The sequence below is a fragment of the Brevundimonas naejangsanensis genome (assembly GCF_000635915.2).
Classification (GTDB): Bacteria; Pseudomonadota; Alphaproteobacteria; order Caulobacterales; family Caulobacteraceae; genus Brevundimonas; species Brevundimonas sanguinis.
Genome location: NZ_CP015614.1, coordinates 1936784 through 1990735 on the forward strand (window position 1 = coordinate 1936784; position 53952 = coordinate 1990735).

A 53952-nucleotide genomic window follows, 5' to 3' on the forward strand; every position below is an offset into this window, starting at 1 on the left:
CGATCAGCGACAGGACATATTGGCCCAGGGCGCCCGCCAGCGTCGTCATGATCGGCGGGCGATAGGTGACGCCCAGCACGGAAATGCCGAAGACCAGCATCCCGATCATCTGCGCCAGCACCGGGATGGCTGCGATCACCGCGACATAGGACAGCATCAGCCCGCCGATGCTCGTTCTCTCGCCCGCAATGACCGGCCACTCTTGCCTCGGCTTGAGCAGCAGGCCCTTGATGCGCGCCAGCAATGACTGGGTTTGCGCGGCCGCGACGGCTTCGCTCATGTTCGCCCCTCCTGAAGAAATCTGAAAAGAGGTCCGCCCGCGGCCAGCCCGGCCGCAGGCGGACGCATTCACCAGCTGAAGCCGGCCCCGGCGGTGAAGCTGCGCTGCCGCCCAGCCGCCGAACCCCCGATGGAGACGCTGGCCCGCGGGCCGATCGCCCGGCGGTAGCCGATGGCGATGGCCTCCTCTCCGCCCTGGGAGCCGAAGCCGACACCGATGTTGTTCGGGCCCGACAGACCGGCCGTATTCATCGCCAACCCGGCGAAGGCGGCGCTGGCGGCGCCGACCTGGTCGAGGCGCCGGTCCATCTGGACGAAGCGGGTGTGCACCTCGTCGCGGAACTGATCCATGCTGCGATTGATCGACGCGACCTGGTGGTCCGTATAGGTGTTGGCGGCGCTGAGCGTGCGCGCGTCGCCCTCGTCGGCGTAGGACTGCGCCGCGCTCAATGTGCGGGCGTCGCCTGCATCCGCATACAGCTGCACCGCCGCGTCGCCAGCGTCCATCTGGCGGCGGTTGACCGCGTCCATAGGCGCATCACCGTCCGCGACATTGCCGATACGGGTGCCGTCCGCGCCTTCCAGCGTCATGATATCGCGGCTGGCGTCGTCATAGGCGGCGGCCAGAGGATTTCCACCCGCCGGACCCGCCGGTCCCTGAGGGCCAGCAGGACCCTGCGGTCCGGTCGCGCCGTCCGCGCCTGACGGCCCTTGAGGTCCGGCCGGTCCCTGCGGACCTTGCGGACCTTGGGGTCCCTGAGGACCAGGAGGGCCTTCGGGTCCCTGCGCCCCTCCGCCCGCAGCGGCGATGTCGGCGACGAGACTGGTCAGACGGGTGTCCACGGCGGCGAAAGCCGCGCCCACATTGCTGTAGTTTGCACCCTGAATCGTGAAGGACGGCGCCGTGAACACGCCTCCAGAATAGGCTGCGCCGCCGCCCATCCAGGCAGAAAAGCCCATGCCCATGGCCGCCCCCATGGCCGTCGCCTGACGCAGGTTCACGGCGTCCGTGTCCTGCGTCGCATCGGCGACGTTCACGATCTGGCGCTCCTTGCCCAGACTGCCGACGGAAACCGTATTGGCCCGGTCGGCTATGGACAGCGAGCCCAGGGCGACGCTGTGGTCCGCCAGGGCGCGCCCGCTTGCGCCCACGGCGACACTGAACAGGCCCTCCGCCGCGGCGCCTTCATCGAAGCTGTGAATACCGTCGCCATCGAGGTCGACAGCGCCGCCTATGGCTAAGCTGCCTTCACCTTTGGACTGAGCTCCATATCCCATGGCTAGGGAGCGGTCGCCAATGACCCTGGCGCCATAGCCGATACCCGCGCTGTACAGACCGACTACCGAGTTGAAAGAGCCAAAGGCGGCCGCGCCCGTCGCGGTCGCCTGGTTTCTCTGCCCGACCGCCATGCTCAGTTCCTCGCTGGCGATACTGCCGTAGCCAGCTGTGAAGCTGTATCGTCCGGTGGACTGGGTCTGGTAACCTAGAGCCGTGGCGTGCCGTCCCAAGGCCTGGGTCTCAAAGCCGATTGCGGTGCTGCTGAGGCCTCCAGCGGTGTTGCCTCTTCCCAACGCCGACGCGCCTTCACCGGACGCCGTGTTGAGGTAGCCCACAGCCGAGGCGCCCGCCCCCAACGCCTTGTTCCTGACGCCCATAGCCGTGCTGACCTCGCCTTCGGCGATATTGTCTCTCCCGAACGCTGAGGCGTCTGGGGCCGAAGCCTTGTTCCTGTGGCCAAACGCCGACGACCTTATGGCGCTCGCATCATTGTCGTAGCCAAATGCAACCGACTCTTCTCCAGACGACAGATTCAAGTACCCAAACGCAGAAGATCTACTGCCACCTGAAAGGTTTCTGGACCCAAAAGCAGAACTTGCAGTTCCTGAAGCGTTATTATTTGAACCAAATGCATTCGACAGCCAGACACTGGCTATATTATCGTATCCATAGGCGCTCGCGCCCCCGTTACACGTCGTATTCTGACGGCCATGCTCCTGCCCCCGATCAGTGTCGCCCCCGCTCGGGCACGGCTTCTCCTGCGCCAGGGCTGTAAGCGGCATGGCGGCGACGATCAGCCCTGCCATAGCGGCGGATTTCAACAACCGCCCTTTGACGCGACGTACATCACTCGAGCGCGAGCCGATGGAATTAGTCTTGATGGCGGTCATTGTTTCAGAAGCCCCTCGTGCACACAGACATGACGGCAAGCGCGAGCCCGATTTTGCTTCGGGAGTTTTCGTCTCAACGATGGCGTCGACCATCAAAACGCAGTCCCGCCTAGAAAGCGGACAGATGCGCTGGTTCTTTTTCTTGAGGCTCGTTAGGGTGCTGGCCCTCACCGCCTACAAGAGGCTCACCGTTGAGCGCAGTTCCCTTAGAGAATCCTGATATTTCCACGCCGCATGAGGTCCTGTCGGCAGCCGATCGGATGGTGCCCCACCTGTGGACGGAACTGCGCAAGATCGCCCGGCGCGAACGCTTTCGGGTGCAGGCGGGCGAAACCCTGCGCACCACCGCCCTGATCAATGAGGCCTGGCTGCGTCTGCGGCGCACGGAAAACTATCTGGACGACAACCACTTCCTGCACGCGGCGGCGCTGGCCATGCGGCATGTCCTGGTCGACCACGCCCGCGCGCGGCTGGCGGCCAAGCGGGGATCAGGAAAGATCGACCCCCTGACCGACGATATCGAGCCGTTCTGGGAGAGCGATGATCGTCTCGTCGACCTGGACGACGCGCTGAACCGGCTGGCCCGGGTCAGCCCGCGCCTGGCTCGCATCATCGAGTTCCGCTTCTTCGCCGGCTACACCGACCAGCAGATCGCCGAGATTCTGGGCCAGACCGACCGCACGGTGCGTCGGGACTGGGTCAAGGCCAAGGCCTGGCTGTATCGCGACCTGAGCGATGGGGGATCAGTAGATCTCACTCCAGCCCATATTGGCCCCTGATCCGCTCAATGGCCGCGACCTGGGCGGCCCCGGCCGGCCCCAGGGCCGATAGGGCGTCGTGGGCCTGATCCAGCAGCGCCCGCGCCTCGGCCTTGCGCCCCTGGACGCCGCGCACGCGCGCCACCGCCACGCGAACAATCGCCGTTGCCGGGTGCGCCTCGCCCAGAGCCGCCTGGACCTGTGAGAGCGCCTCCACGCTCACCCGTTCCGCCTCGGGGGCATTGCCGCCCGCCAGCAGCACCTCGCTCAATCCCGACGCCGCCGAGGCGTAATGAAGGCTGCCGACCCCCGCATGGTTTTCGGCCATGAGCGCCGCCTCCCGCAGCAGCGGCAAGGCCTCCGCGTGACGCTTCAACTGCAACAGCGTCTTGCCGTGATTGCTGATCAGGGCGGCGGTGGCCGCTGACGGCCCATACAGCGAGCGCCTGACCTCCAGCGCCTGTCTGAACAGGGGCTCAGCCCGCTCCGGCCGCCCCGACAGGACCTCCAGCGCCGCCAGATTGTTCAGCGTATTGAGCGCGTCCGGCCCCCGATCCAGCCCATTGGCCGGCCAGACCTTGAGCGCCGCCTGAAATGACGGCGCCGCCTCCTCAGCGCGGCCTGCGGCGACCAGCATGACGCCCAGATCGTTGTGATAGACGCCCGTATCCCGGTGATCCGGCCCGCTCATCGCGATGCGGGCCGGAAGATTGGCCTGAAGCAGGCTGACCGCCGCCGCCACATTCCCGCCGTCGCGCAGGAGACGCGCCTCGGTCAGTCGACTGTCGATCAGTTCGGAACGCCAGCGCGCGGCGTCGCCCTGCCAGAACGCCTGGGCCCGAGCCAGCAGGCGGCGCGCCTCGGCCGGATCGCCCTGTCTTTGGCGGATCTGCGCCAGGTCATAGGCGGCGGCGGCGACGATCGCGGGCTCGACGCCCCTGGCCGTCATCAACCGGTCCAGCAGCGGTTTGGCGGCCTCATAGTCGTTCATGTAGAAATAGAGCTCGCCCAGCATCCGCATCACCGGCCCGCCGCGAACCGGATCGGCCTGGAACTGCTGCACCACCTGATCGGCGGCCGCATCCAGAATACCCGCCGCATCGACATCCGGGCCGCTGGTCTCGGCGCCGGTTCTCAGCATGAAATAGAGATAGTTCTGCACCGCCTGCAGCCGCGCCTGCTCCATCAGGGCGGCGTCACGCTGGCGCTCGGCGCGCTGCGCTTCATGCACCGCCACGGCCAGCCCGCCGGACAGGCTGAGCACCACCGCCGCAGCCGCCGCAATCGGCAGACGACGCCGCCGCAGGAAGCGCCGTGCGCGATAACCACGGTCGGAGGCGCGGGCCTGGACCGGCTCCAGCGCCAGGGCCCGTCGCAGGTCCGCCGCGAAACTCTCGACCGTGACATAGCGGTCTTCGGGCCGCTTGCTCAGCGCCTTGTCGAGCACCGCCTCAAGGTCGGCCGCTGCCGGGCGGGCGAGCCTCTGTTGCAGCACCGTGCGAAGTCTGGTCGCCGGCTCGTCCGCCACCCGCCGGACAGCGACGGGCGGCGCCAGCCCGGCGACATCGACCGGCGGCTGCCCGCTGAGCAGTTCAAACAGGGTCGCCGCCAGACCATAGACATCCGTCATGATCGAGGCCGCCCCGCCGTCCAGCAACTCAGGGGCGGCGTATTCGACCGACACCGGAGACTGAGTCGGCTGCTTTTCTCCTCCGATCTGCTGGGCGACGCCGAAGTCGATCAGCCGCGAGCGCCCGTCCCCGGACACAAGGATGTTCGACGGCTTGATGTCGCGGTGGACGATCAGCTTGGCATGGGCGTGAGACACCGCTTCACACACATCGATGATCAGACGGACCCGCTCGACCGGCGGCAAGCCGCGCTGAACGCACCATTGATCAATCGGCAGGCCCTCGATGAACTCCTGCACCATGAAGGGGCGCCCGTCCGCCCCCAGACCGCCGTCCAGAATGCGGGCGATGCCGGGGTGGTCCAACTCCGCCACGATCTGACGCTCGGCCAGAAAGCGCGCGCGATAGGCGTCCGGCAGGGGCCGCATCAGCTTCAGCGCCGCCGATTGCTGATACTCTCCGTCGTCCCGCTCGACACGATAGACCTCGCCCATGCCGCCGTGGCCGAGAGTCTCGACGACCTTCCACACCCCGAACCGCGCGCCGGACGGCAGCAGGTCGATCTCGGCGTCCGGCTCCAGAAACGCTTCGCTGCGCTCCATGGCGGACAGCAGGGACATCACCTCCGTCAGGGTGTCAGGCCTGTCGCCATAGCGCGCCTTCAACCACGCTCTGCGATTGCCGGGCGCCTGCTCCAGCGCCGCGTCCAGAACGACTTCGACCTCGGCCCAACTCAAACCAGCACCCCCCGTTGCACCGTTCACGGACAGACACGAAACAGGACAGCCCGCGCGCTCTGATAAAAAACCGAAGACGATGTCCGCTCCCCCGCCGAAACTTCGTTCTGACGGGGTAGACGCCGCACTTCAGGACACCCGGGCCACACGCACGCGACAGCTAAATCCCGAGAAAACCCGACGCGCGAAAACCTTCTTCCGTCGCCCGTTCTTTTTTCAGGACCTCGCCGCCGCCGCCCAATTCACTAAGATGAACATCGGTATTTAAGGTTACACAGGAGCAGCTATCATCACTACAATCAACAGCACAGCCGTTTTCTCGGCTTTCGCCCTGCTTGCTTTCGGCCTGGCTGCATGCGGCGAAAGCGCCGCCCCGCCGCACGAAGGCGGGACCGCAAGGCCGTCTGCAGCCGCCGCAACAGGCTCTGGCGTCATCAAGACGTCAGCCGGAGACTACCGTTTCACCCCGACCACTTGCGCCATCGGCATGTCAGGCGGGATGAACGACGTGGAAGTCGGCGGCGCCGGGGCGGGGCCGGACGGGGCGCCGATCTATGTCGAATACTCTTCCACGGCCGGCGTGCTGAAGATCCGGCTGGGAGTCGACAAGCCCTTCGCCACCGCCGACCACAGCATAAACGGCGGCGTCGTTCATACTCAGCCGTTCGACATCGCCGTCTCCGGCCAGACGATCCGGGCCTCGGGCGTGTCGCTGAAAACCGACAACGGCGAGCCGGTCGACGACAACGCCAGCTTTGAGATCCAGTGCGGATAGAGCCCAGCGGACCGCCTCAGCCTCCTGCGGGTCGGGCTGAGGCGGACAGATGGAGGCATGACCATGCCGTATCGACTGACGATATCGATGGCGGCCCTCGCCCTGGGCCTGGCCGCCTCAGCGTGCGACGCCGAGGCCCCCCGGCCCGCGCCAGACGCCGCGCCTGATGCCGCATCAGCCGCCCTCGTCGCGCCAAACCGGCAGGACGCGCAACCGGCCGCCTGTCCGGCGACCGACGGCTCAGGGCCAGATCCCTACGCCCCGAGCCCGGACCGAGATCCGGTCAGCCAGGCGCAAGATCTGGTGCGCGAAGTCTATGAGCGGCAGTTTCAGTCAGAAAACAGCAGCCTGCCCAGCGCCTTCGATTCTTCGACCGCGTGCCGCTACTTCACCGACGACATCGTGCGCTGGCTGGCGTCCGGCGAGGTCGACGCCCACCCGCTGTATGGAGCGCAGGACTTCGACGGCGCCGTGGGCGATCCGACGCCGGACGCCGATCATCCCATGTTGCGCGGCATGATCACGATCAACGTCGACTTCACCAATTTCGGTCAGCCGCAACGCGCCGTCTTCCATATTCGCGCGGATGCCGACAAGCCGGACGCGCCCTTGCGCATTTTCCGCGTCGAGCATGACGGCTGGTCTTACCTTTAAACCCGCAATTCGAGCACGCCAGTCAGACGCGCCGAGGCGTCCAAGCGTCCCTCCCTCGGCCGTGCTCCGCTCCACGACAGGGAATCGTCGACGCTCGCAGGGCGAGCTTCCATCGACGCTCACCCTGCGGAGCCCAGGATATATCCGGGCTAGATTTGCGATTCATTGAGAATTGCGTCACAATCGCCCTATTATACAGACAACATAAGACCACAGCGTCGAATATACAGTCACATTCGCCGTGACGTTTTCTGTTCTTATGTTGCTATATGAATAAAGAACTGGAGAAGTAATAATTATACCCAGAAAGCATAAACTCTAAAATATTCGGACTAGGCGATATTTCCGTGCGTCGATCTGACGAACGCATTCCAGATATTGGGAATGCTGGCGATCGGCCCTCTTTCGCCCCGAGTTTTTTGCGGCCGCAGAGCCGCCTGCATCGGGGCTTGTCACCCATCAGCTCAAAGTGAATATGCCCAAGCAAAAACGCATCGCCATCATCGGCGCCGGCCCGTCAGGCCTGGCCCTGCTGCGCGCCTTTCAGTCCGCCCGCGACGAGGGCGCCGACATCCCTGAAATCGTCTGCTTCGAGAAGCAGAAGGATTGGGGCGGCATGTGGAACTACACCTGGCGCACCGGCATGGACGAGAACGGCGAGCCGGTTCACGGCAGCATGTATCGCTATCTGTGGTCGAACGGCCCCAAGGAGTGCCTCGAGTTCGCCGACTACACCTTCGACGAACACTTCAAGAAGACGATCTCCTCCTATCCGCCGCGCGAAGTCCTGTGGGATTACATCCAGGGCCGCGTGAAAAAGGCGAACATTCGCCAATACATCCGCTTCAACACGGCCGTGAAGGATGTTGCCTTCGACAAGACGACCGGCCAGTTCACCGTAACGGCCCAGGATTACTCCGCCGGACGCCGCACATCAGGGACGTTCGACCATGTGATCGTCGCCACCGGCCACTTCTCGACGCCGAACGCGCCGTCCTATCCGGGTTTCGACCTGTTCCCCGGCCGCATCCTGCACGCCCACGACTTCCGCGACGCGGCCGAGTTCAAGGGCAAGGACGTGTTGCTGATCGGCTCCAGCTATTCGGCCGAGGACATCGGCTCACAATGCTACAAATACGGCGCGAAATCAGTCACGACCAGTTATCGCAGCCGGCCTATGGGCTATGACTGGCCCAAGGGCTGGGAGGAAAAGCCCTGCCTGACGCGCGTGGACGGCAAGACCGCCCACTTCAGCGACGGCACGCGCCGCGACGTCGACGCCATCATCCTGTGCACCGGCTACAAGCACCACTTCCCCTTCCTGCCGGACGAGCTGCGCCTGAAGACCAGCAACCGTCTGTGGCCGCTGAACCTGTACGAAGGCGTGGTCTTCACGCCCAACCCCAGGCTGTTCTACCTGGGGATGCAGGACCTCTGGTACAGCTTCAACATGTTCGACGCCCAGGCCTGGCTGACGCGGGACATCATCATGGATCGCATCGCGTTGCCGTCACGCGCGGACATGGAGGCCGCCAACGACCAGTGGCGCGAGAAGGAGGTCGCCATCCGCACGGATGAACAGGCCTTTAAATATCAGGGCGACTACATCAAGGGTCTGATCGCCCAGACCGACTATCCTGAGCTTGATGTCGACAACATCAACAGGATCTTCCTGCAGTGGAAGAAGGACAAGAAGGCCGACATCATGGGCTATCGCGACAAATGCTATCGCTCGGTCGTGACCGGCACGCTGGCGGCGCGTCACCATGTGCCGTGGATCAAGGCGTTCGACGACTCGCTGGAGGCCTATCTGCGGCTTCCGTCCGCGCGCAGCCAGGCCGCGCGCGTCTGATGCACGGCCTCTCCTGCCGCCGCCGCGCGCGCAGGAGAGGCCGCCTCGGCGGCCCGGCGCGAGGCGTAAAGACGCTTAATCGCGCGCGACCTGAAAGCCCGCGAAGGACTGGCTGACCGGCATCAGCTCCAGCGCATTCATGTTCAGGTGCGGCGGCAAGGTGGCGACCCAGAACAGGGTCTCGGCGATGTCCTCGCCGGTCATCGGCGCCGCGCCGCCATACAGAGCGTCAGACGCCGCCTGGTCGCCGCCGGTGCGGACCAGGGTGAACTCCGTCTCGGCCATGCCCGGCTCGATGGAGGTGACGCGCACCCCCGTCCCGTGCAGGTCCGCCCGCAGGCCTAGCGAGAACTGGCGCACGAAGGCCTTGGTCCCGCCATAGGCGTTGCCGCCCTTATAAGGGTAGGTCGCGGCCACCGAGCTGATGTTCAGGATCGCCCCCTTGCGCGCGATCAGGCGCGGCAGCAGGCGGTGCGTCAGCGTCACCAGACCAGTGATATTGGTGTCGATCATCTGGCGCCACTGGGCCAGGTCCGCCTCCTGCGCCGTCGCCGTGCCCAGCGCCAGACCGGCGTTGTTGATCAGCACGTCGATATCGCGGAAGCCTTCAGGCAGGGTGTCCAGCGCCGCGTCGATGGCGGCTTCGTCCCGCATGTCGAAGGGCGCGGCGTGGACCTGGTCGGCGCCCAGCTCCGCGACCAGTGCGTCCAGACGTTCCTGACGGCGGCCAGTGGCGATCACCTTCCAGCCTGCGCCGGCGAAGCGGCGCGCCGCCGCCCGGCCGATGCCCGAGGTGGCTCCGGTGATCAGAATGACGCCGCTCATGATGTCCGTCCTGGCTGAGGCTCTACTGTCGCGGCTGACTTAATCCCGCACCAGCCCGCCGTCGACCACCAGATTTTGCCCCGTCACCGCCCGGCTCCACGGCGAGGCGAAGAAGAGGGCCGCATCGGCGAACTCTTCCGGCGTCGTCACCGAACGCAGCGGCGTCATGCTGGCGATCAGGTCGAACACCGCCTCGGGCGTCGCAGCGCTGGCGTCGGTCGTCCGCAACAGGCCGCCCGAGATCATGTTGACGGTGATCCCCGACGGCCCCAGATCGCCCGCCGCCGTTCGCGTCAGGCTGAGCAGGGCGGCCTTGGCGGCGGTATAGTCGTGATAAGGCACGACCGGGTTCTGGAACAGGTTGGTGCCGACGTTGACCACACGGCCGAACGTCTGAGCCGCCATGCCCGGCGCCGTGGCCTGAATGACGTTCAGGGCGCCGCGGATCACGGTCGTGAACTGGCGCTCCATGTCTTCCCACGGAATGTCCGCCATCTGGGCGCGGGCGTCGCCGTTGAAGCTGTAGTCCAGCGCATTGTTGACCACGGTGCTGACCGGTCCGCCGAAATGCGCCTCGACCTTGGCGACCATGGCGTCGACGCCTGCGCGGTCCGTCACGTCAGCCTGAACGGCGAAGGCGCGATCGCCCAGTTCCGCCGCCAGGGCCTCGGCGCGTTCTCTGCTGCTGCGCCAGTTGATCGCCACCCGCGCGCCCTGGCCCGCAAAGGCCCGCGCCGCCGCCGCGCCCACGCCGCGCGCGCCGCCGGTGATGAGAACGATCTGATCGCGGATTTCCATGAGAACAACTCGCAGCTTCTGAACCGACCTCAGCCATAGGCCGGGGCCGTGCGGAAGGCCAGTCAGGCATGGAGGAACAGCGGTTGCATTTGGCCGTGGCCTCCCCGTTAATCGCCCTCAGCTCAGGAGACCCCCATGCTGACCCTCGCCGCCGCCCTTTTGCTCTCGCCGGTCTCCACGCCGGTCGAACTGGCTTCGACGCCCGCGCCCCTGCACGGAACCCTGCTGACGCCTGAAAGCCAGACGCGCGCCGCCGCCGTCATCATCGCCGGATCCGGACCGACGGATCGCGACGGAAACAGTCCGCTGGGCGTAAACGGCGGCGTCCTGCGCCAACTGGCCGAAGGGCTGGCCGGGCGGGGGATCGCCACCGTCCGCATCGACAAGCGCGGCGTCGGGGAGAGCGCCCCCGCAGCAACCAGCGAGGCGAGCCTGACGCTCGACAACTACATCGACGACGCCAAGGCCTGGGCGGCCCTGGCGGCCCAGAAGACGGGCGCCGCCTGCGTCTGGCTGATCGGCCATTCGGAAGGCGCCCTGATCGCCCAGGCGGCGGCAGCGGACAATCCGGGCGTCTGCGGCCTAGTGCTGCTGTCGCCGGTCGGCGTGCGCGCCAATGTCGAACTGCGCCGCCAGATCGAGCCCAAACTGCCGCCCGCCATCAAATCAGAAGTCGATCACATCATGAGCGAACTGGAGGCCGGTCGCACCGTCCCAGAGACGCCGCCCTATCTGGCCGCCCTGTTCCGCCCGTCGATCCAGCCTTATCTGATCTCCTATTTCGCCGCAGATCCGCAGGCGCTGATCGCGCAGTACCAGCGCCCGGTGCTGCTGGGTCATGGCTCGACCGATATTCAGGTGACCCCCGAAAACAGCCAGACCCTGGTCGCCGCGCAGCCCAAGGCTGAACGGATCATCTTCGAAGGCCTGAATCACGTCCTGCGTCAGGCGCCGTCCGACCCCGCCGGGAACGCCGCCACCTATGGCGACGCCTCGATCCCGCTGGGCGCAGCCGTGGTTCCTGCGGTGGCGGACTTCATCCTGAAGACCCGCTAGACGCCTCTAGTCATCCAATTCCGACCGCGCCTGTTCGGCCAGGTCGAAGAAGCGGCGGCGCACCTCTGCGGCGTAAGGGTTGTCGTGTTCGATGGCGCGGAACACCGCTTCGCTGTCGTGACGGACCATGTCGACGCCCTGCACGACGCGTTCGAAACTGGTCGTGGTCATGCGCGTCGGTAGAGGCTCCATCGCCAGCAACACCTTGGCGATCAGATGGGTCAGGCCCTGCACCGTCGCCGCCTCGCGGTCATGAGCCTCGGGCGTAACGACGAAGACCTTGAGACCCAGCGCCTTCCTGCAGAAGGCGGCGACGCGCCACGCCGCCTTGTCGCCGCGCACCGGACAGACGGCGATGCGCAGACCGGCGATGCCGTCCTTGCCGCTCTGAGGGCCGAACAGAGGGTGGGTTCCGACGATCTGAACGCCTTCGGGCAGGCCATCCAGCATGACCTGCGCCGGTTTCACCTTCACCGAGCCGACGTCGAGGATTACGGCGCCCGGCGCCAGATGCGGCGCGATGGCCGCCACCGTCTCGGCCAGGACTCCGACCGGCACGGCCAGCACCACCGCAGGGCAAGCCGCCGCCTCTTCCAGCGTCGTCAGCCGCGCCAGCCCCTCGCCGTCGCTCGCCGCTGGGTCGTGCGCGAGAATATCGACCCACGGCGACAGATGCTTCGCCGTCAGCCGCCCGAAGGCGCCGAAGCCGATCAGACCAAGCTGGGGACGGACGCCGCTCACCCCGCCAGCGTTTCCTGGAACCGCACCGGCTGGCCGTGGGCCTGGCCGATCAGTTCGCCGTCCTTCATCACCACCCGGCCGCGCACGATGGTGGCCACCGGCCAGCCCGTCGCCTCGAAGCCGTCGAAGGGGGTCCAGCCGCAACGCGTGGCCTGCTGGTCGTGGCTGATCGTCTTCTTCGCCTTCAGGTCGACGATGGTCAGGTCGGCGTCATAGCTGACGGCCATGCGCCCCTTGTTGGCCGTGCCGAACACCCGCTGCGCCCCGCCGGAGGTAAGGTCGATGAAGCGCTCCAGCGACAGCCGCCCGTTCGCCACATGGGTCAGCATCAGCGGCACCAAGGTCTGCACCCCCGGCATGCCCGACGGCGAGGCCGGATAGGGCTTGGACTTTTCTTCCTTGGTGTGCGGCGCGTGGTCGGAGCCCAGCACGTCGGCCACGCCCTGCTGCATCCCCCACAGCCACAGGGCGTCGACATGCTCCTGCGACCGGATCGGCGGGTTCATCTGGGCGTAGGCGCCGAGGCGCTGATAGGCCTCGGGTGCCACCAGCGTCAGGTGCTGGGGCGTGATCTCGACGGTGGCGACATCCTTGTGGAAGCGCAGGAACTCCATCTCGTCGCGCGTCGTGACGTGCAGGACGTGGATGCGGGCGCCCGTCTCCTTGGCTAGCCCGACCAGGCGGCGCGTGGACATGATGGCGCTCTCGGCGTCGCGGACTTCGGGGTGGCTGGTCCAGTCGCCAGTGCGGGCCAGGTTGCGGCGCTCGACCAGTCGGTATTCGTCCTCGGAATGGAAGGTGGCGCGGCGGCGCACGTTCGACAGCACCTTGCGCACGCCCTCGTCGTCGGCGATCAGCAGGTCGCCGGTCGAGGCGCCCATGAAGACCTTGACCCCGCAGCAGCCCGGCAGGCGCTCCAGGTCGGCCAGATGCTCGGCGTTTTCATGCGTGCCGCCGACGTAGAAGGCGTGGTCGGTCCACATCCGGTCCTTCGCCCGCGCCAGCTTGTCGGCCATGGTGTCGGGATCGGTCGTGTTGGGATTGGTGTTCGGCATCTCGAACACGGCGACGACGCCGCCCAGGGCCGCCGCGCGGCTGCCGGTCTCCAGGTCTTCCTTCCACTCCAGCCCCGGCTCTCGGAAGTGGACCTGGGTGTCGATGACGCCGGGCAGGACGGTCAGGCCCGTCGCGTCGAACACCTCTCCGGCTGAGGCTTGGCTCAGGTCGCCGATGAAGGCGATGCGCCCGTCGATGACGCCGACGTCGGCCCGGCCGCGCCCGGCGTGGTTGGCGACTTCGCCGCCCCGAACGATCAGGTCATAGGTCTGGATCATCGCGCGCATCTCCTGAAACTCCGGCGCTTATGCGCGTCGAAGGCTTGGAGACGCAAGCCAAGGGGCAGTCAGGAGGCCCGTTCAGCCAGCAGCTTCTTCGCCGCCTTCAGCACCCGCTCATAGGGCAGGTCCATCATGTGCTGGATGTGCTGGTTCAGGCGCGGGTCCAGTTCCTGGAACTCCTGCAGGCTGCGCGGGCCGCGCACGGCGACGCCGGTCCAGGGACGTTTCAGCGTCTCGTCCGAAGGGCCGAAGACCGCCACAGCCGGGACGCCCGCCGCCACCGCCAGTTGCGTCCACAGGGAGTCCCCGCCCAGATAGAGGTCCGCATGCGACAGGGCCGCCGCCGTCTGCAGGCGCGTCAACCGGCCTTGAAGTTCGATCACCCGGTCGCGCTTGACCGCCGAGCGGATGGTCTGGGCGGCATCGCGGTCCGCCTCCTCGCCCACGATCATCAGCCGCCCGCCCGCCAGCGGCCCGCCCTCGCCCAGCAGGGAGATGGCGACCTTGGCGTAGCGATCGGCGGGCCAGCGCTTGCCGATCCAGTCGGCGCCCGGCCCGATGGCCAGGATCGGGCCGCCCCCTGGCGGGATCAGGGCGTCGGCGGCTTCCTGAGTGTCCCGCTCGATGAACAGTTTCGGCGCCGGAATCTCGTCCAGTTGCAGGGTCCGCGCCGCCTGTTCGACCAGATGCACGCCCGGCACGGTCTTGCCCTTCACCGCGCGCCGCTGGCGCCGCAGCTTGCCCGACAGGGTCGAGCCGCGCATGTCGACCACCAGCCCCCAGTTCGTCTCGCGCACCTGGTTCCAAAGAGCGATCCAGTCCCAGCGCCCGTCGCGGTCCAGGGTGATCAGCCGCTGAAGACGCGGCAGGTCGGCGAACAGCGGCGCGCTGGCCGGAGAACCGACGACGGTGAAGGTCGCCTGCGGGATCGCCTCGACCAACTGGGCCAGCGCTCCAGACGACAGGACCGCCTCTTCGGCGTCCGCCTCGGCGATATAGAGGATCGGAAAACGACCATGCATAGCGTCAGCCTATCCGGATTCTCAAGGCGATTCAGCGGCGAAACTGAAACAGGGCCGCAAACCGGACTTCATCGCGCCAGCGCCCGTCGCGCAGGGTCGAACGGCAGAACTTCCCTGATTGAAATCAGCGTCTTGAACGCGCGCACCCGGGCGTCGTCGTTCAGCATTTCCCGGGTGAAGACTTCATAGGCCTCCATCGTCGGCACCACGACATACAGGATCAGGTCGGTGTCGCCGGTCACATACCAGGCCGCCTGCACCTCGGGACGAGCGGTCAGCTTGTCGATCAGGGCGTCCAGAACCGCCGTACCCTCGCGCTCCATCTCGACTAGGACATGCATGGTCAGGACGCGCGCCAGCCGGGCCGGATCGACCACGGCGACATCGGCGATGATGATCCCTTCGTCGCGCAGCCGCCGCAACCGTCGCGACACCGCCGATTCCGACAGGCCGACCGTGTCCGCCAGCACCCGCGCAGGCTGGAGGTTGTCGCGGCGCACCAGGGCCAGCAGGCGACGGTCAAAGGAATCGAGGTCGGCGTTTTCTTGCATAGGAGACGACACTACGCGTGTTTCTTGCAGCATGGCAGGCGAAATCGCCAAGAAAAACGAGCGGCTTTTCGATAGGTTGCCGGCCATGTCCTCCCCGGCCCTCGCCCTTCGCCATCCGCGCCTGTCAGCGGTCCTGCCCTATCTCGCCCTGATCGGCGGCATGGTGTCGCTTTCGGCCGGCACCTCCTTCGCCAAGACGCTTTATCCGATGGTGGGACCAGCCGGGACGGCGGGCCTGCGCGTGGGGCTGTCGGCCATCGTCCTGCTGGCGGTGTTTCGTCCCTGGCGCAGCGCCTTCACCACCGGCGACCTGCGCGCCCTGGCGGTCTACGGCGTGGTGATGGGGCTGATGAACCTCAGCTTCTACATGGCGCTGAACACCATTCCGCTGGGGGTGGCCCTGGCGATCGAGTTCATGGGACCGCTGTCGGTCGCCCTGTTCAACTCGCGACGGCTGATCCACTTCGTCTGGATCGGGCTGGCGGTGCTGGGTCTGGTCCTGCTGCTGCCGCTGGACGGCAACGTGTCGGGGCTTGATCCGGTCGGCTGCGCCTATGCGGCGGCGGCGGCGGTGTTCTGGGCGGGCTATATCGTCTTCGGCAAGCGGGTCAGCCATCTGCCCAGCGGCTCGACCGTCGCCATCGGCATGACCTTCGCCGCCATGACGGTGGTGCCGTTCGGCGTCGCCGGCGCGGGCATGAGCCTGCTGGATCCAAGGATTCTGGCGCTGGGTCTGGTCGTCGCCCTAGTGTCCAGCGCCCTGCCCTACACGCTGGACATGGTCGCCCTGCGCCATATTCCCAAGCGCACCTTCGGCGTGGCGGTCAGCGGCGATCCGGCCATCGGCGCCCTGGCGGGCCTGTTTGTCCTGGGCGAGCACCTCACCAGCCAGCAGTGGCTGGCCATCGCCGCCATCATCGCCGCCTCGGTCGGCGCCGTGCTGACCTCGCCGTCAGACGAACAGCCGTTGCAGGATCCGGCCGCCCCTGCCTGATCTCGACGCCTAGAACTCGGTCCATTCGTCGGCGGCCGGGCCGTTGACGACCGCGCGCAGACGGGCGCGCTGCGCCTCCAGCGCCGGCGGCGGGCCGCCATAGGCCTTCAACGCGCGCACCACGCCGCCTTCGGCGCCCGTGCGGAACCGCCCGACCAGTTCGGCCAGATGCTCGGCCTCGGTCTTTAGGTTGGCGGCGGCGGCCGTGGTCTGCTCGACCATGGCGGCGTTCTGTTGCGTGACCTGATCCATCTGGTTCACCGCCTGATTGACCTGGCCCAGACCCGAAGCCTGCTCCTGGGCTGAGGCGGCGATTTCGGCGACCAGGCCGTCCATCTCATTGACCTGTTCGGCGATGGTCCCCAGCGCGCGGCCGGTCTCGGCGACCAGTTCGACGCCCTGCGCCACCTCGGCGCTGGAAGCGGAGATCAGCGCCTTGATTTCCTTGGCCGCCTCAGCCGATCGCTGGGCCAGCGCCCGCACCTCGGACGCCACCACGGCGAACCCGCGCCCGCTGTCGCCGGCCCGCGCCGCCTCAACCCCGGCGTTCAGCGCCAGCAGGTTGGTCTGGAAGGCGATCTCGTCGATCACCCCGACGATGTCGCTGATCTCGGATGAGCGGCGGCTGATGCCGTCCATCGCCGTCACCGCCCGACGCATGACCTCGCCCGATCGCCCGGCTTCGGCATGGGCCTTGGCGGCGACGGAGGCCGCCTGCCGGGCGCCCTCGGCGCTGCGCTGGACAGTGGCGGTGATCTGGTCCAGCGCCGCCGCGGTCTCTTCCAGACTGGCCGCCTGTTGTTCGGTGCGTCGCGACAGGTCGTCCGACGCCTGACTGATCTCGTCCGAGCCGCCCCGCAGGGTCGTCACCGCCGACAGGACCTTTTCAAGCGCAGTCCTGAGGCTGGACACAGCGCCGTTGAAGTCCGCCTTCACCGCCTGATGGGCGCCGTCCATATCCTGTTCGATAGCGGCCGTCAGATCGCCGTCTGACAGGCGAGAAAGCTGTTCCGCCAGGGCGCCGACCAGTCGAGCCTGCGCCGCCTCGGCCGCCAGGCGCCCCTGCTCGGCCCGCTGGGCGGCCTGTTCGGCTTCAGTGATGTCGACGGCCAGCTTGACCACCTTCAGCGGTCGCCCCGCCTCGTCCAGCACGGGATTGTAGGACGCTTCCAGCCAGACCTCGCGCCCGCCCTTGGCGATGCGGCGGAATTTGCGGGCGACGAAGCGCCCCTCGTTCAACTCTCGCCAGAAGGCTAGATACTCGGCCGACGCCGCCTCGGCCGGGTCCACGAACATCCGGTGATGCTGTCCCCGGATTTCATCCATGCCGTAGCCCATGGTCTGGAGCAGGTTTTCGTTGGCGTCGCGGATCGTGCCGTCAAGGTCGAACTCGATCACGGCCTGGGACCGCCCGATCGCCGCCATCCGACGATCCAGTTCCTCAAGCCGCTCAATATTCGTAGCCCGTTTTTGTCGACGACCTGCACTGAACATCCGAACCGCCCCCCTTCAGAATAACGGCGATGGACTGGATAAGTCTGTGGATAAGACTGGCCCTTGAGAGGTTTCATTTTCGTTACTTGCAATCAGGAGTTGCAATTCACAGCGAACTTCATCGACCATTAACCATGATGCAGCACCGTGGCTGGGATCGGTCGCGCGGCTCGCGGCCTGGGGGCCTTCCTTGCGTAATCTCGTCGCCGCCGTCGAAGCGATCGACCCGCTGGTCGTCACCGGCAAGGTGGCGGGCGTCAGCGGCCTGCTGATCGAGTCGCGCGGCGGCCTGTCGCGCCTCGCCGTCGGCGCCCGCGCCGAGATCGAGCGACGCGGCCAGCCGCCCCTGCCCGCCGAGGTCGTCGGTTTCCGCGAGGCCAAGGCCCTGCTGATGCCCTTCGGCCCGGTCGAGGGCGTGGCGCCGGGCGCCGATATCAAGATCATCAACGCCGCCGCCAGCGTGCGCCCGACGACGGCTTGGCTGGGCCGCATCATCGATTCCTTCGGCGAGCCGATCGACGGCCTGGGGCCGCTGACGCCGGGCCTTGTCCCCTACCCCTTGCGCGCCCCGCCGCCGCCCGCTCATTCGCGCGGCCGGGTGGGCCAGCGGCTGGACCTGGGGGTGCGGGCGATGGACGTCTTCACCACCACCAGCCGGGGCCAGCGCTTGGGCATCTTCGCCGGTTCGGGCGTGGGCAAGTCGGTGCTGCTGTCCATGCTGGCGCGCCAGGCGACGTGTGACGTCGTGGTGGTCGGCCTGATCGGCGAGCGGGGCCGCGAGGTCCGCGAGTTCATCGAAGAGACCCTGGGCGAAGAAGGTCTGAAACGCGCCGTCGTCGTCGTGGCCACCAGCGACGAACCGGCGCTGAAACGGCGCCAGGCCGCCTATATGACCATGGCCGTGGCCGAGTTCTTCCGCGACCAGGGGCTGGAGGTGCTGTGCCTGATGGACAGCGTCACCCGTTTCGCCATGGCCCAGCGCGAGATCGGCCTGGCCGCAGGCGAGCCGCCGACCACCAAGGGCTACACCCCCACCGTCTTCACCGAACTGCCCAAGCTGCTGGAGCGCGCCGGCCCCGGCCCGATCCGCCCGGACGGCACGGAGGCGGGACCGATCACTGCCCTGTTCACCGTTCTGGTGGACGGCGGCGACCATGACGAGCCGATCGCCGACGCCGTGCGCGGCATTCTGGACGGCCACATCGTCATGGACCGCAAGATCGCCGAGCGCGGCCGCTTCCCCGCCATCGACGTGCTCAAGTCCGTTAGCCGCACCATGCCCGGCAACCAGTCCCCGCCCGAGCGCGAACTGAACCGCCGCGCGCGCCAGTGCCTGAGCGCCTATTCCAACATGGAAGAACTGATCCGCATCGGCGCCTATCGCACCGGGGCGGACCCCATCGTCGACCGCGCCATCGCCCTGAACCCGGCCCTGGAAGGCTTCTTGACCCAGGACAAGGACGACGCGACGCGCCTGAACGACAGTTTCGACAGACTTGAAACCATCCTGAACCAGGGCATGGTGGACCAATGATCGCGGGAGACGACGCATGACGGCCTGGGCCCAATCCCTGATCCGCATCTCAAACTATGAGGTCGAGACGCTGCAGAAGCGCCTGGCCGAGATCACCGCTCGCAAGGCAGAGGCCGAGATGCGCGTCGCCGTGCTGGACGCCCAGGCCGAGATCGAGCGTGAGAACGCCCGGCTCGACCCGTCCTCCGGCATGATGCTGCAGGCCTATCTCAACGGCTGGAAGCTGCGCCGCGCCGACGCCGAGGCCGAGATCGCCGCCGTCGCCGCCGAGGAGGAAGGCGCCCGCGACGCGCTGACCGGCGCCTTCGAGGAACTGAAGAAGTTCGAGCACGTCGCCGAGACCACCCGACTGAACAAGCTGATGGCCGCCGCCAAGCGCGAGGCCGCCGCCTATGACGAAATGGGCCTGCGTCGCCGCGCCGAGGGCTAGACGTGATCGACCGTCGCGCCCTTCTCGCCTCCACCCTCGCGCTCGCGTCGTGCGGCGCGGGCGAGGCGCCCGAAGCGGCGCCTGCCGGCCCCGTCCGCCCGCTGAAGTCCGTCGCCCCCTTCCCGGTCGGCACGGTCGCCATGTCCGGCCAACTGTCGGATCAGGACTGGTTCCGCCTCGTCTCCACCCACTTCTCCCAGCTCACGCCCGAGTGGGAGATGAAGATGGAGTACATCCTGCAAAAGGACGGCTCCCTGCGCTTCGACGCGCCGGACCGGATCGCCTATTTCGCCCGCGATCTGGACATCCGACTCTTCGGCCACGCCTTGATCTGGTACGCGCAGGAGCATCCGTGGTTCACGGCCATCGTCGATGACCGACCGCGCTTCATCGCCGAGCACGACCGCTATATCGCCGAGGTCGCCGGCCGCTGGCGCAGCCAGATCGTCGGCTGGGACGTGGTCAACGAGCCGGTCGAGGATGACGGTAGCGGCTATCGCGACTGCGTCTGGAGCCGGGGCCTGGGCGGCGTCGACGCCTATATAATCCGCGCCTTCGAACAGGCCCGCCTGGCGGCGCCCGACGCGACCCTGTTCCTGAACGACTACAACCTGGAGAACACGCCCAAGAAGGGCGCGGCCTTCCTGCGTCTGATTGAACGGCTGCTGAAGGCGGGCGCGCCGATCCAGGGCATCGGCATCCAGTCCCACCTCGACATCGAAATCCCCGGCGGCCAGATCGCCGCTTTCATGAACGAGGCCCGACAGTTCGGCCTGCCTATCCATGTCTCCGAACTGGACGCCTCGCTGAAGCGCGGCGGCCGGATGCCCGACCTGCGCCCCCGCGCCCAGCGCCGCGAGCAGCAGACCGCGCGCGTGGCCGAATTGGCCGAGGCCTTCATGGACCTGCCTCCGGCCCAGCGCTTCGCCTTCACCGTCTGGGGCGTCCGCGACAGCGACTCCTGGCTGCGCCGGGGCAAGAACGACGACGGCCAGGACAGCCCCCTGCTGTTCGACGACGCAGGCCGGCCCAATCCCATGTTCGACGTGCTGACCAAGGCGTTCGCGCATTAATCCTTCTCCCCTTGTGGGAGAAGGTGGGCGCCGGAGGCGCTCGGATGAGGGGTGTCGGCGCGACTACTGACCTTCTGAGATCGAGCGGTGCGACACCCCCTTCAGATCAAGGTGCCCTCATCCGTCAGGCTCCGCCTGCCACCTTCTCCCACAAGGGGAGAAGGGCAAATAAAAACGCCCGCCGATGAACTCGGCGGGCGTTTCTGGATCGGCCCTGAGTGGAGGCTCAGGAGGGGTCTTTTCAAGCGGCGACGGTGGCCGCCCCTTCAGCCGGGTCGCGCAGGACATAGCCGCGGCCCCAGACGGTTTCGATGTAGTGCTTGCCGCCCGCAGCCGTCGCCAGCTTCTTGCGCAGCTTGCAGATGAAGACGTCGATGATCTTCAGCTCCGGCTCGTCCATGCCGCCGTACAGGTGGTTGAGGAACATCTCCTTGGTCAGGGTCGTGCCCTTGCGCAGGGAGAGCAGCTCCAGCATCTGGTATTCCTTGCCGGTCAGGTGCACGCGGTGGCCGTTCACCTCGACGGTCTTGGCGTCTAGGTTCACCGCGATCTCGCCGGTGTGGATGATCGCCTGGGCGTGGCCCTTGGAGCGACGGACCACCGCGTGAGTGCGCGCGATCAGCTCGTCCTTGTGGAAGGGCTTGGTCAGATAGTCGTCGGCGCCGCCGCCGAACGTCTTGACCTTGGTGTCGATCTCATGGCTGCCCGAGAGGATCATCACCGGCGTATTGATCTTGCCGTTGCGCAGCTGGCGCAGAACCTCAAGCCCGCTCATGTCCGGCAGGTTCAGGTCCAGCAGAATGAGGTCGTAGTCATAGATCTTGCCCAGATCGATGCCTTCCTCACCCAAATCAGTGGTGTAGACGTTAAACCCTTCCGACTTCAGCATCAGTTCGATGCTTTGAGCCGTCGCGTGGTCGTCTTCGATCAACAGGACGCGCATTAATGCCCCTCCAGGCAAAGCTTGGGATGACCGCGCGTGAGATGCGGCCGGGTAACCTTGTTCCAACGTTAACGGGCCAAAACCTTAAGAAGGGTTAACGGGTCCCGATATGGAACGCGTAGGATGATTTGCGAATCGCCGTCCAGAGTCCTGAGTCAAGGATTCGTTAATTTATTAACGCCGGGCGCCGCATTCCCCTGTTGACCTTTGGCGCGTCTTCCACAGGGGGCGTGCACAACCGTCCCCGCCGATGCCCGACCCCGCCTGGGGAAGCGACCGCTTCTGACGCCTCATAGGACAACATTCCTAACGCACCCGCCACACGCACTCATAATGGCGGGATCCACAGGAATGACGGGAGGAAGCGCAGATCATGGAACCCTATCGCGTGCCGGTGACGGAGGGCGACCGCATCCGGGCGGACGCCGCCCTGTCGCTGTCAGGTCTGGCCCTGGGGGTGCCGGTCGCGGAAATGAAGCGGCGCGAGCGGGTGCGGCCCAGGGCCTGCCGGGCGCGATGGTCGGCCATGTATCTGGCGCACGTCTCCTTCGGCTGGCCGCTGGAGCGGGTCGCCCACGCCTTCGGCCTGAACCGGGCGACGGCGGGCGCGGCCTGCCGCTGGGCCGAGGATGAACGCGACCGGCCCGACTACGACGCGCTGATGGACGGGCTGGAGGGGTCGCTGCGGGCGGTGATGGAGTTGCCGCTGGTCGATCTGGCCCCCGAAACCGGAGGCCGCCGATGAGCCGTCAACTGGAACGCGCGCGCAGCCTGCTGCAACGGCCTGGCGCCTGGCTGGACCAGGCGAACGGCGCCTATACCTTGCGTCTCGGCGGCGACCGGCGCAGCCGGGTGGTGCTGACGCTGGATGAGGCCGCCTTCCGCGCCGTGATCGAGCGGCCGGGGCTGAAGCTGCGTCAGGGGGGCGGCTGGCTGCCCCGCGCGGCCAACGACCACGCGCCCCTTTCGCCCCCGCCCGGCCGCCCCGGCGTCATCGAGGGGGAACGGGCGGTGATGGAAGCGGACGGCCGCCTGACGATGCGCCGCGCCAATCTGGGCGAGAGCCCGATCCTGTGGCTGGCGCGGCGCAAGGACCAGTCGGGCCGCCCCTGGCTGACCCCGGCCGAGGTCGCGGCCGGCGAGCGGCTGCGCGCCGAGGCCGAGATCGCCGCCGCCGGTCCTTCCATGACCATGCGCTGGGACGGCCTGCCTCGCAGCGGCTCCGGCGGCGGCGCGGGACGGGTCGAGCCCAGCGACCACGCCATCTCCGCCTCGGCTCGGGTGCAGGCGGCCCTGGAGGCCTGCGGCCCGCGTCTTCGCGCCATCGTCGAGCAGGTCTGCATCCACGGCACGTCGCTGCAACTGGCGGAACAGGCGCTGTCCCTGCGCCGCCGTCAGGGCAAGACCCTGCTCAAACAGGGGCTGCAGGCGCTGGCGGAGCATTACGGCATAGGATGATCCGGCCGAACGGCGCCATTGCGACATGCCATCAGCGATTGTCGCTCCATCATTGCTTAAGCATGGACGTTCTACCGTGACGCCATCTTCCGGTGGCAGCGAATGGAATTCCCCATGACCTTCTTCCGTCCAGCCGCACAGGTTCTGGGCTTGTCTCTGGGGCTGGCGGGCGGCGCTTCCGCCTTTGCCCAGACCAGCGCGGATGAGCCGTGGCGCGTCACGGTCAGCCCCTACGTCTGGGCCACCTCGTTGGACGGGAACGTCACGCTGGCCGGGCGCAGCTGACCTACTGATCCTTCCCTCACGACCCCCCATCCCAAGGAGACGACATGCGTAACGGAATGAAGAAGGGCGTCGCCGCCCTGGCCGCCGCCTTCATGCTGGCCGTTCCCGCGGCCGAAGCGTGCACGCGGCTTGTCTACCACGGCAGCCACGACGGCGCGGTGATCACGGCCCGGTCGATGGACTGGAAGGACGAGATCATGACCAACCTGTGGATTTTCCCGCGCGGCATGGCGCGGGACGGGTCCGGCGGTCCCAACTCCCTGACCTGGACGTCCAAATACGGCAGCGTCATCGCCAGCGGCTATGACATCTCGACCGTCGACGGCGTGAACGAGATGGGTCTGGTCGCCAACGTCCTGTGGCTGGTCGAGTCGCAATACCCGGCTGACGACCCGAACAAGCCCGCCCTCAGCATCGCCGCCTGGGCCCAGTACGCCCTCGACAACTTCGCCACCGTGGCCGAGGCGGTCGAGGCCCTGCGCGACGAACCCTTCGTCCTGGTCAGCGACAATGTGCCGGGTCAGGAGCGGCTGACCACCCTGCACCTGTCCCTGTCGGATTCCGGCGGCGACAGCGCCATCTTCGAATACATCGACGGCAAACTGGTGATCCACCACAGCCGCGACTACCAGGTGATGACCAACTCGCCGACGTTCGATCAGCAGCTGGCCCTGAACACCTATTGGCAGGGCATCGGCGGCACGGTCATGCTGCCGGGCACCAACCGGGCGGCCGACCGCTATGCCCGGGCCTCCTTCTACGCCAACGCCATTCCCAAGTTCGAAGACCAGAACATGGCCGTGGCCAGCGTGTTCAGCGTGATCCGCAACGTCTCGGTGCCGTTCGGCATCTCGACCCCGGATCAGCCGAACATCTCCTCGACGCGCTGGCGGACGGTCGTGGATCACAAGCGCAAGCTATACTTCTTCGAGTCGGCCCTGACGCCGAACACCTTCTGGGTGGACCTGAAGAAGATCGACTTCTCTGAACGCGCCCCGGTCAAGCGGCTGGAGCTGGGCGAGAACCAGATCAACACCCATGCGGGCGACGCCACCGCCAAGTTCAGCAATGCGCGCGCCTTCGCCTTCCTGGGCCCGCAGTCCTAAGCCGATAAAGGCGGTTGGGCTTCAGAAAATCCCGACCGCCGCCTCGGCCCAGATCAACAGCACGGCCAGGATCACCGCTGCGGCCAACATGAGCCGCGCCAGCGGGGTCCGCGTTTTCCACAGAACCAGCTCCAGCAGCAGACCCGCCCCGACCAGCAGGACGGCGGCGAACAGGAAGTCCTGGGCGTCCCAGGCGACCTCGGAGGTGACCTGCATGGCCGCCAACGGCGTCAACAGGATCAGCCCGACCGCGCCCCAGCCGGCCATTCGGACAGGATTGAAAAAGGAAGGGGCGCGCTTCGTCAGGGCCGTCATCGGACCGCTCCACACCGTATGAGACGCCTCATCATGCGCCCGATCGCGCCCAATCGGAAGAGAAGCGGCGATCGCGGTCAGCCCGCCGCCAACGCCGCCTCGCGGATACGCCCGACCATGCTGTTCAGGCCGTTGGCGCGCTGGCGCGTCAGGGCCGAGGGCAGGCCCAGCCGGTCCAGAGCGGCCTTGGCGTCGAACGCCAGTATCTCGCCCGGCAGCCGCCCCGAATAGAGCCGCAGCAGCAAGGCGATATTGCCCTTGGACAGGGCGCTGTCGCTGTCGGCGTCGAAAAACAGCCGCTCGCCCTGGGGCCGCATCGACAACCAGACCTGAGCAGCGCAGCCCGGCACCTTGTTCGCCTCGATCCGCGCCTCTTCGGGCAGGGGCGGCAGGTCCTTGCCCAGGTCGATGACGTATTCGATCCGCCCTTCCCAGTCTCCCAACAGGTCGAACTCTTCGACCAGTTCGGCCAGGGTCTCGTCGATGGAGCGGTCGGGGGCGGTAGAAGTCATGGGCGCGACATAGGCCCCCGCCGCCGCGATCACAACCGGCGCGCCGCTCCCCCTATAGGCGAGCGCCCTAGGGGCTTGAGACGACGCGGCCTAGATATAGGGTTGTTATCACTCCGTCCGTCTCAGGCGCACTTGAAGCCTCACACCGCCCTGCTTGATCCGATCCGCCGCCCCGAGGTCCACGACGCCGGGGACGGCGCCGCCGTGGCCGCCTGGCACGCGGGCTGGGCGGCGGCCGTCGGCGTGACGGCCCTGTTCGCGACCGGCGCAGGGACCGGCGCCGAAGCCGCCGGGACGGCGGCGCCCCTGCTGCTGGCTCTGGGGGTCATGGCGGCGCCGGGGCTGGCGGGGCTGACCCTGCTGCGCCGCGACGATGACGAGGCCCGTTCGGCCCTGTTGACGCTGTGGACGCTGGCGGCGCTGGCGGGCGCGGCGCTCAGCGGCGGGGCGGGCGGCCCGCTGGCGGGCTTCGTCTTCGCGCCGTTGGCGGCGGGTCTGGCGGTGGGCGGGCGCCGCCGCGTGCTGGTCGCCGCCATAGCCGCCACGGGCGCGGCGGGCGCGGGGCTGCTGTCCAGCTGGCTGTTGGGCGCGCCGTCGGCGGCGGCGACCACGGCGGGGATCTCGGCCCTGATGACGGCCGGCGCGACCACGGCGGCCCTGTTCCTCGGCGCCCGCCGCGCGGCTCGCCGGATGGAGGTCGCCGAAGCCGACGTGGCCGGGGTCGAGACCCTGCTGGCCGGTCAGCCCGCCCTGACTCTGGCGCTCAATCAGGACCTGCGCGCCCTGGCCGCCTATGGTGCGGCGCCCGCCGCCCTGCCGGTCGAGCCGCTATTCAAAGAGGGGCTGCTGTCGGCCGTCGACCCTGCCGACCGCCCCGCGGTCCTGGCCGCGCTGGCCCGCGCGCGCAGCCTGGGCGAGGCACAGGTCCGCTTTACGCCCCGCCTGGCGCTGGACCGCCGCATCCTTTTGACGGCGCGGCGCATGGATGACGGCGGCTCTCGCCTGATCGTTCAGGCTCTGGACGCCACCTTACAGTACGCCCGCGAGGCTGAGCTGGACGCCGCCCGCATGGAGGCCGAGGCCCAGAGCGCCGGCAAGTCGCGCTTCCTGGCCCATATGAGCCACGAACTGCGCACCCCGCTGAACGCCGTCATCGGCTTTTCGGACGCCATGCGGCAGGAGTTGTTCGGCCCGGTCCCGCCCCGCTACGCCGACTACGCCCGCTCGATCCACGAAGCGGGCGGCCACCTGCTGGACCTGATCAACGACGTCCTGGATGTCAGCCGCATCGAGGCGGACCGCTATGAGCTGGCGCTGGAGCGGTTCGACGCGCGCGAAGCGGTGACGGCGGGGCTGGCGCTGGTGCGTCTTCAGGCCGAGGACAAGGGCGTGGCCTTGAACGCCGTCCTGCCGCCCGAACCACTGATGATCCGGGCCGACCGTCGGGCGCTGAAGCAGATGACGCTGAACCTGCTGTCGAACGCAGTGAAGTTCACACCTGCGGGCGGGACGGTCACGGCCTCGGCGCAGGCGGCGGGGACCATGCTGGAAGTGATCGTCGCCGACACCGGCGTCGGGATAGCCAAGGCTGATCTGGCGCGGCTGGGGCGCCCCTATGAGCAGGCCGGCGAAGCGGACCAGAAGGCGAAAGGCAGCGGGCTGGGGCTGGCTCTGGTCCGCGCCCTGGCCGAACTGCATGGCGGGGCGTTGAGCCTGGACAGCACCCTGGGCGAGGGCACGGCCGCCGCCCTGCGACTGCCGGTTCTGGCCGAAGGCTGACGCCGCCGTTAGACCGGGCCCATAGCCAGAAAGGCGCGGGCGGCGGCGAAATCGCCCGCCTCGAAACGCGCCGTCGCCACGCTGTCGTCGCGGAACAGGAATTCAATCAGGAAGGGTTCGCGCGGGTCCAGCGCCGCAAGCGCCTCGGCGGCGCTGTCGGGAAAGCGCCAAACCTCGCCCGCCCGCGCGCCTGAGACCAGCAGCTCACGCGGCGCGAGATCGGACCCGGCGGCGAAGACCGCGCGGCGCGCGCCGTCCGGCGGCAGGCCGTCCGTTCCCAGCCATGGTCGGGGCGAGCGCGCCGCGTCCCGCATGACGATGCGCGCGGCATAGGGTCGGGGCTTGCCGACGAACGACACGACCGCCGCCGGACGCGCGTCCTGCGGCGCCTTGCCGGTCAGGCCGAAGCGAACAGGCGAGGCGCCGGTCGCCCCGTCCTGAAACAGGCGCCAGCCGTCGCGAACGCTTTCGAAACGGTCGGCGCTCCAGACGGCCTTGTCGCCGGGGAAGTTGATACGCGCCGCCCGCGACCACCCGGCGAAGGCGTGGCGCACCCGCGTCTTGACCCGGTTCAGCTCGGCGTCGTCACAGGCGGTCGCCTCCGCCCGCGCCTTGGCGCGCCCGGCTGTCGCGGCCAGTTCGGTCGCCGGGCGACCTGCCCGCAAGGCGGCCCCGCGCGCCTGCAGCGTCGCCGCCTCCAGCGCCTGCGTCAGGCGCGGCTCGAACAGGCGGCATTTGTCTTGGGCCGCCCGCACGAAGGCGCGCTCGTAATAGACGTCGCTAGAGTTCTGGCCAGCAGCGGTCGCCGTCCCGGCCGCGAGGGCCAGTACGACGATCGCGGCCAGCGTTCTGCTGACTATGCGAGGCGACAGCGCTATGTTCATGCCTCCACCCTAGCCGACGCCGGTTCCGGGTCCGTCTCCAAACAGGGTGAATCAATTGCTTCTTTCCACTGACGTCTGGGTCGGCGCCCTGATCCGACGCGCCGAGCTGGAGGGCGCCAACGCCGTGGTGGTGAAGAAGGGCGACGCCCGCGCCGGCGCCGTCATCGTCAAGGCCTATGACACCGCCACCCGCACCGCCCGACTGTGGACCGAGGCCACCGGCCAGGACGGCGAACCGCTGTGGATCCAGCCCGTCGCCAGCGAGTTCGAGAGCGAACTGGACGCCTATCTGGATCGCCAGCGCCGCTATGACCCCGACCTCTGGATCGTCGAGATCGAGGACCGCCACGGCCGCCACTTCCTGACCGAGAAGACGCAGGGCTGACCCTCCTTCGCCCGGATAGAGGGTCTATAGGTAGGCCCCCGCACCGGCCCTCAAGCAGGCCGAAGGCCGGTAGGGCCGCTCAAAATGGTAACCGGCTCGTTCACCGCGTTCGTGAACCGGACCGCAAGCGCGGCGTCCTAAAACCCCTCGCATGGGACCAGAACGGTCCTGCGAGCGGGCGCGGTCCATGCTGTTTCTTCTGAACGACGTCGTTTTCGATCTGGACGAGGCTTGCCCGGCCCCCAGCCACGACGTGCGTCGGTTCGAGTGCCTGTCGTTCGACTATGTGCTGGAGATGGGCTGCGAACTGTTCGCCGAGGACCCGCTGCTTCACCACAACGACCCCGCCCGCGCTCGCCGCTTGGCCTGGCTGATCGCCCACAAGGCCGAAGGCGTCAGCGCCGCCCTCTTCGCGGCGCCGCAGGCCGGTTGCGCGCCCGAACTGGTCGAGCCGCGCTTCTGCGCCTTGCCCGAGATCGTGTTGCGTCACCTGCATCAGCGCGCGCGTCGCGGCGCCCTGGACGCCGCCACGGCCGACAAGACGGTCTGGAGCCGCCTGGCCGCCTAGGGCTTCCATAGAACACCATCGTTCTTTATTTCTTGTCCCTCAGCCTTGGGGAGACGAAGGGCGATGAACAAGAAAATGCGGTTTCGCGTGAAGCGGGGCGCGGCCATGACCGCGGCGGCCGCCCTCGGCGCCTTCGCCGCATCGCCGGCGCTGGCGGAATGGCTCCGGGCCGAAACCGACCACTTCATCGTCTATGGCGACACCTCGGAAGGCAGCCTGCGGCGCTACGCCCAGAAGGTCGAGCGTTTCGACGCCCTGCTGAGGACCTACTATCCCATCCAGACCGACCATGAGATCCCCAAGCTGGAGATCTTCATGGCCGAGGGTCGACGCGACATGAACCGCATGTCTCCTGGCATCAGCGAGGGGGTAGCGGGCTATTATTCGCCGAACAGCGGCCGCATCTATACGATTGTCGATACGCGCAGCTCTATGGGCGATGTCGTCGTCTTCCACGAATACGCGCACCACTTCATGTTCCAGATGCAGGCCAACGCCTATCCATCCTGGTTCGTAGAGGGGTTTGCCGAATTCTACTCAACGGCCAGCCTGACCGATAAGAAGATCCAGTTCGGACGGCATAATCCGGGCCGGATGAACTCCCTGACCATGGGGTTCAGCTCGTGGGCCAAGATGGAGGATGTGCTGAAGTGGCGCATCTCGGATTCCGGACGTTACCCGGCGCATAGCTATTACGCCCAGGCCTGGGCCATGACCCATTACTTCATGAGCACGCCCGAACGCACCCAGATGCTCGGACGCTATCTGGGTGCTGTGGCCGGTGGTGAGGATTCCGTCGTCGCCATGCAGGCGGCGACAGGCCGGACCCCCGCTCAGCTTCAGGACGACGTCTGGCGCTATATTTCCGGCTCCATCAACGTGACCACGCCCCAGATTGCGGTCACAGATCCGCAGGTGGCGATCAGTCGGCTGTCGAAAGCCCAAGCGGACGCCATCTGGCTGGACGTGCGTCTCGATAACGCGCCGATCAAGCCTCCGGCCGAGGAGGAGACCGAAGATGAAACTCAATCAGAAGCGCAAAAGGCGCGTCGGGTTCGCGAGCGCAAAGAGGCGAGCGAAAACCGGGCCGAACTGATCCGCTCGGCCTTCGCCCTAGGCGAACTTCACGCAGACTCCGATGTGGGCCGGCTGCTCACCGCCCGTGCCCACAGACTGTCACAACGTCCCGATCTGGCGCTGGCGGCTCTGGCGCCGAGCCTCGACGCCAACACGAGCAACGCCCAGGTCCTGCGTGTCGCCGCCCTGGCGCTGCTGGACCAGACCGAAGCGGCGGGGTCAGTCGACGACGCCAATGAGCTTCGCCGTCAGGCCTCCATCTATCTGGCCCGGGCGATGGACGCCGAGCCACTGGATTTCCGTATTTATCTGGGTCTCAACGACGTACGAAACGGCCAGCCGCGCTATCCGACGGATAACGACATCTCCACCCTCGAGGTCGCCTGCGCCCTGGCGCCGCAGTCCTTCGACTGCCGCACCCGGTTGGCCCACGCCTATATGGCGCGCGGCATGAACCCGGAGGCGATCGCGGTCCTGACGCCGGTAGCCAACAGCCCTCACTCCAGCGGCTACAAGCGTCAGGCGCGGGCCATGATCAACCGCGCGCGACAGGCCCTGCACCAGGCTCCGCTGGAAACAGGACCCGAGCCTGACGACGAAGACGACGCCGATGCGCCGGGTCAGGCCACCGACGCCGCCTGACCTGAAAGGTGTTAGAGCAGGACGCCGAACACCGTGTGCACGACGGCTGCGGCCAGGACGATCAGACCGAACCCGGCCAGAAAGCAGACCAGCGGATGAATCTTGGACGCGTTCGGTGCAGGCGCGACCTTGCCTGGATGGACCAGAGCCATGACGTTTTCCCTTCCCTAGTGCGGCGAACTCATGGTCCGCCGTCTCCCAGAAACGAGGATGCCTCGAATAACCCTCATAGGCGAAGGGTCTCTCACGGCATCGTGAACGTCGACAATTGAGCGCCGGCGCGCTAGGTCGCGCCTCCTAAAGGAAGCTCCATGTCCAAACTGACCCTCGCTCAGGAGGCCGATCGCCGTCGGACCTTCGCCATCATCGCTCACCCGGACGCCGGTAAGACGACGCTGACCGAGCATATCCTGCTGGCGGGCGGCGCCGTGCGGGCTGCCGGCGCGGTCAAGGCGCGCGGCGAGAACCGCCGGGCGCGCTCGGACTGGATGAAGATCGAGAAGGAACGGGGCATCTCGGTCACCGCCTCGGTCATGACGTTCGAGCACGACGGCAAGATGTTCAACCTGCTGGACACGCCGGGGCACGAGGACTTCTCCGAAGACACCTATCGCACCCTGACCGCCGCCGACTGCGCCATCATGGTGCTGGACGCCGCCAAGGGCATCGAGCCGCAGACGCTGAAGCTGTTCGAGGTGTGCCGCCTGCGCGACATCCCGATCATCACCTTCATCAACAAGCTGGACCGCGAGGCGCAGGACCCGATGGCCCTGCTGGACGAGATCGCGTCCCGCCTGCAGCTGGACCCCTCGCCGATCTGGTGGCCAGCCGAGAGCGGCAATCGCCTGCGCGGTCTGGCCGAGGTCGGCGGTCAGGGCCGCTTCCAGCCCTATACGCGCAAGACCGCCGACAACGACGGCGAACACCCGGCGCCCCTGCCCTTCGATCAGGCCGCCGACTTCTTCCAGGGCACGGAGCAGGCCGACATGGTCGATGCGCTGGAACTGGTCGAGGCGGGCTATAAGCCGTTCGATCATCAGGCGTTTCTGGAAGGCCACATGACGCCTGTGCTGTGGGGCTCGGCCCTGCGCCACTTCGGCATCGAGGAGCTGCTGAAGGCCATCGGCGAATGGGCCCCGCCGCCCAAGACCATGAAAGCCCGTAAGGAGGCGCCGCCCGAAACCCGCAACGCCCCCGCGCCCGAAGACATCACGGTCGAGCCGAGCAAGGACGAAGTCACCGGCTTCGTCTTTAAGGTCCAGGCCAATATGGACCCCAACCACCGCGACCGCATCGCCATGTTCCGCATGGCCTCGGGCAGCTTCAAGCGCGGCATGAAGCTGAAGGTCCAGAACACCGGCAAGCAGCTGTCGGTGAACGCCCCCATCATGTTCTTCGCCTCGGACCGGGAACTGGCCGAAGAGGCCTATGCCGGCGACGTCATCGGCATTCCCAATCACGGGGTGCTGCGCGTCGGCGACAGCCTGTCGGAGAGCGGCCTGGTGCGCTTTGCCGGCCTGCCCAACTTCGCCCCGGAAATCCTGCAGCGCGTCCGCGTCAAGGACCCGCTGAAGGCCAAGCACCTGCAAAAGGCGCTGGTCGGTCTGGCAGAGGAAGGCGTGACCCAGCTGTTCCGCCCGGAACTGGGCGCGGACTTCATCGTCGGCGCCGTGGGCCAGCTGCAGTTCGAGGTCATGGCCGACCGCCTAGGCGAGGAATACGGCCTGGACGTCATGTTCGAGCCGTCGCCTTACGCCGAGGCCCGCTGGGTGTCCGGAGCCAAGGCCGACCTTGAAGACTTCGCCGGCAAATACCGGCCGCAGATGGCCGCCGATATCGACCAGAACCCGGTCTTCCTGGCCAAGTCGAGCTGGGAGACGGGCTACGTCGCCGAACGCTTCCCCAAGGTCGCTTTCTCGAAGACCAAGGAACGGGGCTGACCGATTACGCGCTGGCGCGGGCGGGCGCGCCTTCCCGCGCCAAACTCTGGAACCACGGCAGGAAGATCTGGATCAGCGGGCCGATGCCCACGGCGAAGACGATGGTGCCGACGCCGACCGAGCCGCCTAGCAGCCAGCCGCCGGCCAGGACGCTGAGCTCGATCAGCATCCGCGACACGCGGATCGACCACCCCAGCCGCTGGTTCAGCCCGACCATCAGGCCGTCGCGCGGCCCCGTCCCCATGCCCGCCCCGATATAGGCCGCCGCGCCCACCGCCGTCAGCACGACGCCCCCCGCCATGAAGGCCAGCCGCAGCGGCAGGGTCGTCATCTCAGGCATGACCGCGAGAGCCGCGTCCATCGACAGGCCGATGACGAAGATGTTGAACAGGGTGCCGATCCCCGGCTTCTGCCGCAGGGGAATCCACGTCAGCATCACCACCACCCCCATCAGGATGGAGGCGGTCCCCAGGCTCATGCCTGTGCGCAACGACAGACCCTGATGGAAGACGTTCCACGGATCCAAGCCCAGGTTGGCCCGCACCATCATGGCGGCGGCGACACCATACAGGCACAGGCCGAATTGAAGCTGGATGAAGCGGCGCATGAACATGGCCCCCTTCTGCCTGATCGCGCCGGGAATTAAAGGCCCGGCTTTCGTCTGAGCCCGAAGGTCATGGCGAACATGACCAGACAGACCCCGCTGGACAGCAGCATGGCCAGCCCCGCCGAGCGGTCCAGCACCACGCCGTAAAGCGCCGGAGCCGCCGCTTGGACGAAACGGGCGGGCGTCAGCACAAGGGCCTGTCGCGCGCCATAGTTCTCACGCCCGAACAGATGCAGCGGCAGGACGCCCGAGGCCACCGCCAGCAGGCCGTTGCCCGCCCCCTGCCCCAGCGCCACAGCGCCCGCCGCCCCCTTGCCGCCGACGAAGGCGATCAGGGCGCCGAACGGATGCAGCAGGGTCGCCGCCCGCGCCGCCGCAACGGGCGAGCCCCTGCCCGGCGCCGCCAGGGTGATCAGGCGTACCGCGATGGCCGCGCCCGCCATCAGGCCGGCGGCCATGGCCGCCTCGGCTGCGCTCAAGCCCAGCCGGGTCAGCAGACGCGGCAGGTGGGCGCTCATGGCCGTAGCCACCCACCAAGCTCCGGCGAACAGGACGGCCAACCGGATCATGGTCCCGTCCCACCGCACGCGGCCGGACGCAGGAGGCCTGCCCCCGGCCCGCCCATCCGGCAGCACGGCCCAATAGAGCGGCAGACACAGCACGACATGCGCCCCCGCCCAGACGAAACAGGCGCCGCGCCAGCCGACAGTCTCGATCATCAGCAAGGTCAGCGGCCAGCCCAACGCCCCGCCGAAGGCCCCCAGCAGGGAAACGGCGGTGATCGGCTTCTTCGCCGCCTCGCCATGCAGGGCCACCAGCACGGCGTAGGCGGGGCCGTACAGCCCCACGCCCATGCCCGCCCCCAGCATCAGCACGCCCGCGACCATGACGACCGGATCGCGCGCCAGCCCCAGCAGGATCAGCGCCAGAGCGAAGATCAAAGCAGCCGCCGACAACACCTCGCGCCCGCCGCGCCGGTCGATCCAACACCCGCCGAACGGGCTGAGCGCCGCCGAGACCAGAAATGCGCCCGACAGAGCCGTGAACACCACCCCCGGCGTCGTCCCCACGCCCCCCGCCAAAGGCTCGGCCAGCACGCCGAGCAGATAGTAGCTGGAGGCGAAGGAAACGATCATCCCAAGGCCCAGAACGGGAATGATCAGGCGAGAAACGGCGAGGCGCGACATGGCGCGCTGTGTCAGCGGATTTGCCCGCGTGGCGAAAGCGACCTATCGAACGCGAGATGTTCGAAAACCTCACAGCCTCAGCGCCTCTGCCTTCGCTGAACGCCCTGCGCGCCTTCGAGGCGATGGCGCGCACCGGCAGCGCGACCCGCGCGGCGGCTGAGTTGAACGTCACCCACAGCGCCGTCAGCCGACAGGTCAAGGCGCTGGAGACGCAACTGGGCCTGCGCCTGTTCGAGGGGCCGCGTCACGCCCTGACGCTGACGGAGGCGGGGCGGGGCCTCCTGCCCGGACTGACCGTCGCCTTCGACCAGATCGCCGCCGCCGTGGCCGAGGCGCGGGGCGACGGGCGCGACCTGAATGTCGCCGCCAACGCCAGTCTGGCGGTCAAATGGCTGATCCCCCGGCTGGCGGACTTCAACCGCCTGTATCCGCAGGTGCGGGTTCATCTGGTCGAACTGGCGCCCCACGCCGTCAGCCGCCGAGGGGCCGATGTGCTGTTGCGGCTGCTGGACGCCTCGCGCATCGACAGTCTGGGCGCCCTTCGCGTCATTCCCAATGCGATCGGGCCGGTGATCGCCCCAGCCCTGATCCGGCGCGATGCGCGGATGGACGTCCTGAACGCGCCGCGTCTGGCCCCGCGCACCCATCTGTCGGCGTGGAAGGACTGGGCCCGCCTGACGGATCGGCGCCTGCCCGATGCGCACGAGCGTCCTGTGGCCCATCTGCATTTTGCGCTGGACGGCGCCCTGGCGGGCTGGGGCGCGGCGGTCCTGCCGTGGGCGCTGACGGCCGAGGCGGTGGCGGACGGGCGGCTGCTGGCGCCGTTCGGCTTCGCCCGCGACGAGGGCGCTGTGGCCGCCATTCCGGGCGCAGGCGAGATGTCGAAAGGCCGCCGTCAGTTCCTGCGCTGGCTCGCAGATCAGGGCCGCGCCATGCCGAAGGCCCCGGATGCAACCTGAAGCTTAGCTGAACACGTCTTTCATCCTTCGCGGGGACGTGGTTCTCTAGTAGGGCCAGTTCGGCGCTCCCCGCGCCTGTGGAGTTCTGATGTTCATCCTTGCCGTCACCGCCGCCATGGCGCTGGCTCAGACCTCGGCGCAGGCCCAGACCTCGCCCCAGGCTGCGGCCCCAGCGCCCAGCGCCCGGCTCGTCTCCTATGACGAGGCGGTGCGTTGCGCCGGTTTGACACAGGCGGCCTCCGAACTGGAGGGCGGAGAGAGCCGTTATGGCCGCTCGCTCTATGACGCCGCCCTCTACTGGTCGCTGGCGGCCATGCAGGCGGCGACCGTCGCCGGGCGCAATCCGGCCGTGGCCGAAACGGAACAGACTCGCGCCCGTCTGGACGCCGTGCGTCGCCTTTCCGCCGGGGAATCCGAGGCCCGCGCCACCCTGCAGCGCTGCCGCCAGAAGGCGCCCCGCCTGGGCTGAGGGGCGCTGCGACGCCGCAGGACCGAGGCCCGCGCTGACGCCCGCCCGACAATTTGTCTTCATAGCCAAGGCGAACCGTTCCAACGGCGCTGCGTTTGCTTGGTCGATGCCGGGATCATCCTCTTGATCCCGAAGCGGGACGATGCAGGCGGCGATACAGGCGAATGTTCGAATTCGGCAGAGATCTCAGACGGCTGTTCGAGAAGGCGCGCGACAGCGACGACCTTGGCTGGCTGGAGCTGATCGGCGTGGGTCTGGTCGAGGTTGAGGCGCGCCAGCAATCCACCGACGCCGGGCGCGTCTCATGCCCCCGTCCGTTCGACGCAGCCCTGCGCGCCGCCGCCCTGTGGCGCGAGCACGCCCGCCGCTGCGGCGCGGCCGCCAGCGTGGAGCGCGCCGAAAGCAGCGGCCGCGACGCCGCCAAACACGCCGCCAACGGCGATCAGGCGGTGCGCGCCGCCCTGGATCTGGCGACAAGCGCCATGCTGGCCTTCGACCTGCGCGGCGGGCCGGAACGGCTGACCGCCGCCCTCGACCTGTTGAGCGACCTGCCTGCGGCGCGACGTGTGGATACGGTGGCGGCGGCTGCGGCGCTGCACGCCCGACTGCGCTCGCGGCTGGCGCTTCTGTCCGGCCGCCTGTCGGAGATGAACGAGGCCGCCAGCCTGCTGGAAACCGCCCTGGCCAATCTGAAGGGCCCGCGCACTCTGGAAGACGAGATACGACTGGACCGCGCCGCCCTGGTGCTGGAGATCGGCCTGACGGCGCGCGATCCCCGGATGCTGGATCAGGCCGGGCGCGACCTGCGCGCCCTGGTCGAGGCGGCTGCTCCGGAACAGAGGCCGCTGAGCCGCGCCCGCGCCCTGGCCCTTTGCGCGGCGGGGATGGCGGCCCTGGCGGCCGTCGCCGACGCCCCTGCCGCCCGCGATCAGGCGCAGGCCATGTTCGATGTCGCCGCCCAGTTGTTCACGCCCGATCACAGCCCGCTGGACTGGTCCGCCATTCAGGTCATGCGCGCCGAGCGCGAGACCCTGCCGTCGGTGGTGCTGATCCAGGCTGAGGCCCTCACCGAAGGCGGCGGCCTGGTCCTGGGCGCCCTGGCCCATGAGCAGCGGGTGGCCCAGGACGCCGCCCGCGCCAGCGCCGCCGGCGACCTGACCGCCTTGCTGGATATCGAGACCAGCCTGCGGCGCCGTCTGGCGCGGCCTTCGGTCACGGCCACGCCGCTGGACTGGGCGGCCGAACAGATCGGCCTGGCGCGGGTCGCGCTGGCCCGGGCGCGGTGGACCGGCGAAAGCCCCCGCGGCGTCGGCCTGATGCTGACTGAAGCCGCCCAGACCGCGCGCGAATACGGCGCCCAGACGCTGGCGGAACGGGCCGAACGGCTGACCGCCCGCACGCAGTCCGCCTGAGGCGCGCAGTCCGCCCTGCACCGCCCCTGCACTGGCCCTGGACTGGCCCTGGACTGGCCCGGCCTTGACCCGGCCCCAAAGGGCGCCTAGCTCACGGGCTCCTCAAGAAGGGTTTCGACACAGTGACCGAACAAACCGCCGCCGCCGATCCCGTCCACGCCTTCATCGCCCAGGCGGTGGCTGAGCATGACGTGGTGCTCTTCATGAAGGGCACGCCGGACTCGCCGCGCTGCGGCTTCTCCTCGCTGGCCGTTCAGATCCTGGATCACGTCGGCGCGCCCTTCGTCGGCGTGGACGTGCTGCAGGACGAAGCCCTGCGCGAAGGCATCAAGACCTTCACCGACTGGCCGACCATTCCCCAGCTCTATGTGAAGGGCGAGTTCGTCGGGGGTTCGGACATCGTGCGCGAGATGTTCCAGTCGGGCGAGCTTCAAGCCCTGATGGCCGAGAAGGGCGTCGCCCTTGGCGAAGCGTAAGCCGAGCGGAGCCTGAACCGATGGCCCGGCCGCAGCTTCAGCCGCGTGAAGACCGCGAGGTCTTCGTCGTGCCGCTGGAGGTGCGGCCGGAGCACATCGACGAGAACAACCACGTCAACAACGTCGTCTATGTCGGCTGGCTGCAGGATGTCGGCACGGCGCACTGGAACGCGCGTTTCGACGAGGAGACGCGCGCGAAATGGGCCTGGCTGGCCTTGCGTCATGAGATCGACTACCTGCGCGCCATCGAACCGGATGCGACAGGCGTGATCGCCCGCACCTGGGTCGGCGATCCGCAGGGGCCGCGCTTCAACCGCTATGTCCGTATCGAGGACGCCCAAGGCCGCCTGTGCGCCCAAGGGCTGTCCGAATGGTGCCTGGTCGACGCCAGAACCCTGCGTCCGGCCCGCATCCCGAAAGAGATGCTGGGGCCGTTTCAAGCCTAGAGGCTGATGGGGTTCAGCACGCGCACCGGCTGGCCCGGCTCAAGACCCAGTTCGGCGTAGGTCCAGCTGACCGTCACGCCTTCGGGAACCAGAGCCTTGCACAGGTCCGGCGTACGGCGCGTCAACGTCAGTTCGGCCGGTTCGCCGTCCTTGATCTTGACCTCGAAGCTGGAGGTTTCGGTGCAGCCGTTGGAGCCGACCACGACATTCAGCCGCTGACCGTCGAAGTCGACCTTGCGCACGGCTTCAAGCGCCTCGACGCGCGTCGTCCCCTGATCGGCGACGATGGAGATCTTCTCGCCCCCCTCGTTCGAATAGATGACGCAGCCGCCCAGCAGGGGCAGCAGGGCGGCCGCAGCCAGAACAACAGCCAGACGCATCAGTTCGCCTCAGCCGGGGCCGAGTGGATGACGCGCGTGGTCGGCTTCTCGGTGGCGATGATGATGCAGCCCGACAGCATGGGCGCGGCGACCGCAGCGACGGCGAGAGCGATGATGAGACGACGCATAGGATTTTCCCGTGTTGATTGGCCCAAGACTGCCAGCGTCGCCGTTCCGGATCACGTGAATAATCGGAAAGGCTGCGGCCGGGCGGCTCAGGCGGCCGTTCTGGCCGTCGCCGTCGCCGGGATCACGGCGGCGCCATGCGACAGGGCGTCAGCCTCGGGCTGGGGCCGGCCCAGCAGGTAGCCTTGCACCTCATTACAGCCCTGAGCGCGCAGGAAGGCCAGTTGCTCGGCCGTCTCCACGCCCTCGGCCAGCACCGGGATCGACAGGCTTTCGCCGATGGTCAAAACCGCGCGGATGATGGCGCGCGACTGGGGCGCCGCTCCGTCCAGCTCCAGCATGAAGGAGCGGTCCAGCTTGATCTTGTCGAAGGGGAAGGCCTTCAGCGTCGACAGGGAGGAATAGCCGGTGCCGAAGTCGTCCATCGCCACCGTGACGCCCAGCGCCTTCAGCTGACGCAGGACATGGGTGGTGCGCTCCATGTCGGTGATCATCGCCGTCTCGGTGATTTCCAGCTCAAGGCGCGACGGCGACAGGCCGGTCTCGATCAGAATCTGATGCACCAGACGCGGCAGGTCGACATGGCTCAGCTGGACCGGCGACAGATTGACCGCAATGCGGTGCGGCTCGGCCCAGGCGGCGGCCTGACGGCAGGCCTGACGCAGGACCCATTCGCCGATCGGCAGGATCAGCCCGGTCTCCTCGGCCACGGGGATGAAGTCTACGGGCGAGATATAGCGGCCCTCGTCGTTCTTCCAGCGAAGCAGGACTTCATAGCCCGTCGCCTTGCCCGTCTCGACCGAGGCCTGGACCTGATAGTGCAGTTCGAACTGTTCGCGCTCCAGCGCCTCGCGCAGGGCCTGGGTGACCCGGCGGCGCGCACGCACGGCCTGATCCATGTCCGCCTCATAGAAGCAGACGTCCTGCGTCAGCGAGGCCTTGGCGCGATACATGGCCAGGTCCGCATTGTTGATCAGGGTCGAAACGTCCCGCGCGTCTTCCGGCCACAACGACACGCCGATGCTGGCGCCGCACGACAGGTCGGCGTGCTCTATGGTGACGGTTTCCATCACCGCCTTTCGCAGGCGTTCGGCGACGGCGAGGGCCTGATCCCGGCCGGCGACCGACGCCAGGGCCAGGAATTCGTCTCCGCCCTGACGCGCAATGAATTCGCCCTCATGCAGGGCCGCCTTCATCCGCTCGGCGATGACGCACAGAAGCTGGTCGCCCACGGCATGGCCGTACAGGTCGTTCACCTCCTTGAAGCGATCGAGGTCGAGGGCGAACAGAGCCAGGGTCTCGCCTTCCGCCGCCGTCTTCTTCAGCCGGGTCAGCCGCTCCAGGAATGAGGCCCGGTTGGGCAGGCCCGTCAGACTGTCGTTCCTCGCCAGATGGGCCATCCGCCGTTCCTGGGCCATGCGGTCGCGCAGATCGCGCACGGCGTAGATCATGACGCCGCCGGCGGTCGTCTGGTCGCGACGGGCCGACAGTTCGACGGCGATGTCTCCGGCCTCGGTCCGCAGCACGGTCTGGGCCACCGCGCCGTCCCCGAGACGATGAGCGTCCTCGACCCATTGCTCCAGACTTGCCCCTACCAGGGCTTCGCGCTCGATCCCCAGCAGGGTCGCCAGGACTTCATTGGCGGCGATGATGGCCCCGTCGCGTTCGATCGCCATGCCGTCGACGCTGCTGTCGATCAGATACTGTTGACGCTCACGGTGCAGCGCGTGCGCCTGACTGTCCAGAAAGTGGCTGGCGGCCCCTGCCCCCAGCACCAGCAACCCCACGCCCGCAACGCCCAACGCCAGCACATGCTGGGCGTCCTGCCCCGTCAGAACGCCGTCCGTGGCGGCGACGGGGATGACCGTCATCGCCGCCATCGCGGTGAAATGCAGGCAGACGATGCCCAGGACCATGGCGGCGGCTCCCTTCGGGCGAGCGAACCGGTCGTCAGCACGGGCGCTGAACTGGAAGGCGGCGGCCCCGAAGACGACCGAACCGATCAAGGCCACGGCGACATAGGCGTAGGACCAGTGCACCACGGCCTCCACCGCCATGGCCGCCATGCCGACAAAGTGCATGGCGGAGACCGCCAGGCCGAACACCGCCCCGCCCAGCGCAGGCATGAAGCGCCCCCGGATCGTCGCTCCGCCCAACGCCAGGCCGACGCCGACAATGGCGATAGCCAAGGACACCCCGGTGAGCAGCGGCTCGTAAGCGATCTCGACGCCGGGTCGATAGGCGATCATGGCGACGAAATGGGTGCACCAGATGGTGGCGCCGCCGGCCAGCGCTCCCAGGAACACCCAAGACGCCAGCGGCACGCCGCGCTCTTCCCTGACCCGCCGCAAAAGTCCGCAGGTAACCCAGCTGCCGACCAGGCAGATGAAAGCCGCCAAGGCCACCAGACCGAAATGGTGATCTTCGGTCAGACACGAGAGGACGCGCATACTAGGGGGACGCCAGACATGAGAAAACGGTCGGCCCTTCTATGACCGAGGCCTTAAACGCGTCTGTCTGAGCGTAGCTAACAAAAGCTGAAAATTCAGCTCGATCGGACCTATTGGGTCACGCCCTCGTCCCCGTTCAACAGATAGGGGTTGTTGACCACCACATTGGCGCCGGGCGGCAGACCCAGCTCCTCAAAAGTCCATTGCAACTGGACGCCGTCCTTGACCGGACGAGTGCAACGGTCCTCGTCCAGGCGGCGCAGGGTGATGACCGCCGAATCCTTCAGCCGCGTAATGAACGGCTTTACGTCGGCCTTGTCGGTGCAGCCGTTGGAGCTGACGCGGAACACCGCCAGGTCGCGGGTGAAGGCGGCGGCGTGGATCGGCTCCAGCTGGCCCGGCATGCCTTCGGTCCGCACCAGTTCGCCCGGCGCATGAGCGCAGGCGGCGAGCCCGGCGGCCAGAACCAGACCAAAGAAAGACCTTCTCATGTTCGGCCTCCCTGGGCGCGATCCTGATGATTATCCATTGTGCGCTCAATTGGCCCGAAAGTGAACCGTCAAGGCCGCAATATGAACAAAGAAAGGCCCCGGCGACGCCGGGGCCTTCCAAAGAACCTTGGCCAAGAAGCTTGGCAGATCCGTCGAACTTACGAGGAGTAGTATTCGACGACCAGGTTCGGCTCCATCTTCACCGGGTACGGCACGTCGGACAGTTCCGGCACGCGGCCGTAACGGACCGAGAAACCGCGATCGCCCAGTTCCAGATAGTCGGGCAGGTCACGCTCGCCCGACTGCTGGGCTTCCAGCACCAGGGCCATATTGCGCGACTTTTCCTTGACCTCGATGACGTCGCCGACCTTCACGCGGTAAGAGCCGATGTCGACCTTCTTGCCGTTGACGGTGACGTGGCCGTGCGAGACGAACTGACGGGCGGCCCAGACGGTCGGCACGAACTTGGCGCGGTAGACGATGGCGTCCAGGCGCGATTCCAGCAGACCGATCAGGTTTTCCGAGGTGTTGCCCTTGCGGCGGGCGGCTTCGGCGTAGGTCGCCGCGAATTGCTTCTCGGTGATGTTGCCGTAGTAGCCCTTCAGCTTCTGCTTGGCCTTCAGCTGCAGACCAAAGTCAGAGACCTTGGACTTGCGGCGCTGACCGTGCTGGCCGGGGCCGTAGGAGCGCTTGTTGACAGGAGACTTGGCGCGACCCCACAGGTTTTCACCCATGGCCCGGTCGAGCTTGTACTTGGCGCTGTGGCGCTTGGACATATGTCACTCTTCATCATGATGCGGCCCGGCCCCTCCCCTATTGGAGCGGCGATCTCAACGGCGGTCCACGCATCGTCCGTAATAGACATCGCGCCTCGGGACGAACCCGATGCGAGAAGGGCGGGCTTATGAAGGCCCGCCCTCCCTGAGTCAAGCAAACCGAAGGCTCAGCCCTTAGCGGCTTCGTACAGTTCGTTGACCTTGTTCCAGTTCACCACCGACCAGAAGGCCTTGAGGTAGTCGACGCGGCGGTTCTGGTACTTGAGGTAATAGGCGTGCTCCCACACGTCGGCGGCCAGCAGGACGGCGCCCTTTTCGGCCGCGTCGTCCATCAGCGGGTTGTCCTGGTTCGGGGTCGAGGTGACCTTCAGCTTGCCGTCCTGAAGGATCAGCCAGGCCCAGCCCGAACCGAACTGACCGGCGCCGGCCGCGTCGAAGTCAGCCTTGAACTTGTCCATGCCGCCCAGTTCGGCGTCGATCTTGGCGGCCAGTTCGGCCGAGGGCTCGCCGCCCGTGCCGACCGGGGCCAGCAGCTCCCAGAACAGGCTGTGGTTCCACACGCCGCCGCCGTTGTTGCGGATCGACTTGGGCAGCTTGGACATCATCGCGAAGATCTCTTCCAGCGACTTGCCTTGCGCCTCGGGCGTGGCGTCGACGAACTTGTTCAGGTTGTCGACGTAGGTCTGATGGTGCTTGTCGTGGTGGAAGGTCATCGTCTCCTTGTCGATGGCCGGCTCCAGCGCGTCATAGGCGTAGGGCAGCGGGGGCAGGGTGAAGGCCATGGGAGACTCCTCTTTACGGCGTGTGATTCCTCTGGACCCTATCTAGGGCCGCGCGCGCCAGACCCAAGCCTTGAACGTCGCCTTTGTTCACAATTGTCGAGCCAAGGCCAGTTTTCGGAACCTAAAGCGGCAAATAGCGGTTTTCCGCACGCCCCGGACCGTCATTGCGGTCGCTTTTCAAGGATGGTGCATCATGCCTGTCCGTTCTCGCGACGCCTTCCTCTCCGACGCCGAAGCGGAAAGCCTGCGCCTGCGGTTGCTGGAGGTGATTCCACGTCTGCGCCGTCATCAGTTGCTCGATCTCGCCGACACCCTGCACGAAGCCGCGCGGGAGCGGCGCTGGTCTTCGGAAGATCGCCTCGACCTCAGGGCCTGACGCCCTCGCCCTGAATCAGCTCGCGTGAAGCTCCTGCTTCACGCGCTCGGCCAGGGTCTTGATGTCCAGCGGCTTGGGCAGGAAGGACACGCCGACCTCGTCCTGCAGCAGGTCCGAGAAGTCGCTCTCGGCATAGCCCGAGATGAACATGACCGGCGCGTCGCCAAGGAACGGCCGCGCCTTGCGCAGCAGCGACGGGCCGTCCAGCCCGGGCATGATGACGTCCGAGATCAGCATGTCGATCTGGCCCGCCCACTCCTCAGCCAGGATCAGAGCCTCCTCGCCATCGGCGGCCTCGATCACCTCATAGCCGCGCTGGCGCAGCAGGCGGGCGGCGATGCCGCGCACGGCCGCCTCGTCCTCGACAAACAGAATGCGGCCGGCGCCCGACAGGTCGCGCGGCGCCTTGACGACCTTCTCGACCGCCGGGGCCTCGACCAGTTCCTCGGCCGTGGCCGCGGGCAGGAAGATGCGGAAGGCCGCGCCGGCGCCATCTAGGTTGACGACAGTGATGTGGCCGCCCGCTTGCTGGGCGATGCCGTAGACGGTGGCCAGCCCCATACCCGTCCCCTCGTTCACCGCCTTGGTGGTGAAGAAGGGCTCGAAGATCTTGTCCAGCAGGGCCGCTGGCACGCCGGGGCCGGTGTCCGAGACCTCGATCAGGGCGACCTCTTCGGGGGCCTCGCGCCAGCCCAGATCGCGAGCCTGCGCGCCCGTCAGGCGGCGCGTCTTGATGGTGACCACGCCCGCGCCCGGCTCGACCACGCCGCGCATGGCGTCGCGGGCGTTGACGGCCAGGTTCATCACCGCCGTCTCCAGCTGGCTCTTGTCGGCCAGCACCAGCGGCAGGTCGCGGCCGTAGTCGGTCTCCAGCCGCACGTCCTCGCGCAGTAGACGACGCAGCAGGACGGCGAACTCGCCGACCAGCTCGCCCAGGTCCAGCCGCTCGCGCCGCACCGTCGACTTGCGCGAGAAAGCCAGCAGCTTGCGCACCAGATCGGCGGCGCGGATGGCCGTCTGGCGGATTTCGTTCAGCCCGTCATAGGAGGGATCGCCGACCGGGTGACGCTCCAGCAGGCCGGACAGCTGCAGTTGGATCGCCGTCAGCAGGTTGTTGAAGTCGTGCGCCACGCCGCCCGCCAGCTGGCCCACGGCCTGCATCTTCTGGGCTTGGGAGAGCTGCAGCTCCATCGACTTCTGCGCCGCCACGTCGAACAGCCAGACACGGCGCTTATCGCCTTCGGGGGCGACATAGAGGTGCAGCTGGCGGTCCGGGTGGGCGCGGGCGATCAGCTCGATCGGGCCGGAGGAGCCGGCCTCCAGCTTGGTCCGGGCCTCGGCTACGCCCGCCGGGTCGAACAGATGGCCGAAGGCGGCGTCGCCCGAGGCCGCCGGACCGGTCAGCAGGGCCATGGCCGCGTTCGGCTCCTCAGCTCGTCCTGCGAACAGGTCTTCGCCGCCGATGACGGCCGAGCCGAAGGGGGCGCCTGCGGCCATGGCGCGAGCCTCGCCGGTCGAGGCGATGGGCTGGGGCGCAGCGGGCGCAGACGGGGCCAGCGGCAGGACGGCGTCGGGCGCGGCGCGGACCAGGAAGCGCCCCTGCCCCGCCTGACCGATCAGCACCTCCTTCTCGCGCGCGCCGATCTGGACGATGGCGCGGCCCTGCTGGCCTTCACGCGCCTGGGCGAAGGCCATGTACAGGGCCTGAGCGGACTTGCCCCCTCCCTTGCCGGACCTGGGAAGCGTGGTGACGGTTCCGTTTTCTTCGGCCCAGGCGGCGTTGTAAGCCAGCACCTGGCCCGACGGCCACACCAGGGCGGCGGGCTCGGCCAGGGCGTCCAGCATCTCGACCGCCGTATCGCCATTGGCGCGCCGCACCTCGGCCCGGCCGAAGGCGAACAGCCAGATCAGCGCCGTGGCGCCCGCCGCGAAGATCAGCATCAGACCCGGCGCGCTGAAGGCGTTGGCCCGAAAGGCCGGATAGGCGATGGCGGCGACCGCCAGGGTGAAGCCCACGGCCATGATCACCAGCAGAGGATCGAACGTCGGGCGGCGCGTCGCCTGCGCCTTCAACCTGTCTTGGGGTCGGGAAATCATCATGGCGTCTCGCCCGCGCGAATCAGGGTTCGTCAGCATACCTTCTAGCACGACGCCTCTCCCTCCCCGGGACGGGGAGGGAGAGGCGTGGCGCCCGTCTCCCCTCACCGCCGTTTCCGCTGCTGCATGACGAAGCCGATGACCTTGGCGGCCGCCTCGAAATGTTCGCGAGGGATCACATCGTCGACCTCGACTGCCGCATAGAGGGCGCGGGCCAGGGGCACGTTCTCGACGATCGGCACCTGGTGCTCCTTGGCCACTTCGCGGATGCGCAGGGCCAGGGCGTCCACGCCCTTGGCGACGCAGACGGGCGCGCCGTCGCCCTGATCGGGCTCATAGCGCAGGGCCACCGAATAGTGGGTCGGGTTGGTGATGATGACCGTGGCGTCCGGCACCGCCTGCATCATCCGCTGGCGGCCGCGCTGCATGCGGATCTGGCGCAGCTTGGCCTTTACATGGGGGTCGCCCTCGGACTGTTTGAAGTCGTCCTTCAGCTCTTCCTTGGTCATCCGCATCCGCTTGGCGAAGCGCATTCGCTGCCACAGATAGTCCATGCCCGCCGTCAGCCCCAGAAACACCAGGGCCGACACCATCAGCGCCAGCGCCAGGTCCCGCGCGAACGGCAGGATGTAGGCCGGGCTCATGGCGGCCAGTGCCTCCAGTTCGCGCACATGCGGGTTCAGCACCCAGAAACACACGGCGCCGATGGCGACCAGCTTGATGAACGTCTTGAGGAACTGCACCACGCCGTCCGGGCCGTAGATGCGTTTGAACCCCTCCAGCGGGTTCACCTTGGACCATTTGGGCTTGATCTTGTCGGCGGTGAAGATCAGGCCCGACTGCGCCAGATTGCCCCCGACCCCGCCCAGAATGACCGCGAACGACACCGCCGCCAGAAACGGCGTCACCACCCAGACAGCGCGCATCCCGATCTCGATGCCGGCCCCCGCCTCCAGCCCGCCGATCATAGCGTGCGGCTGCGACAGGAAGGGCATCAGCCCCTCGGCGATCTGGGTGGCGAACATGCCGCCCCCCGCCAGCAACACCCAGGCCGCGCCCGCGAGCGACAAGGCCTGCGCCACGTCCGGCGACTTGGCGACATCGCCCTTCTTGCGCGCCTGTTCGAGTTTTCGCGGGGTGGCTTCTTCTGTTTTCGACTCGGGATCGGGACCGTCAGCCAACGGCGCCTCCCGTGAAGAAGGCCGCTACCGTGCGATAGCGGTCGATGAAGACGGTGCCCAGAACCCCGAGGCTGAGGGCGAACACCGACAGCCCCAGAACGACGCTTAAGGGCGCGGCGGCGAAATAGACCTGAAAGCTGGGCATGACGCGCGCCACCAGCCCCGAAGCCAGGTTGAAGATCAGGGCGAAAACCAGCACCGGCGCCGCCAGTTGCACCCCGAGCGCGAAGCTCTGGCTCAGGGTGCGGATCGCCATCTGGGTGAAGTCCGACACGATCAGCGGCTTGGCCGGGGCGATCGCCTCATAGGATCCGACCATGCCGCCGATGAACAGATGATGGGTGTTGGTGGCGAACACCAGGGTCACGCCAAGCAGCATCAGAAAAGCCGACAGGGTCGTGCCCGGCTGGGCCTGCATCGGGTTGGCCGTCTGAGAAAAGCCGAGGGTGGTCTGCAGGGAGACGACCTCGCCCGCCGTCGTCATGGCGGTCATGAAGCTGCGCAGGATGGCGCCGATGGCCAGCCCGGTCAGCACCTCGCGCATGACCCAGCCGACGGTGGCGCCCAGGGTGGCGGGCAGGGCCGGCAGGCTGCTGGCCACGATGGGCCACAACGCCAGCGACAGCACCAGGGCCAGCGACAGCCGCACCCGCGGCGGCACATAGGATTCCCCGAAACCGGGCAGCAGCATCAGGATGGCGCCGACGCGCGCGAAGATCAGCCCGCCGGTCCAGACCTGCTCCGCCGTCGCATAGGGCTCCACCCGCCTGCCCTCGCCTTACATTCCCGCGATGCGGGCGGCGATTTCGTTCATGAACCCGCCCAGAAGCGCGCCCATCATCGGCAGAAACAGCAACAGGGCGGCGAAGACGGCGACGATCTTGGGCGCATAGACCAGGCTCTGCTCCTGAACCTGCGTCAGGGCCTGAAACAGGCCGATGGAGACGCCGACGCCCAGCGCTACCGTCAGGATCGGCAGACACAGCTGAATGGTCAGCCACAGGGCGTCGCGCCCTACATCCAGAACTTCCGCGCCGTTCATCGCTGTTCCCCAAACCCGCCGAACATCAGACACGGGACAGTGGGCAGAAAATGCCGACAGGATGGTTAACGCCGCGCTAACCGTCCGGACAAAAAGTCGCTCAAGCTCGGCTCTGGCCTTCGGCGGCGGCTCGGCGCTATGAAGCGCCCATGACCGATCACGCCCCCACCCCGCCCGTCTCGCAGGAAGAAGCCGAAGCCGCCGTCCGCACCCTGATCCGCTGGGCCGGCGACAATCCCGCGCGCGAAGGCCTGATCGAGACGCCCAAGCGCGTCGCCAAATCCTATCGCGAGCTGTTCCAGGGCTATGAGGTCGAACCGCGCGACTATCTGGAAAAGACCTTCGAAGAGGTCGGCGGCTATGACGAACTGATCGTCCTGAAGGACATCCGCTTCGTCAGCTTCTGCGAACACCACATGCTGCCGGTGGTGGGCAAGGCGCACGTGGGATATCTTCCGACCGACCGGGTCGTGGGCATCTCCAAGCTGGCGCGCGTGGTGCGCGGCTACGCCCGCCGTCTGCAGATCCAGGAAAAGATGACCTCCGAGATCGCCCAGGCCATCCAGGAAGTGTTGCGTCCGGTCGGCGTCGGCGTCGTCATCGAGGCCGAGCACAGCTGCATGACCATGCGCGGCGTAGACGTTCCAGGCGCCAGCCTGTCCACCAGCTGCCTGCTGGGCGCCGTCCGCGAAGACCCGCGCACGCGTGAGGAATTCCTGCGGCTGGTGCGGGGGTAGGATCATCTTCCTTCTCCCCTTGTGGGAGAAGGTGGCAGGCGAAGCCTGACGGATGAGGGGTGTAAGCGCGCCCGCCCCATCCGAAAGGCGCTTCACGCAGGCACGCGACAACCGACCGCAGCGCCGACACCCCTCATCCCGTCCTCACGGACCACCTTCTCCCACAAGGGGAGAAGGACATGGCGAGACGGCCTCTTTCCTGCATGGAACCCTCTGAACAAGGGGGGTCGCCATGTTGCAGGCCGTGTTTTCGTCCCGGAATGAGCCGCCGCCGATCGGGCGCGGGGGGTGGCTGGATGCGCTGCGCTTCATCGTGGCCGCCCTGATCATCCTGCATCACTTCCAGATGTCGGCGCCCGTGCCGCTGGCCGAAGGGCTGCATCCCGTGTTCGAGCGGGGCGGCTTTCTGCTGACCAACTTCTTCCTGATCGACAGCGGATATGTGCTGATGCGCGTCTATGGCCGCGCCGTCGGGTCGGGGCGGATGTCCAAGACGGACTTCTTCCTGAAGCGGGCGCTGAGGGTGTTTCCGGCGCACCTGATCGTCCTGGGCCTGCTGGTGGCGCTGGTGCTCGTCGCCACGGCTGCAGGGATGCCGCCCAACCATCCCGAGTGGTTCGCCTGGGACCAACTTCCCGCCCAGATCGCGCTGGTGCAGTCGTTCGGCGTGCCCGGCGGCATCGGCTGGAACGCGCCGACGTGGTCGATCTCGGCGCTGCTGGGCTGCTACGTCGCCTTTCCCTTCGTGCTGCGCGGCCTCAGCCGGATCGGGCCGTGGACGGCGCTGATTCTGGTCGTCGTCGGCTATCTGGCCGCCAATGAGCTGAGCTGGGCGATCCTGAAATATCCCGTCTATCAGATGCCGCTGAACCTGGGCATCTGGCGCGCCCTGCCCCTGTTCATCCTCGGCATGGGTCTGGCCTGGTTCGCGCAAGGGGTATGGATCAACCCGCGCGTCGCCGGCTGGGCCGGCGTGCTGGCCGCCGTCGCCCTGGCGGGGGTCCAATATTTCGACAAACACGCCCTGATCTCGCTGGTCTTCATCAGCCTCATCATCCTGGCGGCGGGGGCCGTTCCTGGACGCAGGCCCTCAAAACTGGTCGAGCAGGCGGCGATGGTGTCCTTCTCCATGTTCATCTCGAACGAAGTGGTGCGCATCGCCTGGTTCGGCCTGGCCGACGCCGTGGCCGGCAAGCTGGCGCTAGGCGAAGCCTGGCGCTGGGGGCTGTGGGGTCTGGGCGTGCTGGCCGCCTTCGTCTTCGCCTTTGGCCTGCACTATCTGATCGACCAGCCGATCCAGAACCGCATCCGCGCCTGGCTGAAGGCGCGCGGCCGCAGCGCCGCCGTCAGCCAGCCGGTGGTGTCTCTGGAAGGCTAGGCTCAGCCTGCGCCGGCGCCGCCGACCAGATGCAGCACATTGCCGTCCGGGTCCTTGAACCACGCCAGGCGCAGGGACCCGCACACATGGATGTCGCCGTCGTGCTCCATGCCGTCATAGCGTTCAAACGCCACGCCCTTGGCCTTCAGAGCGGCGACGATGTCGTCCAGCTCGACCCCGACATCCCAGGATACGGCGTTGGCCTGGTTCGTTCCGGCGAAGTCGGACTTGTAGACGATCAGCCAGGTGCCGCCGGTGCGGTAGCCCAGCATCCCTTCCATCCCGCTATCAGCCAGGTTCAGCTCCAGCACGTCTGAATAGAAGGCGCGGGCGCAATCCAGATCCTTGACCGCCACGATGGCCGAGGAGTTCTTGTCCTTGAGCATGGGTCTTCCTTTCACTGTCGGGAAAGAAAGCGTGCGGGGCGCTGGTTCGATCCGCACTCGTCAGGAAATGGAGAAGCCGACGCTAGATCGGCATCCTCATGATCTCCTGATAGGCCGAGATGACCTGGTCGCGGACGGCCATCACTGTCTCCAGCGAGGCCTCGGCCGACGAGATGGCCGTGACGACGTCGATCAGATTGCCCTGGCCCTGAACCGACTGGGCCATCTGGGCCTCGGCGACGCGGGTGGCCTGCGTCGTCTGCGTCATGACGTTCTGCAACAGGTCGGCGAAGCCGCCGGCCGCGTTCGGACCGGCGCTCGCGGCGGCGTTGGCCGAGGTCGTGACGCTGACGCCGCCTCCGCCCTGAACGGCGGCGTAGGCGCGGGCGGCCATGATGGGGTTCATGCCTTAGCCCCTTACTTCTTGATGATGTCGAGGGTGCGCGAATCCATGTTCCGCGCCGTCTCGATGACGTTCAGGTTGGCCTCATAGGCGCGCTGCGCCTCGCGCATGTCCATCGCCTCGATCAGGGTGTCGACGTTGGGCCGCATGACATAGCCTTCGGCGTCCGCCGCCGGGTGCGACGGGTCGTAGTCCTTGCGGAAGTCGCTCTGATCCGGCCGCACCTCGGCCAGGGCGACGCCAGTCGCGCCGTCCACGTCGCGTGCCTGAAACACCGGCATCTGGCGGCGATACGGCTGGCCGCCCGCGACAGTGGCGGTGGACTGTGCGTTGGCGATGTTCTCGGCGATGATCCGCATCCGCGACTGCTGCGCCTTCAGCGCGCTGGAGGCGACCGCCATGGCGGTGTTGCGGGGACTTACCGGGCGGTTGTTGATCGGGTCAGGCATGTTTCATTTCCCCTCAGGCGGCCGGCTTCTTGGCCGCCAGGCGGATCATCTGCATGGACTTCTGGTAGAAGCCGATGGCGGCGTCATAGGCCATGCGGCTCTCGGCCATCTTGAGCATCTGCTCTTCGACCACGACCGAGTTGCCGTCCAGGGTGGTCTCGGAATCCGGCGACGCCATCCCCTCGAACTGCGGCGCCCGCGCCGGCGGGGACACATGCTGGGCGTTGGTGGCGACCATCCGAAGCCCTGCGTTCTTGCGCACCGCGGCGGCGAAGTCGGCTGGCGTCTTCAGGTCGCGCGCGACATAGCCGGCGGTGTCGGAGTTGGCGACGTTCTCGGCGATCACCCGCTGACGGTCGTCCAGCCAGGCCAGACGGCCCTTGATCTGATTCAGCAGCGGCAGGTCGGTGACGGACATGCGAATCCCTCGGACGAACGGATCGGCAGATTTTGCCGCCTGCATGGTTAATATCCCGTATCCCTAAACGCGCCGTTAACCACGTCCGTTGAAACATGGCCCGAAGCGTGGCGGCCGAACGCCGGATCGTCGCGCGTCTGGGGCTGCATCCGCATGAACTTCCTTGATCTGTTCCGGGCGATCTTCGGCCTGGCCATCACCCTGGGCATCATCGGCCTGGCCGCATGGGCGGCGCGTCGTTATGCGCCGGAGATTCTGGCGCGCTTTCAGGGCCAGCAGGGACAGGTGCGGCGGATGAAGGTCGTCGAGACTCTGGTGCTGGACCCGTCGCGCCGTCTGGTCCTGATCCGCGTCGATGACGAAGAACGGCTAATCCTGCTGGGCGAGGGCCGCGAACTGATCGAGCCGCGCCAACCGGGAGGCGTGAAGTGAAACGCCCCGCAGTTTTCGCCATGCCGACCCGCGCCGAACTCAAACGCGCGGCCCTGCTGTCGCTGATCACCACCGCCCTGTGCCTGATCTGGCCGCTGGGCGCCCTGGCGCAGGAGGCGGCGCAGAGCGGATCGGCCATCAACATCGACCTGGGGACCGGCGCCGGCCTGACGCAGCGCGTGGTGCAACTGGTGGGGCTGATGACGGTGCTGTCGCTGGCGCCGTCCATCGTCATCATGACCACCAGCTTCGTGCGGATCGTCGTGGTGCTGTCGCTTCTGCGCACGGCGCTGGGGATGCAGCAGTCGCCGCCGAACGCCGTCCTGGTGTCCCTGGCCCTGTTCCTGAGCGCCATCGTCATGGCTCCGACCTGGCAGGACGCCTATGATTCGGGGGTCCGTCCGCTGATGGATCAGCAGATGGAACTGCCTCAGGCCTTCGATGCGGCGTCCGAACCGGTAAAAACCTTTATGCTGGCTCAGGTGAAGCCGGACGACCTGGCCCTGTTCACTCGACTGTCGGGCGTCACGGCCACCGCGAACATGCAGGACCTGCCCCTGAGAGTGGTCACCCCGGCCTTCATGATCAGCGAGCTGAAGACCGCCTTCACCATCGGATTTCTTCTTTTTGTTCCGTTCCTTGTGATCGATCTGGTGGTCGCCAGCGTGCTGATGTCGATGGGCATGATGATGCTGCCGCCGGTGGTGGTCAGCCTGCCCTTCAAACTGATCTTCTTCGTGCTGGTGGACGGGTGGAGACTGGTCGCGGGCAGCCTCGTCGAGAGCTTCCAGAGAGCCTCCGGCGCAGGATAAATCCCCAGCCTGCAAGGCCTTCTGGGCGATGCGGGCTTGCCAAGTTCACAAAAACCGTCGTTGATCCCCCGGTCCTCGCTCGGCGCTTCCTTCCGGGCGACCACCATTGGGAAAATACCCTCATGACCACTCAAGCTGAACTGATCGCCGCTGTCGCCAAAGACGCGGGCGTGTCGCAAGCTGACGCCGGCAAGGTTCTGGCCGCCATTGTCGAGAACATCCACAAGGCTCTGAAGTCGGGCGACGACGTCCGTATCTCCAACCTGGGCGTGTTCGACACGGCTGAGCGCGCCGAGCGCGAAGGCCGCAACCCGGCCACGGGCGCGACGATCAAGATCCCGGCCTCGAAGGCCGTGCGCTTCCGCGTGTCCAAGCCGCTGAAGGACGCCGTCAACGGCTAAGCCTTTACGGCGCGTTCGTCCTGCTCGTCAGGATTGATGCAAAAAACCCCTCTCCCGCCGGGAGGGGGGTTTTTTTATTGGCCCGCGCCCGTCTTCGCCCGGAACTCGGCCTTGGTCTGGGCGATCCAGCCGGCATAGGCGTCGGCCCCGGCGCTGAGGGCGGCGAAGTCCTGGGGTCGGCCCGAGTCGCCGCCGTCCAGCCCCGCCAGCGCTACCCGGATCGCGCCCGGCGAGCGCGCGCCCTCGGCGAAGGCGGCGTAGTTCTTGGACAAACGGGAGAGCGCCCCCGCGTCCCGCGCCAGCGAATATCCCGCGCCCGCACGGATCAGGCGCGTCTCCTCGACCTCGCTGAGCGGCGCGGCGGTCTCCTTCCATCGGTCGCCCAGGCGCTGCTCATAGAGGGCGGCGGCCGCCCCCCACTGCTGCTGCTTCCACAGGATGTCGGCGCGCACGTCGCGCGCGGCGGGCGAGGCGTCCTTGCCCAGCACCTCCAGCGCGTGGTCATAGCGCCCCAGTTCCATCAGGGCGCGAGCCTCCAGCGCGCGGCGCTCGATGTTCATGGCGGTCGGCAGCAGGGTCGTGCGCGACGACCACAGGGCCTGCAGCGCCTCTTCCGGCTGGCGGTTCATCAGATAGACGGCGGCCAGATTGGTCGAGACCTGAGCCTTGGCCACC

Annotated in this window: 62 protein-coding genes (2 of these 62 only partly in view); 30 read left to right on the plus strand and 32 right to left on the minus strand. The window is 67.4% G+C overall.

Annotated features, from left to right (window positions below):
• Together DA69_RS14785 and DA69_RS14390 are read right to left on the minus strand one after the other, a co-directional pair.
• Positions 1-280, minus strand: partial view of a Yip1 family protein gene (locus tag DA69_RS14785; protein ID WP_025978426.1) — the start only. The gene continues 929 nt to the left of window position 1, outside the view; only the first 280 of its 1209 coding nucleotides appear in the window; its start codon is at positions 278-280; its stop codon lies off the left edge, out of view.
• A 68-nt stretch (positions 281-348) separates the two neighbouring features.
• Complete coding sequence (locus tag DA69_RS14390; protein WP_419177570.1) at positions 349-2448, minus strand: YadA-like family protein; 2100 nt, start codon at positions 2446-2448, stop codon at positions 349-351.
• Here DA69_RS14390 and DA69_RS14720 point away from each other — a divergent pair.
• Both DA69_RS14720 and DA69_RS09180 read left to right on the plus strand, forming a co-directional pair.
• On the plus strand, positions 2339-2668 hold the full coding sequence (locus DA69_RS14720; protein WP_167349652.1) for a hypothetical protein: 330 nt from the start codon (positions 2339-2341) through the stop codon (positions 2666-2668). The genes DA69_RS14390 and DA69_RS14720 overlap by 110 nt on opposite strands.
• Complete coding sequence (locus DA69_RS09180; RefSeq protein ID WP_025978428.1) at positions 2640-3227, plus strand: ECF-type sigma factor; 588 nt, start codon at positions 2640-2642, stop codon at positions 3225-3227. The genes DA69_RS14720 and DA69_RS09180 overlap by 29 nt, the downstream gene beginning before the upstream one ends.
• Here DA69_RS09180 and DA69_RS09185 read toward each other — a convergent pair.
• Positions 3202-5574 carry a serine/threonine-protein kinase gene (locus tag DA69_RS09185; RefSeq protein ID WP_025978429.1) on the minus strand — a complete coding sequence of 791 codons (2373 nt, stop codon included), beginning with the start codon at positions 5572-5574 and terminating at the stop codon, positions 3202-3204. The genes DA69_RS09180 and DA69_RS09185 overlap by 26 nt on opposite strands.
• A 499-nt stretch (positions 5575-6073) precedes the next feature.
• Between DA69_RS09185 and DA69_RS09190 the strand changes: the two genes are divergently transcribed.
• From DA69_RS09190 to DA69_RS09200, 3 genes are all read left to right on the plus strand, one after another.
• Positions 6074-6349, plus strand: coding sequence for a hypothetical protein (locus DA69_RS09190; protein WP_145915918.1), 276 nt, complete (start codon positions 6074-6076; stop codon positions 6347-6349).
• A 57-nt stretch (positions 6350-6406) separates the two neighbouring features.
• Positions 6407-7003 (plus strand): hypothetical protein, encoded by a 597-nt coding sequence (locus DA69_RS09195; protein WP_025978431.1) that lies wholly within the window; start codon positions 6407-6409, stop codon positions 7001-7003.
• 475 nt (positions 7004-7478) lie between these two features.
• Positions 7479-8855: a flavin-containing monooxygenase gene (locus DA69_RS09200; protein WP_025978432.1), complete on the plus strand. Its 1377-nt coding sequence runs from the start codon at positions 7479-7481 to the stop codon at positions 8853-8855.
• A gap of 75 nt (positions 8856-8930) precedes the next feature.
• Here the strand turns inward: DA69_RS09200 and DA69_RS09205 are convergent, their stop codons facing one another.
• Both DA69_RS09205 and DA69_RS09210 read right to left on the minus strand, forming a co-directional pair.
• Positions 8931-9680 (minus strand): SDR family NAD(P)-dependent oxidoreductase, encoded by a 750-nt coding sequence (locus DA69_RS09205; protein WP_025978433.1) that lies wholly within the window; start codon positions 9678-9680, stop codon positions 8931-8933.
• A 39-nt stretch (positions 9681-9719) separates the two neighbouring features.
• Positions 9720-10478 carry a 3-oxoacyl-ACP reductase gene (locus DA69_RS09210; protein WP_025978434.1) on the minus strand — a complete coding sequence of 253 codons (759 nt, stop codon included), beginning with the start codon at positions 10476-10478 and terminating at the stop codon, positions 9720-9722.
• Positions 10479-10613: 135 nt separating this feature from the next.
• Here DA69_RS09210 and DA69_RS09215 point away from each other — a divergent pair, with 135 nt between their 5' ends.
• Positions 10614-11534, plus strand: coding sequence for an alpha/beta hydrolase (locus tag DA69_RS09215; protein ID WP_025978435.1), 921 nt, complete (start codon positions 10614-10616; stop codon positions 11532-11534).
• A 6-nt stretch (positions 11535-11540) separates the two neighbouring features.
• Here the strand turns inward: DA69_RS09215 and DA69_RS09220 are convergent, their stop codons facing one another.
• From DA69_RS09220 to DA69_RS09235, 4 genes are all read right to left on the minus strand, one after another.
• Positions 11541-12275, minus strand: a complete 735-nt coding sequence (locus DA69_RS09220) for a prephenate dehydrogenase (protein WP_025978436.1) — start codon at positions 12273-12275, stop codon at positions 11541-11543.
• Positions 12272-13609 carry a dihydroorotase gene (locus DA69_RS09225; RefSeq protein ID WP_025978437.1) on the minus strand — a complete coding sequence of 446 codons (1338 nt, stop codon included), beginning with the start codon at positions 13607-13609 and terminating at the stop codon, positions 12272-12274. Before DA69_RS09225 ends, DA69_RS09220 begins: the two co-directional genes overlap by 4 nt.
• A gap of 68 nt (positions 13610-13677) precedes the next feature.
• Complete coding sequence (locus tag DA69_RS09230; RefSeq protein ID WP_025978438.1) at positions 13678-14634, minus strand: glycosyltransferase family 9 protein; 957 nt, start codon at positions 14632-14634, stop codon at positions 13678-13680.
• 68 nt (positions 14635-14702) lie between these two features.
• A complete protein-coding gene (locus DA69_RS09235; protein WP_025978439.1) occupies positions 14703-15185 on the minus strand; it encodes an Lrp/AsnC family transcriptional regulator in 483 nt (160 codons plus the stop codon).
• 85 nt (positions 15186-15270) lie between these two features.
• Here DA69_RS09235 and DA69_RS09240 point away from each other — a divergent pair, with 85 nt between their 5' ends.
• Positions 15271-16179 carry an EamA family transporter gene (locus tag DA69_RS09240; protein WP_025978440.1) on the plus strand — a complete coding sequence of 303 codons (909 nt, stop codon included), beginning with the start codon at positions 15271-15273 and terminating at the stop codon, positions 16177-16179.
• Between the two features lie 9 nt (positions 16180-16188).
• Here the strand turns inward: DA69_RS09240 and DA69_RS09245 are convergent, their stop codons facing one another.
• Complete coding sequence (locus DA69_RS09245; protein ID WP_025978441.1) at positions 16189-17673, minus strand: methyl-accepting chemotaxis protein; 1485 nt, start codon at positions 17671-17673, stop codon at positions 16189-16191.
• Between the two features lie 190 nt (positions 17674-17863).
• On the opposite strand from DA69_RS09245, the gene fliI reads away from it, so the two are divergent.
• The 3 genes from fliI to DA69_RS09260 are packed head-to-tail and all read left to right on the plus strand — an operon-like array spanning position 17864 to position 20710.
• Positions 17864-19207 (plus strand): flagellar protein export ATPase FliI, encoded by a 1344-nt coding sequence (gene fliI, locus DA69_RS09250; protein WP_025978442.1) that lies wholly within the window; start codon positions 17864-17866, stop codon positions 19205-19207.
• 16 nt (positions 19208-19223) lie between these two features.
• Entirely contained in the window at positions 19224-19637 is a 414-nt protein-coding gene (locus DA69_RS09255; protein ID WP_025978443.1) for a hypothetical protein, read from the plus strand.
• 2 nt (positions 19638-19639) lie between these two features.
• Positions 19640-20710, plus strand: a complete 1071-nt coding sequence (locus tag DA69_RS09260) for an endo-1,4-beta-xylanase (RefSeq protein WP_025978444.1) — start codon at positions 19640-19642, stop codon at positions 20708-20710.
• 241 nt (positions 20711-20951) lie between these two features.
• Here the strand turns inward: DA69_RS09260 and ctrA are convergent, their stop codons facing one another.
• Complete coding sequence (ctrA, locus tag DA69_RS09265) at positions 20952-21653, minus strand: response regulator transcription factor CtrA (protein ID WP_024353526.1); 702 nt, start codon at positions 21651-21653, stop codon at positions 20952-20954.
• A gap of 373 nt (positions 21654-22026) precedes the next feature.
• Between ctrA and DA69_RS09270 the strand changes: the two genes are divergently transcribed.
• The 4 genes from DA69_RS09270 (at position 22027) to DA69_RS09285 (ending at position 24502) form a co-directional block, all read left to right on the plus strand.
• Complete coding sequence (locus DA69_RS09270) at positions 22027-22398, plus strand: chromosomal replication initiator protein DnaA (protein WP_025978445.1); 372 nt, start codon at positions 22027-22029, stop codon at positions 22396-22398.
• Entirely contained in the window at positions 22395-23111 is a 717-nt protein-coding gene (locus DA69_RS09275; RefSeq protein ID WP_025978446.1) for a DUF6456 domain-containing protein, read from the plus strand. The genes DA69_RS09270 and DA69_RS09275 overlap by 4 nt, the downstream gene beginning before the upstream one ends.
• Positions 23112-23213: 102 nt before the next feature.
• The gene (locus DA69_RS14725; RefSeq protein WP_025978447.1) at positions 23214-23396 is read left to right on the plus strand and encodes a hypothetical protein; all 183 of its coding nucleotides are present in this window, start codon (positions 23214-23216) and stop codon (positions 23394-23396) included.
• Positions 23397-23440: 44 nt separating this feature from the next.
• The gene (locus DA69_RS09285) at positions 23441-24502 is read left to right on the plus strand and encodes a linear amide C-N hydrolase (RefSeq protein ID WP_235599141.1); all 1062 of its coding nucleotides are present in this window, start codon (positions 23441-23443) and stop codon (positions 24500-24502) included.
• A gap of 21 nt (positions 24503-24523) precedes the next feature.
• Here the strand turns inward: DA69_RS09285 and DA69_RS09290 are convergent, their stop codons facing one another.
• Positions 24524-24817: a hypothetical protein gene (locus DA69_RS09290; protein WP_025978449.1), complete on the minus strand. Its 294-nt coding sequence runs from the start codon at positions 24815-24817 to the stop codon at positions 24524-24526.
• 77 nt (positions 24818-24894) lie between these two features.
• Complete coding sequence (locus tag DA69_RS09295; RefSeq protein ID WP_025978450.1) at positions 24895-25329, minus strand: SufE family protein; 435 nt, start codon at positions 25327-25329, stop codon at positions 24895-24897.
• Positions 25330-25461: 132 nt separating this feature from the next.
• Here DA69_RS09295 and DA69_RS09300 point away from each other — a divergent pair, with 132 nt between their 5' ends.
• Positions 25462-27108, plus strand: a complete 1647-nt coding sequence (locus DA69_RS09300; protein ID WP_025978451.1) for a sensor histidine kinase — start codon at positions 25462-25464, stop codon at positions 27106-27108.
• An 8-nt stretch (positions 27109-27116) separates the two neighbouring features.
• Here DA69_RS09300 and DA69_RS09305 read toward each other — a convergent pair whose 3' ends face one another.
• The gene (locus DA69_RS09305) at positions 27117-27992 is read right to left on the minus strand and encodes a hypothetical protein (protein ID WP_025978452.1); all 876 of its coding nucleotides are present in this window, start codon (positions 27990-27992) and stop codon (positions 27117-27119) included.
• Positions 27993-28047: 55 nt separating this feature from the next.
• Here DA69_RS09305 and DA69_RS09310 point away from each other — a divergent pair, with 55 nt between their 5' ends.
• From DA69_RS09310 to DA69_RS09320, 3 genes are all read left to right on the plus strand, one after another.
• Positions 28048-28377, plus strand: a complete 330-nt coding sequence (locus DA69_RS09310; RefSeq protein WP_025978453.1) for a DUF1491 family protein — start codon at positions 28048-28050, stop codon at positions 28375-28377.
• Positions 28378-28564: 187 nt separating this feature from the next.
• Complete coding sequence (locus DA69_RS09315) at positions 28565-28945, plus strand: hypothetical protein (protein WP_025978454.1); 381 nt, start codon at positions 28565-28567, stop codon at positions 28943-28945.
• A 63-nt stretch (positions 28946-29008) separates the two neighbouring features.
• Entirely contained in the window at positions 29009-30664 is a 1656-nt protein-coding gene (locus DA69_RS09320) for a DUF1570 domain-containing protein (RefSeq protein ID WP_025978455.1), read from the plus strand.
• Between the two features lie 11 nt (positions 30665-30675).
• On the opposite strand, the gene DA69_RS14730 is transcribed toward DA69_RS09320, so the two are convergent.
• Positions 30676-30816, minus strand: coding sequence for a hypothetical protein (locus DA69_RS14730; protein ID WP_167349653.1), 141 nt, complete (start codon positions 30814-30816; stop codon positions 30676-30678).
• 159 nt (positions 30817-30975) lie between these two features.
• Here DA69_RS14730 and DA69_RS09325 point away from each other — a divergent pair, with 159 nt between their 5' ends.
• Positions 30976-32604, plus strand: a complete 1629-nt coding sequence (locus DA69_RS09325; protein ID WP_025978456.1) for a peptide chain release factor 3 — start codon at positions 30976-30978, stop codon at positions 32602-32604.
• Positions 32605-32608: 4 nt separating this feature from the next.
• Here the strand turns inward: DA69_RS09325 and DA69_RS09330 are convergent, their stop codons facing one another.
• Positions 32609-33217: a YczE/YyaS/YitT family protein gene (locus tag DA69_RS09330; protein WP_025978457.1), complete on the minus strand. Its 609-nt coding sequence runs from the start codon at positions 33215-33217 to the stop codon at positions 32609-32611.
• Between the two features lie 29 nt (positions 33218-33246).
• Positions 33247-34398, minus strand: a complete 1152-nt coding sequence (locus DA69_RS09335; RefSeq protein WP_025978458.1) for an MFS transporter — start codon at positions 34396-34398, stop codon at positions 33247-33249.
• Between the two features lie 56 nt (positions 34399-34454).
• On the opposite strand from DA69_RS09335, the gene DA69_RS09340 reads away from it, so the two are divergent.
• From DA69_RS09340 to DA69_RS09360, 5 genes are all read left to right on the plus strand, one after another.
• Positions 34455-35357: a LysR family transcriptional regulator gene (locus DA69_RS09340; RefSeq protein WP_025978459.1), complete on the plus strand. Its 903-nt coding sequence runs from the start codon at positions 34455-34457 to the stop codon at positions 35355-35357.
• A gap of 88 nt (positions 35358-35445) precedes the next feature.
• Positions 35446-35826: a hypothetical protein gene (locus DA69_RS09345; RefSeq protein WP_024353542.1), complete on the plus strand. Its 381-nt coding sequence runs from the start codon at positions 35446-35448 to the stop codon at positions 35824-35826.
• 164 nt (positions 35827-35990) lie between these two features.
• Complete coding sequence (locus DA69_RS09350; RefSeq protein WP_025978460.1) at positions 35991-37238, plus strand: hypothetical protein; 1248 nt, start codon at positions 35991-35993, stop codon at positions 37236-37238.
• A gap of 122 nt (positions 37239-37360) precedes the next feature.
• Positions 37361-37714 carry a Grx4 family monothiol glutaredoxin gene (gene grxD / locus DA69_RS09355; RefSeq protein WP_025978461.1) on the plus strand — a complete coding sequence of 118 codons (354 nt, stop codon included), beginning with the start codon at positions 37361-37363 and terminating at the stop codon, positions 37712-37714.
• 20 nt (positions 37715-37734) lie between these two features.
• Positions 37735-38160: an acyl-CoA thioesterase gene (locus DA69_RS09360; RefSeq protein ID WP_025978462.1), complete on the plus strand. Its 426-nt coding sequence runs from the start codon at positions 37735-37737 to the stop codon at positions 38158-38160.
• Here the strand turns inward: DA69_RS09360 and DA69_RS09365 are convergent.
• The 6 genes from DA69_RS09365 to DA69_RS09385 all read right to left on the minus strand — a co-directional run bounded on the left by DA69_RS09365 (position 38157) and on the right by DA69_RS09385 (position 43165).
• Positions 38157-38540 carry a hypothetical protein gene (locus tag DA69_RS09365; RefSeq protein WP_025978463.1) on the minus strand — a complete coding sequence of 128 codons (384 nt, stop codon included), beginning with the start codon at positions 38538-38540 and terminating at the stop codon, positions 38157-38159. The genes DA69_RS09360 and DA69_RS09365 overlap by 4 nt on opposite strands.
• Positions 38540-38668 carry a hypothetical protein gene (locus DA69_RS15020; RefSeq protein WP_003169681.1) on the minus strand — a complete coding sequence of 43 codons (129 nt, stop codon included), beginning with the start codon at positions 38666-38668 and terminating at the stop codon, positions 38540-38542. The genes DA69_RS09365 and DA69_RS15020 overlap by 1 nt, the downstream gene beginning before the upstream one ends.
• Before the next feature lie 87 nt (positions 38669-38755).
• On the minus strand, positions 38756-41116 hold the full coding sequence (locus DA69_RS09370) for an EAL domain-containing protein (protein WP_025978464.1): 2361 nt from the start codon (positions 41114-41116) through the stop codon (positions 38756-38758).
• 110 nt (positions 41117-41226) lie between these two features.
• A complete protein-coding gene (locus tag DA69_RS09375) occupies positions 41227-41607 on the minus strand; it encodes a lipoprotein (RefSeq protein ID WP_025978465.1) in 381 nt (126 codons plus the stop codon).
• 158 nt (positions 41608-41765) lie between these two features.
• Positions 41766-42383, minus strand: coding sequence for a 30S ribosomal protein S4 (rpsD, locus tag DA69_RS09380; RefSeq protein WP_025978466.1), 618 nt, complete (start codon positions 42381-42383; stop codon positions 41766-41768).
• A 167-nt stretch (positions 42384-42550) separates the two neighbouring features.
• Positions 42551-43165, minus strand: coding sequence for a superoxide dismutase (locus DA69_RS09385; RefSeq protein ID WP_025978467.1), 615 nt, complete (start codon positions 43163-43165; stop codon positions 42551-42553).
• A 70-nt stretch (positions 43166-43235) separates the two neighbouring features.
• Here DA69_RS09385 and DA69_RS14920 point away from each other — a divergent pair, with 70 nt between their 5' ends.
• The gene (locus DA69_RS14920) at positions 43236-43541 is read left to right on the plus strand and encodes a hypothetical protein (protein ID WP_235599142.1); all 306 of its coding nucleotides are present in this window, start codon (positions 43236-43238) and stop codon (positions 43539-43541) included.
• A 15-nt stretch (positions 43542-43556) separates the two neighbouring features.
• Here DA69_RS14920 and cckA read toward each other — a convergent pair whose 3' ends face one another.
• The 4 genes from cckA to fliQ form a co-directional block, all read right to left on the minus strand.
• Entirely contained in the window at positions 43557-45638 is a 2082-nt protein-coding gene (gene cckA, locus DA69_RS09395; protein ID WP_201105678.1) for a cell cycle histidine kinase CckA, read from the minus strand.
• 104 nt (positions 45639-45742) lie between these two features.
• A complete protein-coding gene (gene flhB / locus DA69_RS09400) occupies positions 45743-46819 on the minus strand; it encodes a flagellar biosynthesis protein FlhB (RefSeq protein ID WP_025978470.1) in 1077 nt (358 codons plus the stop codon).
• Positions 46812-47582 (minus strand): flagellar biosynthetic protein FliR, encoded by a 771-nt coding sequence (fliR, locus tag DA69_RS09405; protein ID WP_025978471.1) that lies wholly within the window; start codon positions 47580-47582, stop codon positions 46812-46814. The genes flhB and fliR overlap by 8 nt, the downstream gene beginning before the upstream one ends.
• A 15-nt stretch (positions 47583-47597) precedes the next feature.
• Entirely contained in the window at positions 47598-47861 is a 264-nt protein-coding gene (fliQ, locus tag DA69_RS09410) for a flagellar biosynthesis protein FliQ (protein WP_024353554.1), read from the minus strand.
• A gap of 149 nt (positions 47862-48010) precedes the next feature.
• Between fliQ and folE the strand changes: the two genes are divergently transcribed.
• Together folE and DA69_RS09420 are read left to right on the plus strand one after the other, a co-directional pair.
• On the plus strand, positions 48011-48598 hold the full coding sequence (folE, locus tag DA69_RS09415) for a GTP cyclohydrolase I FolE (protein WP_025978472.1): 588 nt from the start codon (positions 48011-48013) through the stop codon (positions 48596-48598).
• Between the two features lie 232 nt (positions 48599-48830).
• Positions 48831-49976, plus strand: coding sequence for an acyltransferase family protein (locus DA69_RS09420; RefSeq protein WP_025978473.1), 1146 nt, complete (start codon positions 48831-48833; stop codon positions 49974-49976).
• Positions 49977-49978: 2 nt separating this feature from the next.
• Here the strand turns inward: DA69_RS09420 and DA69_RS09425 are convergent, their stop codons facing one another.
• The 4 genes from DA69_RS09425 to DA69_RS09440 form a co-directional block, all read right to left on the minus strand.
• Positions 49979-50362 carry a VOC family protein gene (locus DA69_RS09425; RefSeq protein ID WP_025978474.1) on the minus strand — a complete coding sequence of 128 codons (384 nt, stop codon included), beginning with the start codon at positions 50360-50362 and terminating at the stop codon, positions 49979-49981.
• A gap of 82 nt (positions 50363-50444) precedes the next feature.
• A complete protein-coding gene (fliE, locus tag DA69_RS09430; RefSeq protein ID WP_025978475.1) occupies positions 50445-50768 on the minus strand; it encodes a flagellar hook-basal body complex protein FliE in 324 nt (107 codons plus the stop codon).
• An 11-nt stretch (positions 50769-50779) separates the two neighbouring features.
• Positions 50780-51214 carry a flagellar basal body rod protein FlgC gene (gene flgC / locus DA69_RS09435; protein WP_025978476.1) on the minus strand — a complete coding sequence of 145 codons (435 nt, stop codon included), beginning with the start codon at positions 51212-51214 and terminating at the stop codon, positions 50780-50782.
• Between the two features lie 13 nt (positions 51215-51227).
• Positions 51228-51632, minus strand: coding sequence for a flagellar basal body protein (locus tag DA69_RS09440; RefSeq protein WP_025978477.1), 405 nt, complete (start codon positions 51630-51632; stop codon positions 51228-51230).
• A 153-nt stretch (positions 51633-51785) separates the two neighbouring features.
• On the opposite strand from DA69_RS09440, the gene DA69_RS09445 reads away from it, so the two are divergent.
• The 3 genes from DA69_RS09445 to DA69_RS09455 all read left to right on the plus strand — a co-directional run bounded on the left by DA69_RS09445 (position 51786) and on the right by DA69_RS09455 (position 53277).
• Positions 51786-52064: a FliO/MopB family protein gene (locus tag DA69_RS09445; protein ID WP_024353562.1), complete on the plus strand. Its 279-nt coding sequence runs from the start codon at positions 51786-51788 to the stop codon at positions 52062-52064.
• Positions 52065-52084: 20 nt separating this feature from the next.
• Positions 52085-52876, plus strand: a complete 792-nt coding sequence (fliP, locus tag DA69_RS09450) for a flagellar type III secretion system pore protein FliP (protein WP_025978478.1) — start codon at positions 52085-52087, stop codon at positions 52874-52876.
• A gap of 122 nt (positions 52877-52998) precedes the next feature.
• On the plus strand, positions 52999-53277 hold the full coding sequence (locus DA69_RS09455; protein WP_025978479.1) for an HU family DNA-binding protein: 279 nt from the start codon (positions 52999-53001) through the stop codon (positions 53275-53277).
• A gap of 74 nt (positions 53278-53351) precedes the next feature.
• On the opposite strand, the gene DA69_RS09460 is transcribed toward DA69_RS09455, so the two are convergent.
• Positions 53352-53952: the final stretch of a hypothetical protein gene (locus DA69_RS09460; protein WP_025978480.1), read on the minus strand. It continues 2228 nt past the right edge of the window; the window shows 601 of its 2829 coding nt (coding positions 2229-2829); its start codon lies beyond the right edge, outside the window — the gene reads right to left on this strand; it ends in the stop codon at positions 53352-53354.

What these genes read in the sequence shown, in the direction of transcription:
- DA69_RS14720 (WP_167349652.1), top strand. Translation starts at nt 2,339, where the DNA reads ATGGCGGCGACGATCAGCCCTGCCATAGCGGCGGATTTCAACAACCGC.
- DA69_RS14390 (WP_419177570.1), bottom strand. Translation starts at nt 2,448, where the DNA reads ATGACCGCCATCAAGACTAATTCCATCGGCTCGCGCTCGAGTGATGTA.
- DA69_RS09190 (WP_145915918.1), top strand. Translation starts at nt 6,074, where the DNA reads ATGAACGACGTGGAAGTCGGCGGCGCCGGGGCGGGGCCGGACGGGGCG.
- DA69_RS09195 (WP_025978431.1), top strand. Translation starts at nt 6,407, where the DNA reads ATGACCATGCCGTATCGACTGACGATATCGATGGCGGCCCTCGCCCTG.
- DA69_RS09200 (WP_025978432.1), top strand. Translation starts at nt 7,479, where the DNA reads ATGCCCAAGCAAAAACGCATCGCCATCATCGGCGCCGGCCCGTCAGGC.
- DA69_RS09205 (WP_025978433.1), bottom strand. Translation starts at nt 9,680, where the DNA reads ATGAGCGGCGTCATTCTGATCACCGGAGCCACCTCGGGCATCGGCCGG.
- DA69_RS09210 (WP_025978434.1), bottom strand. Translation starts at nt 10,478, where the DNA reads ATGGAAATCCGCGATCAGATCGTTCTCATCACCGGCGGCGCGCGCGGC.
- DA69_RS09215 (WP_025978435.1), top strand. Translation starts at nt 10,614, where the DNA reads ATGCTGACCCTCGCCGCCGCCCTTTTGCTCTCGCCGGTCTCCACGCCG.
- DA69_RS09225 (WP_025978437.1), bottom strand. Translation starts at nt 13,609, where the DNA reads ATGATCCAGACCTATGACCTGATCGTTCGGGGCGGCGAAGTCGCCAAC.
- DA69_RS09230 (WP_025978438.1), bottom strand. Translation starts at nt 14,634, where the DNA reads ATGCATGGTCGTTTTCCGATCCTCTATATCGCCGAGGCGGACGCCGAA.
- DA69_RS09235 (WP_025978439.1), bottom strand. Translation starts at nt 15,185, where the DNA reads ATGCAAGAAAACGCCGACCTCGATTCCTTTGACCGTCGCCTGCTGGCC.
- DA69_RS09240 (WP_025978440.1), top strand. Translation starts at nt 15,271, where the DNA reads ATGTCCTCCCCGGCCCTCGCCCTTCGCCATCCGCGCCTGTCAGCGGTC.
- DA69_RS09245 (WP_025978441.1), bottom strand. Translation starts at nt 17,673, where the DNA reads ATGTTCAGTGCAGGTCGTCGACAAAAACGGGCTACGAATATTGAGCGG.
- DA69_RS09255 (WP_025978443.1), top strand. Translation starts at nt 19,224, where the DNA reads ATGACGGCCTGGGCCCAATCCCTGATCCGCATCTCAAACTATGAGGTC.
- ctrA (WP_024353526.1), bottom strand. Translation starts at nt 21,653, where the DNA reads ATGCGCGTCCTGTTGATCGAAGACGACCACGCGACGGCTCAAAGCATC.
- DA69_RS09270 (WP_025978445.1), top strand. Translation starts at nt 22,027, where the DNA reads ATGGAACCCTATCGCGTGCCGGTGACGGAGGGCGACCGCATCCGGGCG.
- DA69_RS09275 (WP_025978446.1), top strand. Translation starts at nt 22,395, where the DNA reads ATGAGCCGTCAACTGGAACGCGCGCGCAGCCTGCTGCAACGGCCTGGC.
- DA69_RS14725 (WP_025978447.1), top strand. Translation starts at nt 23,214, where the DNA reads ATGGAATTCCCCATGACCTTCTTCCGTCCAGCCGCACAGGTTCTGGGC.
- DA69_RS09285 (WP_235599141.1), top strand. Translation starts at nt 23,441, where the DNA reads ATGCGTAACGGAATGAAGAAGGGCGTCGCCGCCCTGGCCGCCGCCTTC.
- DA69_RS09290 (WP_025978449.1), bottom strand. Translation starts at nt 24,817, where the DNA reads ATGACGGCCCTGACGAAGCGCGCCCCTTCCTTTTTCAATCCTGTCCGA.
- DA69_RS09295 (WP_025978450.1), bottom strand. Translation starts at nt 25,329, where the DNA reads ATGACTTCTACCGCCCCCGACCGCTCCATCGACGAGACCCTGGCCGAA.
- DA69_RS09305 (WP_025978452.1), bottom strand. Translation starts at nt 27,992, where the DNA reads ATGAACATAGCGCTGTCGCCTCGCATAGTCAGCAGAACGCTGGCCGCG.
- DA69_RS09315 (WP_025978454.1), top strand. Translation starts at nt 28,565, where the DNA reads ATGCTGTTTCTTCTGAACGACGTCGTTTTCGATCTGGACGAGGCTTGC.
- DA69_RS09320 (WP_025978455.1), top strand. Translation starts at nt 29,009, where the DNA reads ATGAACAAGAAAATGCGGTTTCGCGTGAAGCGGGGCGCGGCCATGACC.
- DA69_RS14730 (WP_167349653.1), bottom strand. Translation starts at nt 30,816, where the DNA reads ATGGCTCTGGTCCATCCAGGCAAGGTCGCGCCTGCACCGAACGCGTCC.
- DA69_RS09325 (WP_025978456.1), top strand. Translation starts at nt 30,976, where the DNA reads ATGTCCAAACTGACCCTCGCTCAGGAGGCCGATCGCCGTCGGACCTTC.
- DA69_RS09330 (WP_025978457.1), bottom strand. Translation starts at nt 33,217, where the DNA reads ATGTTCATGCGCCGCTTCATCCAGCTTCAATTCGGCCTGTGCCTGTAT.
- DA69_RS09335 (WP_025978458.1), bottom strand. Translation starts at nt 34,398, where the DNA reads ATGTCGCGCCTCGCCGTTTCTCGCCTGATCATTCCCGTTCTGGGCCTT.
- DA69_RS09340 (WP_025978459.1), top strand. Translation starts at nt 34,455, where the DNA reads ATGTTCGAAAACCTCACAGCCTCAGCGCCTCTGCCTTCGCTGAACGCC.
- DA69_RS09345 (WP_024353542.1), top strand. Translation starts at nt 35,446, where the DNA reads ATGTTCATCCTTGCCGTCACCGCCGCCATGGCGCTGGCTCAGACCTCG.
- DA69_RS09350 (WP_025978460.1), top strand. Translation starts at nt 35,991, where the DNA reads ATGTTCGAATTCGGCAGAGATCTCAGACGGCTGTTCGAGAAGGCGCGC.
- DA69_RS09360 (WP_025978462.1), top strand. Translation starts at nt 37,735, where the DNA reads ATGGCCCGGCCGCAGCTTCAGCCGCGTGAAGACCGCGAGGTCTTCGTC.
- DA69_RS09365 (WP_025978463.1), bottom strand. Translation starts at nt 38,540, where the DNA reads ATGCGTCTGGCTGTTGTTCTGGCTGCGGCCGCCCTGCTGCCCCTGCTG.
- DA69_RS15020 (WP_003169681.1), bottom strand. Translation starts at nt 38,668, where the DNA reads ATGCGTCGTCTCATCATCGCTCTCGCCGTCGCTGCGGTCGCCGCGCCC.
- DA69_RS09370 (WP_025978464.1), bottom strand. Translation starts at nt 41,116, where the DNA reads ATGCGCGTCCTCTCGTGTCTGACCGAAGATCACCATTTCGGTCTGGTG.
- DA69_RS09375 (WP_025978465.1), bottom strand. Translation starts at nt 41,607, where the DNA reads ATGAGAAGGTCTTTCTTTGGTCTGGTTCTGGCCGCCGGGCTCGCCGCC.
- rpsD (WP_025978466.1), bottom strand. Translation starts at nt 42,383, where the DNA reads ATGTCCAAGCGCCACAGCGCCAAGTACAAGCTCGACCGGGCCATGGGT.
- DA69_RS09385 (WP_025978467.1), bottom strand. Translation starts at nt 43,165, where the DNA reads ATGGCCTTCACCCTGCCCCCGCTGCCCTACGCCTATGACGCGCTGGAG.
- cckA (WP_201105678.1), bottom strand. Translation starts at nt 45,638, where the DNA reads ATGATTTCCCGACCCCAAGACAGGTTGAAGGCGCAGGCGACGCGCCGC.
- fliQ (WP_024353554.1), bottom strand. Translation starts at nt 47,861, where the DNA reads ATGAACGGCGCGGAAGTTCTGGATGTAGGGCGCGACGCCCTGTGGCTG.
- folE (WP_025978472.1), top strand. Translation starts at nt 48,011, where the DNA reads ATGACCGATCACGCCCCCACCCCGCCCGTCTCGCAGGAAGAAGCCGAA.
- DA69_RS09420 (WP_025978473.1), top strand. Translation starts at nt 48,831, where the DNA reads ATGTTGCAGGCCGTGTTTTCGTCCCGGAATGAGCCGCCGCCGATCGGG.
- DA69_RS09425 (WP_025978474.1), bottom strand. Translation starts at nt 50,362, where the DNA reads ATGCTCAAGGACAAGAACTCCTCGGCCATCGTGGCGGTCAAGGATCTG.
- fliE (WP_025978475.1), bottom strand. Translation starts at nt 50,768, where the DNA reads ATGAACCCCATCATGGCCGCCCGCGCCTACGCCGCCGTTCAGGGCGGA.
- flgC (WP_025978476.1), bottom strand. Translation starts at nt 51,214, where the DNA reads ATGCCTGACCCGATCAACAACCGCCCGGTAAGTCCCCGCAACACCGCC.
- DA69_RS09440 (WP_025978477.1), bottom strand. Translation starts at nt 51,632, where the DNA reads ATGTCCGTCACCGACCTGCCGCTGCTGAATCAGATCAAGGGCCGTCTG.
- DA69_RS09445 (WP_024353562.1), top strand. Translation starts at nt 51,786, where the DNA reads ATGAACTTCCTTGATCTGTTCCGGGCGATCTTCGGCCTGGCCATCACC.
- fliP (WP_025978478.1), top strand. Translation starts at nt 52,085, where the DNA reads ATGCCGACCCGCGCCGAACTCAAACGCGCGGCCCTGCTGTCGCTGATC.
- DA69_RS09455 (WP_025978479.1), top strand. Translation starts at nt 52,999, where the DNA reads ATGACCACTCAAGCTGAACTGATCGCCGCTGTCGCCAAAGACGCGGGC.